The organism is Paenibacillus silagei, assembly GCF_017874735.1.
GTDB classification, from domain to species: Bacteria; Bacillota; Bacilli; order Paenibacillales; family Paenibacillaceae; genus Paenibacillus_AQ; species Paenibacillus_AQ silagei.
Genome location: NZ_JAGGLV010000017.1, coordinates 115343 through 156437, shown reverse-complemented (window position 1 = coordinate 156437; position 41095 = coordinate 115343). Strand labels below are relative to the sequence as shown.

Genomic DNA, 41095 nt, shown 5'->3' with positions numbered 1-41095 from the left:
GCTACCGTTTCCGGTAGTTATCCCAGGCTTGAGGGCAGGTTGCCTACGTGTTACTCACCCGTCCGCCGCTAAGTTTGAAAGGAAGCAAGCTTCCTCTCAAACTCCGCTCGACTTGCATGTATTAGGCATGCCGCCAGCGTTCGTCCTGAGCCAGGATCAAACTCTCCAAATTGGTATTTAGAAAGAGCGATTGCTCATTTTGAAACATCTGACGAGAATTTACATTCTCATTTTTGGATCTCGCCGAAGCGATCTCCGATACTCACTCGTTGTTCAGTTTTCAAAGATCAAGCTCGTTGTTAGTGTCGATTATCTCGTCACCAGCAACTCTTATAATATAACATGTTCTTCTTCTGAATGCAACACTTATTTTCGATGAAGCAAAGTGTGTATTCATCAGAGCAACATGTCCAACCTTGTGCAAGGCACCCGCCTTGCGATTGGATATATAATATAACATTATATATCCCTGCTAACAACCCTTAATTTCTACTATTTTCGAGATAGTACTATAGACTTTCATAGATATCCTATACAAGCCTCTGTACCTGTATAACCATGCCCCAAAAGCACATGCCGGCCCTCATATCTAGCAGGACCTGCATGTGCAACTCTCCTCTTAGGGACTATCCTCTTAATTGGGAATCCAAGGAGTCTGATTCTTCTTATCTGTACTTGAACGTCCGCTTGAGCTCGAACGCGGCTTGGAGTGGGCCTTATCCTTGGAGGCAGAGTTCTGGCTGGAGGTTTTCGCTTTTGCCGCTGCCGGTTTGGATTTCCCTGGTTTTGTATCCTTTGCTGTTGTGGCCTCAGTGCGCCCCTTATCAGGCACCTCCTCCGCTTCCTCCACTACAGGCTCAGGGATCTGAATCTCGGGTACGCGGTTGTGGGCGAAATTCTCCATGCCCGGATAAGCCGGATATGGCGGAATATTCGATACCATAGGCTGTTCATACATCGGTGACACCGCGTTAGGCATGGCATTCATTCCTCCAGCATAAGGAGAAACCATCCCCATCTGCGGCATGCCGTACACCGGATACCCGTTATACATCGGCTGCTCATAAGGATAGGGCTGAATCGACATTGCGCCGCATCCGCAGGAAGGCCACGGAAGATTAACCTGCTCACTCTGGTACTGCGGAGCAAACGCAGCATTGTCACTGACAGGGCTGACTGCTGACATATTCACATTGTTATAATCCGGTTCTGCATTAGGATACCATGCTCCGGGGTATTGTCCAGGCGGACAAGGATTAACCGGCTGAGCATAGAAAGGGGGGCATTCCGGCATAAACGCTGCAGGCTGAACATAACTTGGAGCGTTATTCATATTGTTCATATTCATATTGGCCATTGGCTCATATACGGGATACACGGGTGCATAATTCATAAAATACGGATTCTCGCTAAGGCCGGGGTAGCCATCGCTCTTTCCCCAAGGCGAGGTTTTACCCTCATCCCAGGCGGCAGGCTGAACCTCTGACTTATGATGTACTTCTTTGGTTTTCTCTTCCTGCGCGGGAACAGAGATTTGCACATACAAGCTTTGTTTCTCATAGACGGCTTCCTGAACGGGCTTGACTTCCGGCGCTTTGTTAGGTGCAGGGTTAGGTGCAGGAACCGCCAACGGGATAGGGACTGCTTCTGCAGCAGGTGCAGGAACTGGCGCAGGTGCGGGAGCCGGCTTTTCGATGACACCAGTGTAGGTTTTACCGCCAATCGCCGTTTTATCGACCACTGCCGGAGCGGTGGACTGAGCCTGAATTGGGGTCGTATTAGCTTTTACCGGATCGATGGATTGGGCCTGGATTGGAGAGGTACTGACTTTCTTAGGGATATTCACGACTTCACCCGTCATCAGTGCATTAGGGTTCTTAAGCTGCGGGTTGGCATCAATCATATCCTTGAGTGTAACTCCCCAAGCCTTGGAGAGCTTCCATAAGGTATCACCTTGCTTGACTGTATGCTTATAGTAGATATCGTTGTTGTCCGGAACAGGCAGAGCTACGGGCGCAGCCGGGATCTTAACCTTGTCTCCTACAGCAAGCACATCTGGATTGGTGATTTGCGGATTGGCCTCGATTATTTTTTGCAGCGGCACTCCATACTTCTGTGATAACGCAAACAGCGAATCACCTTGCTTAACAATGTGTATTTTCACGCAGCATTTACCTCCTAAAAGTATCTATTGATCGGCACTGCACCCCGGTTCAGGGATGATAGCCCTCCAGATTCGGTAGTTGCGGTACAGCCGCCTCCTTCGTTACTACATCTTATGCAGCCCATGGGCGAATGACATCCCTATATGCAAAAAAAATCCTTCCATGCTTGGCATGAAAGGATTTTTCTCTATTCGCTCACGCGAAATTTCTGTACTATTCCCAAACCTTATATCCGTCTTTATCAACCACATTGCGGAATTCTTCCAGCAATTGCAGGGTAATCGGCCCGGCCTGGCCGGAACCAATGACTCTGCCGTCGATCTCACGGGCAGCAATAACTTCAGCCGCTGTTCCGGTGAAGAAGACTTCATCGGCAATATAGACATCATGCATGGTGAAAGGCTCTTCCTTCAGCGGCAGTCCCAGCTTCTCACACAGCTCAATGATCGCTAGACGGGTGATTCCCTCCAGGGCACCCAGGTAACAAGGCGGTGTATAGACTACCCCTCTTTTGATAATGAAGATATTATCGCCGGAGCCTTCGGTTACATACCCTTGAGCGTTCATCATGATCGCTTCATCGGCTTCCGCCAGATTCGACTGAATCTTCACCAGAATATTGTTGAGATAGTTCAGCGATTTGATCTTCGGATTCAGCGCATCCGGGATATTGCGGCGCTGGGACACAGAAACGGCACGAAGTCCGTTCAGATAAGCCTGTTCCGGGTAGATCGCGAGCTGCTCAACAATGATGATCACACTTGCTTTGGGGCAGCGGCGCGGATCAAGACCCAGGTTGCCGGGACCGCGTGATACGATCAGCCGGATGTAGCCGTCCCGCATTTCGTTCAGGCGGATTGTCTCGGCCATGGCCTCCAGCATCTCATCATAGGCCAGCGGAATGTCCAGCATAATCGACTTCGCCGAATCATACAGCCTGTCCAGATGCTCCTTACACTTGAAGATGTTGCCGTTATAAATACGGATACCTTCAAAAATTCCGTCTCCATATAAAAAACCGTGATCGAATACGGACACCATTGCCTTGTCCTTCGTTACATGTTGTCCATCCAGATAGATCCATTGCTCAGCCATGAACTTACTGCACCTCCGCTTTCTCTTCCTCATAGGTGTATGTGGGATAGGACCCCAGAATACGTACCTGACAGCCCAAGGCTTTGATCTCTTCAATCGCACCCGGGAGCAGTACCGATTCTATCGGTTCCAGCACATCAATATAGAAATAATAAGTACCCAGCTTCTTCTTCGTCGGCCGTGATTCAATACGGGACAAGTTCAGCTTACGCCAGGCAAAAGCAGCCAGCACCTGATGCAGTGCACCAGGGAAATCCTCGGGCAGCGTAACAAGAATACTTGTCTTGTCTCCACTGCTCTTCTGCGGAAGCTCCAGCTTCTGCGGACCAACCAGCACGAACCGTGTGTAATTGTTATTATGGTCTGTAATCTGGCGCTCCACAACCTCCAGCCCGTGCGTAGCGGCTCCAAGCGCGGTACCGATGGCAGCCCAGCCTTTGCCGGGATTGCCCTTCACAATCTCCACCGCTTCAGAGGTGCTTCCCACAGACTCCAGCTCAGCCCAGGGCATAGCCTTACGGATGAACTGCGTGCATTGCGCCATAGCCACCGGATGGGACAGGATCTTGACAATCTTGGTATAATCCTTGTCCCCGTTCTCCTTCGTGAATTCCTGCGGACAGCTGATCAGATTCTGTATCGACGGGAAAATCCACTCCGCCTGCATCGGCAGATTCACTTCATTAATGAGCCAGTCGATATGCAGGCTGACCGAGCCCTCTATCGTGTTCTCAATCGGAATGACACTGTAATCAGTGACTCCGCCAGCCGTAGACAGAAAGACATCGGATATGAGCTTATGATGCTCCAGTTGAACAGGGTTACCGCCAAATAAATGCAGCAGCGCTTCATGCGAGACGGAGCCCTGAGGCAATAACGCTATCGATTTCATGACTGTAATTCTCCTTTTATCATATCCAAAAATGATTCGTTTTGCATCCCGTTTCTTTCAAGCAGCTCTACCGTGACACCTGTGGTGCATGGGGACAGCCATACGGTACGGGCAGAAATCCCGTTCTCCTGCATAGTCTCTGTCAAAAACAGCTCCAGCTCCTGCTTCCGCGCCTCCTTGCGGTCCACCATGCACAGCAATGTCGGGCCTGCACCACTAAGCGCAATGCCCAGCGCACCATGGCCGGGCGCTTCCGCCAGCAGCTTCTCCATCCCCGGCACCAGCGGTGCACGGTAGGGCTGGTGCAGCCGGTCCTGCATCGCTGTGCCTATCAGGTCCAGCCGGCCTGCGGCTAACGCTGCGGTGAGCAGCGAGGTACGGCTGATATTATGAACAGCATCGCCGAGCGTAACCTCCGCAGGCAGCGCCTCTCTGGCCTTGACGGTCTCCAGCTCGAATTCAGGAATGACCACCAGGAATTCCAGCTCCTGCGGCGGCTCAATCCGGATGTAATCGGCATGCTCGCCATCCCATACGGCCGTAATAATTCCCCCGAAGAGCGACGCTCCGACATTATCGGGATGCTTCTCGATCGCTGTAGCCATATCGAACAGCTTCGCCTGACTCAGCGGTGAACCTATCATAGCATTCGCCGCAGCCAGCGCGCCAATAATGGCCGAAGCACTGCTGCCCAGCCCGCGGGTGAGCGGGATTTCCGAATACATGGCGATGGACAACTCCGGAACCTGGACCCCGGCCTCTGCAAATACCATTTGCGCAACCTTGTAGAGCAGATTGCTTTTGTCCCGGGGAAGACCGGCCATCTCATCTCCATACAGATGAAACACCGTTTCAGCGGCTTCCTCCATTTCAATCCAGGCATACAGCGACAGGGCCATGCCCAGCGTATCGAAGCCCGGACCGAGGTTGGCCGTGCTCGCAGGGACCTTCACTCTAGACCTTCCGTAAATACTCATGGCGGGTAAATCTCCTTCATTATATTTGCGCGCAAGCCCTGTGTTCCATGGACACCTGCGATAGTTAGCCTTCTACACGGTAATGACTTTTGATGCGGTGAATGACATTCAGTTGCTCCAGATGGCGCAGCACTTTGTTCATACTCGCTCTGCTGGCGTTATGTGTGACAATGATAATTTCGGCATCAGGATTATTAGGATTGGCCTGCTGCACAACGGAATCCAGACTGACATCATATTCGGCAAACACCTGGGTAATCTTCGCCAGTACACCCGCCTTGTCATCGACATGAAGCAGCAGGAAGTTCTTGTAATAAATATCCTCGTCGCTCTTCAGCTTCTTCTGCTTGTACGGCACAATCTGCTTAAGCCCGTTGACCCCCAGCTTCAGGTTCTTGATGACCGCCACCAGATCCGCCACAATCGAGGTTGCCGTAGGCATCGCCCCTGCCCCCGCACCGTAGAACATCGTCTCCCCTACAGCCTCACCATATACATATACCGCATTAAAGACGCCGTTCACGGAGGCAATCGGGTGGTTCGTACGGATCATTGTAGGCTGGACGCTAATGCTGAATTCTTCATCCTGGCGTTCTGCAATCCCGAGCAGCTTCATCTCGTACCCCAGCCGTTTGGCAAAAGCCATATCCTCCTTGCTGACGCCGGAAATCCCGCTTACACTGACATCGCTCAGCTCTACATTGGTCCGGAAGCCCAGCGTGCCCAGAATGGCCATCTTGCGGGCTGCATCCAGTCCCTCCACATCGGACGTCGGATCAGACTCGGCATATCCCAGCTCCTGTGCTTCCTGCAGTGCGTCGAGATAAGATGCGCCTTCCTGGCTCATTTTGCTGAGGATGTAGTTGGTTGTCCCGTTCACAATCCCCATAATCTTCATAATCTTATCCGAGGAAAAGCCTTCGATCAGCGTGCGGATAATCGGTATGCCTCCCGCCACACTCGCTTCATAGAACACATCGCACTGCTTCTCCTGTGCCTTGGCCAGAATCTCCGAGCCGTGCAGGGCCATCAGGTCCTTATTGGCTGTTACGATATGCTTGCCGCGCTCCAGTGCCTCCAGAATGTACTCCTTCGTCCCTGCGACCCCGCCCATGACCTCAACAATGACATCAATCTCCGGGTCGCGGATAACGGCCCATGGATCATCGGTAATCTTGGACGGGTCCACTTCGATATCACGCGGCTTCTCCGTATTTTTCACGGCAATCCGTTCAATCAGGATCGGCGAGCCGACCTGGCTGCTCAAATCCTCCTGATTTCCTTCCACAATACGGACAACGCCCGTACCCACAGTACCCAGACCCAGCAGACCTACTTTAACCGGCTTCATTCGTATTCTCACCCCTGACCAATAATTAACGCACGCTTCACACCGGGAATTGCCTTGAGACTGTCCAGCAAGTCGCCCAGCTCTTCATTCAGATGGGAGATCTCGACAGAGATCACCACGTTCGCCCGTCCTTGCAGCGGGATACTCTGATGGATTGTCAGCACATTCGCCCCGTGAACAGCCACCGAACCGAGCACCTTGGACAACATGCCCGACTCGTGCTCCAGATCAATCGAGATCGTCACAATGCGCTCGCGCTCCAGCTGATGAATTAAGTGTATCCCATCTTTGTATTTATAAAAAGCACTGCGGCTAAGCCCGACCTGTTCCACGCCCTCGTGTACGGTTTTGGCATCTCCTGCTTCCAGCAGCTGCTTGACCTGCATGGTCTTCAGCACCGCATCGGGCAAAATGTCCTCCCGGACCAAATAATAGCGTTCTTTCACGAACGTCCTCACCCCAAAGACTTTTGTATGTACATAGTGGACATTATACGGGATTGAAGGCTTTTATTGCAATAACTTTCTGCAAACATGCGGAAAAGGCTGTCCCCCTATCAGCTAGGAGGAACAGCCTTCACCTGCAGAACCCGGTCAGCTGTAGGCAATGGTCGTCCCGCAGTAATCACAGCTGGTAGACTGGCCCGGAGCGACCGTATTCTGTGCCCCGCAGCCGGGACAGCGCACAGATTTCGGAAGCTGCTGCGTTCTCGGCTGCTGATAGGACGGCTGCCCTGCAGGCGGCGTGAAGGGCGATGCTGCTGCCTGCCCCGCCCGGGCCTGCGGCGCTGCATCCGCTCCCTCATGGAAGAGAAGCCCGGAGTCCAGCACCCCGTACTTCTGCAGATAGAGAAGGTCTCTATTCACATCCCCTTCACTTTGCCCGGTACGGTCCGCCAGATTCCCGGTATAGCGGACTCTCTCCACCGTGATCAGATGTACATACTGATTGGCGAGCTGCGAGAAGCGGAATCTGGCTTTGGCTGCGCTTCTGGCAAATGCAGATGCGGGAAGGAGCAGCACCAAACCTACGAAGATCAAACCTGATATCAGTGTGGTGGTGTCCATCCCGTTATCACTGAAGATGGAAATTACGACAATACCCATCATTTGCAGGAATCCTCCTACAAATACATGGAACAACAGACTATAATTGACGGGCTTGCGGTAATTTTTATAATGGGTGCTCAGCATGCGTACCAGCGCAAGCGCAAGTCCCAACGGCATAAACAAATATCCGGCGCCGATAGTTACAACATCATAAGTGGTCCGCTCATACTTAGGCAGACTATCAGAGGGCTGTCCTTCCCGGCCCGGCAACAGTCCCCCCAGCTCATTCCCTATCCCCATTGCTGTCTATTCCTCCTATTTAAGCGCCGCCAGCTCCAGATTACGCCGCTGGAGCGTGCCGGCAATACTCTCCGTTAATTCCTCTGTCTCCGTGTCCCAGCGGGCCGGCAGCTCCTTCAGGACAAGCAGCAGCGCCACATGGTCATGCAGCAGAGAGATCTGCTGCCTAATGATGTCTTCCGTGGCATACAATCCCGGTCTCGATACCGGGTCACTGTAGCGGAATTTCTCCTCCAGAGAATCAATCAGTTCTACCAGCCTGCTTGCCTCAGAATGCTTCCAGGTGCCGGCAATCCCTCTTATCTCCTGCAGCTCCTGCATGTGAGTACGCAGACTCCGCGAAGCGTCCGCAGCTCTGCGCTCCCCGGATGCGGCATTCCGCCCATATCCCCCTGTAGCCACAAGTACGGTGGAAGCTACAATCAGGATCAGCAGCTGCTCTCCCGCATACCAGAGCGGACTCAGCTCCAGAAGCCAGTCCAGCAGAATAGCCGAAGCAAGTACCGCAGCCAGATAGAATACTATAATTACAGCTCCGCTTATGAATACCGGTGAAGTCCGGCCCGCTTCAGCAGCACGGCGCAGCCAGAGCATGCAATATACATAACCCACAGTCTCTGCCATACCTACAGCAAGCAGAGTCACTACGAAGCGCAGCAGCGATTCCGAGAATCCAAACGTGAAGAAGGTACCTGCAGTAACTGCCAGAACAGCAACATAAATGCCAGTAACAAGACCCGTATATGACCTCTGCCTCTGCATCCCGCTCACCCGTTAGCCGCTCTGGTACCGCACTCTGGACAGAATTTCTGTCCGGGCTTCAGCTCATGCCCGCAGCCCGTACACTTCAGGATCAGGCCCTCTCCACAATGCGGACAGAATTTGGCACCTGGGATGACCGCCTTACCGCAGCTATGGCATACCTTATCCTCCACCGCCGGCGGGGATTGCAGACTGCGGCCGCAGCCGGTACAGAAGCGTGCATCTGCCGGATTAAGGGTTCCGCAGTCCGAGCAGGATTTAGAAGCAGCAGGAGGTGCCGGCTGGCTGCCCGTACTGCCGTCCAGAGACATGCTACGGGTCATCCGGGTAGCTATCTCAGCGGCAGGCCCGGCCAGCCCAAAGCCCATGCCGAGCCCCAGCCCCGCATTCATCATGCCCACGCCTGCATTGCCCGGATTGCCTGCTGCCTCCTCCATAGCATCGAAGCTTCGTTCCTGCTGGTAGGTGAAGCCGATAATGTCCATCTCCGCTTTTTTGGCCAAGGCTTCCTTGAGACGCTGGGTTGCCGGATCATCATCCGGAATATTGATCGAATCAATATAGAAATTATTAAGTTCAATACCGCTGTCCAGGAACGAGGAGGACAAGCGCCCCTGAATATGCTTGGAGATTTCAACCACGTAGGCGTTGATCTCCAGGATGCTGATTTTTTTGTGCACCAGATAAGAAGAAATAAGTTCGTTAATATTAGACATCAGCAGACCGCGGAAATAATTAATCATCGTATCCTGATCGAAGACCGGCAGCGTCCCTACCAGCTTCAGCAGGAATTTGCGGGGATCTTCGATCCGCACGCCAAACTGACCGAAGGCCCGGACCGCTACCATGATCTTGTACTTAGGGTCCTGCAGCTGCAGCGGTGCACTGGTCCCCCACTTCACATTCATGGAGTTCAGCTTGTTCACAAACCATATCTCTGCGGTGAACGGAGACTTGCCGCCGAACGGCAGGTTCACCACATTCGACAGAATCGGAATATTCGCTGTGCTTAAGGTATGGCGTCCGGCTGTGAAGGAATCCAGCGCCTCTCCACCCTTGAACAGAATCGCTTCCTGGGATTCATTCACAATCAGCTGTGTCCAGGTCCCCAGCTCCTGATTCGGATACTTCCAGGCGAAGACACCCGGAGGCCCGTCATATTTGACTACTTCAATAATTGCCATCTGTCCATTCCCTCTTTCCTGACAGGTATGTATGATATACGCAGATTACACCCTTTGGATTCAACATAACGTCGCTTATATAATTATTGTAGTAAATTAATCCAGATTTATAAAGAAAACTTTATTAGCAAAACTAGCTTTGCCACCTGTTAAGGCAATAAAAAAAGGCCGCATCCCCTCTCGGAAGATACAGCCGGTAACCTTGCTTCTCTATTAATAGTAGCTGCTGTTCTCGACAAATTCGAATTCAAAATCAGCTATGCGCACGATCGTACCTTCCACAGCGCCGCGTCTGCGCAGCTCGGCATCCACACCCATGTGACGCAAAGTACGGGCCAGCCTAAGAATCGCATCATGTGTGCTTAGCTGCATTCTCTTAATCATCCGCTCAATCCGCGGACTATTGACTACAAAGGCCTCGTTGTCACGGGTAATCGTGAATGAGTTATCCTCTTCCGCTTCCAGCTTATAAACCTTGCGCTCTTTGCCGGCCACTTCTTCCACCACCGGAGCCACAGGAATACTGTCAAGAATATCTGTAGCACGGTAGAGCAGCTCCTGAACGCCCTGACGGGTCAGTGAAGAGATCGGCATAATCTCAAGGTCCGGGCGAAGCTCCGCGACACGCTCACGGAAGGAAGCCAGGTTCTCCTCGGAATCGGGCATATCCATCTTGTTCGCCGCCACGATCTGCGGACGGTCAATCAGCGCCGCATTGTACTGCTTCAGCTCATCGTTAATCAGTACCCAGTCTTCAAAAGGATCGCGGCCTTCCGAGCCGGACATATCCACGACATGAATGATGATACGCGTCCGTTCAACGTGGCGCAGGAACTCATGTCCAAGCCCCACCCCTTCACTCGCGCCTTCAATCAGTCCAGGCAGATCCGCCATCACAAAGCTGCGGCCGTCTCCGACATCAACTACACCCAGGTTGGGAGTAATAGTGGTAAAGTGGTACGCTCCGATCTTCGGCTGGGCAGCGGATACGACCGACAGCAGCGTAGATTTGCCCACGCTAGGGAAGCCTACAAGGCCTACGTCCGCCATGACCTTAAGCTCCATTACGATGTAACGCTCCTGACCCTCTTCCCCGTTCTCAGCCAGCTCCGGCGCCGTATTGTTCGCCGTCGCAAACCGGGTATTCCCCCGGCCGCCCCGGCCGCCGCGGGCCACTACAACCTGTTGTCCATGACGGGTTAAATCGGCAAGGATCTCCTGGGTATCATCATCAATCAACACGGTTCCCGGTGGAATCCGCACGATCATATGATCGGCATTGGCCCCGTGCTGGCTCTTGTTGCGCCCCTTAATTCCCTTATCAGCCTTGAAGTGCCGCTGATAACGGAAATCCATCAAGGTCCGTAAGCCTTCATCCACGCGGAAGATCACATCTCCCCCGCGGCCGCCATCCCCGCCGGCAGGACCGCCATCCGGCACATACTTCTCCCGGCGAAATGCTACGAGACCATCTCCGCCGTCTCCGCCTTTTACATAAACCTTAGCCTTATCTACGAACATAAATGTTCACCTTCCTTACATCTCCAGCGGTAACCGCAGTTCCACATTACCCTTGGCAGGCTGAACCTGCTCCGCCTTCATGATTTTTCCTTGTACTATATTATAAATTTGCCCCTGAAGCAGTTCGGGATTGTCTTGCTCTCCCTCACCTTTGAAAGAGATCAGAATGTCTCTTCCCTCCTGTGAAAAGCTGAGCTCAAGCTTCCGCGTGTCTCCATGCTGTGTTATTCCACTGTACTGGTACGCTCTAACCGTCTGCATAACTACCGAAGTCAGCTCAGCCCCTGCCTCTGGACTCAGCTTGTCCTCCAGCTGGAGCCCTTCCTCTACCTGTATGTCCAGCTCCAGACTGCTTCTGAACGTACGGAAGGATTGCAGATAGAACACCAGGGAAGGTACTCCCAATTTGGCAATACGGCTGTCCAGCGCAATACGCTCCTTTATTCTTTCCACACATTGTACGGATTTATCAGGCTTGCCCAGCTGGATATATCCGTAAAGCACCTGCAGATCATTCATCCAGTCATGACGATGATGATTCAGTGTCCGGTTTGCCGCCTGCTGCAGAGTATTCTCCTGTATACGCAGTTCCTCTTCATATTGACGCCGGTTGTAAACAAAGCTGAATGCAAGCACTGCCGCTACCCAGACTCCGAGCAGCAGGCATGTGAAAAGGGAGGTTTGCCAATACACGAGACCTAAAGGAAACACTGCGGATAACATGACTGCCCAGACCTTACTTTTCCAGGATTTCATTCTTTCTCCCCGTCCCTTGGTTCGCAAAATTGATTCCAATGTAAGCACTGCTTATCTTGCTTCATATTCACCATTTCCCAGTATAACACAGGCTTTCTCCGCAATCACCAGAATCCCACCACAAAGTGAGGCTTAAGCTTCGATGCTTACTCAGGTACTTTGCGGGACCCCGAAACAATTTCAAAAAAAGCCCCCGGCACTGATGCCGGAGGCTTCTCATCTTCATAGGTTCCGTAAGCTTACGCTTCCAGTGCCGCTGCTACCGGAGCGACATCCACCGGATACACGCTCACTTTTTTGCGGTCGCGTCCCCAACGTTCGAACTTCACTACGCCGTCCACAAGTGCGAACAGTGTGTCATCTTTACCGATGCCCACGTTCGTGCCCGGGTGGATTTTGGTTCCGCGTTGACGAACCAAGATGTTGCCGCCGGTTACTGCTTGACCGTCAGCCCGTTTCACGCCAAGACGCTTAGAATGGGAATCACGTCCGTTCTTTGTGGAACCAACACCTTTTTTCGATGCGAATAATTGAAGATCCAATTTCAACATGTTGTCAACCTCCTTCTTCAAATGATGACTTCCTGTATCTGAATATATTTCCTGTAGGATTTAGCAATATCCTTGAGCATCAGCACCATGGATTCCAGCAAGAGCTGTACCTTGGCGGAGACTTCGGGATCATTCACGGGAACCAGGGTTCCGCTTAAGAATCCATCCTTCATCGAAGTATCCAGAACAACTCCGGTCAGGCTTTCAATCGCATTCACAGTTCCAACGGTAACCGTCGAAACACCCGCGCAGACGATATCCTTGCCATTCCTTGCGTATTCCGCATGCCCCTTGACGGCAAAACCGACAATGACACCTTGAGCAGAAGCCCGTGTAATCCGCACGTTAATCATTAACGCACCTTCTTACGCTTGAATCTTCTCGATAGTTACTTTGGTGTACGGTTGACGATGGCCTTGTTTCTTGTGGTAGTTCTTCTTAGGTTTGTATTTGTAAACTACAACCTTATGACCCTTACCATGCTTCTCGACTTTGGCTGTTACAGACGCGCCGCTTACCAGCGGAGTTCCTGCAGTCAAACCACCTTCGTTAGAAACAGCCAAGACACGGTCAAACGTTACGCTTGCGCCGTCTTCAGCTTCCAGCTTCTCAATGAACAAAACATCGCCCTCTTGGACTTTGTATTGTTTACCGCCAGTTTCGATAATTGCATACATTGTACTTGCACCTCCTCATGTCTCAGACTCGCCTAGTCAAGGTGGCAATCCCCGGGGGAATTACGCTTCATCTACCCGATCGGAGCGGTTACAGCATGTGCAGGAATGAACAACCAAACACATACTTGAAGATATTATCATACATATGATCCCTAGTCAATATCTCCTTACAAAACATATACAACCTGACCATCTCTTCCCTACTCCAGCCATGTCCCAACCTTGCCTGTACCGCCGCAGCACTGGCAGATCACCGGGGCAAATCCGGCGGAATCATGTCTGGCCTTCTTACGGGTCATCTCCAGCAGACCGAGATGGGTCCAGCCGAGAATATGCGTCTTGGTCCGGTCCCGGCTGATAATGCTCTCCAGCTTGTCCGTCACCTGCCTGCGGTGCTCTTCCCGCTCCATATCAATGAAATCAACAATAATAATACCGCCCGTATCCCGGAGCCGGACAAGCCGCCCGATCTCCTCCGCAGCCAGCAGGTTGGTCCGCGTTACCGTATCCTCAAGGTTCGTCCCGCCAGTGAACTGCGCTGTGTTGACGTCAATCACAGTCAAGGCCTCTGTCTCATCCCAGATGAGCGTAGCCCCGCCTTCGAGGATGATTTTACGGCTGAAGCTCTTGTGCAGTTGATCTGTCACCCCGTAAGCAGAGAAAATGGACTCCTGCCCCCTGTAGAATCCCACAGGCTTGTACCCTTCAGGAGCCATATCCGTCAGGAAGGCTTCCGCCTCCTTAACCGCCTTGGCCGAATCAATCAGCAGCTCATCACGCTGCGGATTGAAGGCATCCCGGATGAACCGCTGGACGATACTCAGATCGCAGTGCAGCAGAGCGGGTGCCTCCACTTCCTTGGATCGCCGGGTAATCATTTCCCACTGCGCCCGCAGAAAAGCCAGATCTCCCTCCACGGCATCCAGCGGCTCGTCCTCGGAGACGGTGCGCATAATGAGTCCTTCCTCACCCTGGCGCAGCCGCTCACCGATACCTTTGAGCCGGCTGCGCTCCGATTCCCGGCTTATTTTCTTGGAGACCCCGACATATTCGGCAAAGGGCATGTACACCATCCAGCGTCCGGGCAGTGTATAATGCGTGGTTACCCGCGCGCCCTTGCCGCCCCGCGGTTCTTTTCTCACCTGGACGACAATCTCCTGCCCGGGCTGCAGCAGCATCTCAATCGAAGGCTTGACGGAAGGCTGCTTGTCCAGATGGGGATGCAATACATCATCTACGTAGAGGAACGCATTCTTTTTCTGTCCGATATCTACAAAGGCCGCCTGCATACCAGGCAGCACATTCATTACCCGGCCTTTATAATAACTCCCGACCAGACCTTGCTGCTGATCGCGTTCAGCCGCATATTCCACCAGCCTCCCGTTCTCCAGAAGTGCCATGCGGGTAATATGCTGTGTACAGTGAACGATCATTTGTTTCATGGCTTCACCTCTGGTTTGAATCGTTACTCGCTTGTTACTTTCCGAAATACGAAGCAATCAGACGCTGCTCCGGCACAACGGCTACGATATCCCTGTCGTTGTTCATCACATAGATATAATGATAATGGTTACGTTTAAATAGACGCAATATCTCATCCAAAGGTTTCGCGAGCGAGGCAACTATTGGGCGGGCAATGTTCTCCGCCACTAGATACCGCTCATAAATCCGCTCACGGTTCATCAAAAAACCAACAAACCGGTACGGCAAATTACGCTGGTCCGTCCAGTTAGAATAGAGCAGAAACGCTCCGATCATCAGCAGGTTAAGGCGGAGGCCGTCCCCGTTCCCAAGCGGAAGCAGGGCGTACCCTATCACAAGCAGGCTGGCCGCAATACTGACTCTGCCGGTCCACAGCAGCGTGTAATAATACGGAAGCAGCAGACTCAGGGCTGCCTGAAGGATTTTGCCACCGTCCAGCGGAAGCACCGGCAGCAGATTGAACAGAGCGATCATGGCGTTGGCTCCGATAAAATAATCCAGATAGGCGATATTTCCATACTCCACCTGCTTAAGCGCCAGTGCCATCAGAATCATAATTCCGTTCTGCAGCGGACCGGCCAGGGCAATCCCGATCTCACGGACAGCCGTAAGCCGCCCATGATCCTCTATAACCGCAACGCCGCCGAATGGCAGCAGCTCCACCGATCTGACGTTAATTCCGGCCAGCAGCGCCGCACATACATGTCCAAGCTCATGAATGAATACGATCAGGAACAAGGTTAGCAGCTCCAGGAACTGTCCGGTAAGCACGGATACCATGAGAATCAGCACAAAGAGCGGATGCAGTGACAATTCAATGCCGCAGAGCCTAATCAAACGATACCACTTCGGCTGGATCAATATAAGTCTTGTCTTTCATAACTGCAAAAAACAGCAACGGAACCCGGGCATCCTCCGTCCCCTGAATCCAGCCTATTTCGTCTCCGCTCTGTACCCAGTCATCCACCGCAAGCCGTGTCCCGCTCAAATGACCGTATTCTGCCGTGATCTCCCCGGTATGGCGGACCGTAATACGGATGCCTCCCCGGGCTTCTTTTGAAACGGCCAGCACACGGCCCGTATCTACACTTTTCACCGTGACACTGGCACTTGAATCGTCTGCCGGGATAATTTCAATGCCATTAAGCGAAGTGGCAAAAGGACGCACAATACTTCCCGCAAGCGGAGCGCTAAGCTCATGGGCGGCTGTCACCTTCTCCGCCGGTACCTGTTCATCTCCGAAAATCGGAATAAAGGACGGGGCCCCATTGAAATGTTCCTCGTACCACACCTGTGCTGCTGCAAAATCCATATCATTGCTAAGGATGTCTGTAATAAAGTACTGTGCCTTCACGGCCCAGGGCTCCTGCACGGCAAAAATGCCCCATACAGCGCCGAAGACCAGAAGACTGGCCACCGTCCGCCGCAGCAGACCCGCACGGAAGCCCTGCCCCGGTCCCCTCCCGTCTTCCTCTTCCCAGTGGTTACGCTGCTGCTTCCACACCGTCTCGGGGTCAGGCTCAGGGGAAGAGGCCAATTCATTCCTGTCCCCAGCCCCCCATTCTCTGAAGGAGGGCGGACTGTCAGACAGCCGGAACCGCTCTGGTGCTGGTGCTGCTCCGGCTGCCGGCTTCTCCTCCAGCAGATTTTGTATACGCTTCTTGCGGCGGTTCTTGGACTCTCTCGGGTATTCCATAATGATCCCTCCGGCGGGCTTGTTTTACTTCCATTTTATGAGTGGCGGAAGCCGCTTTAGAACAAGCCCTGTCCAAGTTACTGCACAACAAAAATAAACCCGCTGCTGATGTCTCAGCAGCGGGCTCTTAACAGAAGATAGCCGTGTATAAGTGCGTGGCCGGGATTCAGCCTATTCCAAAAAATTTCTTGAGCTTCTTGAAGGCGCCCGTCTTCTGGTCAAGCTGCATCAGCGGCACCGCATCGCCAAGAATACGCCGGGCAATATTACGGTAGGCGATCGCTGCTAAGGAGTCCGGGTTCATCACGGTAGGCTCCCCGTTGTTCGCCGCCCGGATGACCTGTTCATCATCGGGTACAATCCCGATCAGATCAATATTAAGCACCTGCAGAATATCCTCGATATCAAGCATATCCCCGGACTTGATCAAGCCCTGACGAATCCGGTTGACCACCAGCTTCGGAGATTCTACCGATGACTGCTCCAGGAGACCGATAATCCGGTCTGCATCCCGCACCGCAGCATGCTCCGGAGTAGTAACTACAATTGCTTTGTCAGCACCGGCAATCGCATTGCGGAAGCCGTGCTCAATTCCCGCCGGACAATCGATCAGAACATATTCGTACTCCTTCTTAAGCTCAAGAATGATATCCCTAACCTGCTCCGGTGTAACGGCTGTCTTGTCCTTGGTCTGGGCTGCGGGCAGCATGTACAGCTCATCAAAGCGCTTGTCCTTGACCAGCGCCTGATTCAGCCGGCAGCGGCCTTCCGCCACATCGACCAGATCATAGATGATCCGGTTTTCCAGCCCCATGACAACATCCAGATTCCGCAGTCCAATGTCGGTATCCACCAGACATACTTTTTTGCCCTGCAAGGCGAGTGCGGTACCAATGTTGGCTGTTGTGGTTGTCTTGCCAACTCCGCCTTTGCCCGAGGTTACGACAATCGCTTCTCCCATGGAGGCTACACCCCTTTAAACACATTTAAATCCTGACGTAACTTCACTATATTATGAATTTTGTCGATTTGCATAGCACCGCCTGATAAGTAGGCAAATTCCATGCTGCTCTCCCGGGTTCCCCATTCATCCGGAGGCCTGCTGATAATCTCAGCAATCCGGAGCTGGGTAGGCGCGAGCAGCGAAGCGGCAATAATGGCCTCCTGGTTACCGTTGATTCCGGCGTGTGCCATCCCTTTGAGTGCTCCAAGAATATAGATATCCCCTGAACAGGTAATGGTCCCTCCCGGATTCACATCCCCGAGGAACAGTAGATTGCCCTCATGATGCAGAACCTGGCCCGAGCGGAGCATTCCGCTCATCATGAACAAGGCTTCCGTATCCTTCTCTTCAGGATCTTCAATAGCTTCAACCGAACGGATTAACAGATTCCCCTGACTCTTGAGGATCTCCAGTACCGCCTCTTTATCTTCTTCAGTAACAGCACGGTTGCCCAGCTTAATATCCACATGCACAATCGGTCCGGTCAGAATATTTTGATGGCTGTGCTCCAGCTTGTAGCGAAGCTCACTTAAGAGATCTTCAAAGGGACACTTGTCGTCTAGCAGGAATACCAGGCCATCCTTGATGCCCTTAATCCTTACGTGCTTGGATTTAACTGTCATATGCCTGTCCCCCTATCCTCATTCATTCGTGCCGGGCCGGGCAAACTCCTTCTTTGGGTGATAAGAAAATGCTGCTGCAGCTTAGGCAGCCTCCTCATCGATAGTCTCTTTCTTCAGCAGCTCCAGCTGGCGCCGGAGCGGAACGTAGAGAAGCAGGCCTGCAGCAAAATGAATGAGCATGGTAGGCAGCATATGATGCAAGAGTGCCCAATTATATGGCTCCTGGCTTAGATTAAACACATTATAGATAGCAAAAAGAATACTGTCTTCCAGCAGACTGCCCAGCAGCACCGCTGTCATCATCAGCGGCAGCGGCGCGCGGGGAATCTGGAATATCAGTCCAATCAGGTAGGCAGATAAGCCCATGGCAAAGGAGTGAGCACCCAGTATACGGCCATAGAAGACCACATCATGCAGCATCCCGAAGGACAAGCCTAGAATAAGTGCCGTATGCCGGTGATGGTATACCGTTACGAACAGAATCACAACGAAGACGAGATTAGGAATAATCCGCATCTCCCAGGCGTCAGGAATCAGCCAGGGAAGCACTGTGCCTTCCAGAATAAATAATAAGAATAACAAAAGTACCAGGACGGGTCTGCGCATCCTCACTATTCTACACGCTCCTCCGTAAAGACAACGAAGAGTTCCTTCCAGTCCTGGAATCCTGCCGCCGGCTTAATGATCGCTGTAGAGGTTAATCCGAACTGTCCTATTTTCACTTCTTTCACCGTGCCGATTGTCATACCGCGCGGATATCGTCCGCCAATACCCGAGGAGATAACGATATCATCCTTGGCAATCGGATCGTCTACGGGAATTTTGTTCATTAGCAGCATCCCGGTCTGCTGGTCATAGCTCTCAATCATCCCAAAGGTCTTACCTTCCTTGTTAACAGCGGTTGCCGCTATAGGAGGCTGTGAGTTGGGGTCCTTGATATCCATCATTGTCATCAGCTTGACGGTAGAGGTGAAGTTACTCACATTGCTTATAACCCCTACCAGCCCTTCGACGGAGGTCACCGACATATTCAGCCGGATGCCATCCTTCGCCCCGAGGTCAAGAACGAGCGTATTGTTGCCAGGCTCTGTCGTTACACTGACAACATTAGCGATATGATATTCATATTTATACAAATTCTTTTGAGCATTCGTGAATTTAAGGTCTATTTCATATTGTTCATTCTTGGCTTTAATGAAATTATATTGCGCCTTATCCCGGGCGTACTGCGCAGCCAGAATCTTAAGCTGCTTGTTCTCTTCGGCCAGCTCATTCAGAGTCCCGATATCTTGGAAGAAGCCCGCTACGTATCCAGCGGGCTTGTAGAACAATTTCTGCACGAATCCGGTCGTATCTCTGAGGAAGTTCTCCGGCCAGGACAGGGTCTTCCTCTGCCCCAGGCTGAAGCCCATCAGAACGATAAACGTAACCAGTGTAATCAGCAATATAAACAGTCGTTTATTGTTAAACAGCTTGAACAATCTCGAGCACCCTCTAATAACCGTATTTCTCCAACCTCAGGGGTTGACGTTCGCAGTCCGCATGATCCTAGCGTTTGGAGCGGAGGCCCGAACTGCTGCGGCTCTTGAACAAGTGGATATTCTCCAGCGCCTTGCCTGTGCCGATTGCAACACAGTCCAGCGGATTCTCGGCAACAATCACCGGCATTCCGGTCTCACGCGCCAGCAGCTTGTCCAGGTTGCGCAGAAGTGCGCCGCCGCCTGTAAGCACAATGCCGCGGTCCATAATATCGGCAGCCAGCTCCGGCGGACATTTCTCCAGCGTAACCTTCACGGCTTCAACAATTGCATTCACAGTATCGGACAGAGCTTCGCAGATTTCATCGGAGGTAATGGTCAGCGTCTTCGGCAGACCGGTTACCAGATCGCGTCCGCGGATCTCCATTGTCTCAGCCTTCTCAAGCGGCAGGGCAGAGCCCACATCCATCTTGAGCTGCTCGGAGGTGCGTTCACCGATCATAAGGTTATACTGGCGCTTGATGTATTGGATGATAGACTCATCTGCATCATCCCCTGCCACACGTACAGAACGGCTGGTAACAATACCGCCGAGTGAGATTACTGCCACCTCGGTAGTTCCGCCGCCGATATCTACAACCATACTTCCGGTTGGCTCCCATACAGGAAGATCTGCACCGATGGCAGCAGCAAAAGGCTCCTCGATAATGTAAGCTTCCCGCGCTCCGGCCTGCTTCGTAGCATCCTCTACCGCACGCTGTTCAACGGCAGTAATTCCGGAGGGCACACACACCATGACATTCGGATGGCGCTGGAACATCGAGCGCTGCTTCTGGGCCTGGCGGATGAAATATTTGATCATAGTTGCTGTAGTATCGAAATCAGCGATGACCCCGTCCTTCATTGGACGGATGGCACGGATGTTGCCCGGTGTGCGTCCGATCATTTTTTTGGCGGATTCCCCTACTGCTTCTATCGTCTTAGTATCGGTATTAATAGCAACCACGGACGGCTCTCTGACAACAATTCCTTTACCGCGCACGTAGACAAGCGTATTCGCTGTCCCCAAGTCAATTCCTAAGTCTTTCGTAAAACCACCTAACATCTTGTATGCTCCTTTTCCATGTGAATCTAGACAATTGTATTACATGTAGCCTTTCTCTTTCAAACTTACGTAGCTGCTGTCTCCGATCACCAGATGATCCAGCACATCAATGCCGACAATCTCGCCTGCCTGCATCAGCCTGGAAGTCAGTGAAATGTCTTCAGGGCTTGGTGTAGGATCACCGCTCGGATGATTATGTGCGCATATAATTGCTGCGCTGCTGCATTTCATGGCTGCCCGGAACACCTCGCGGGGATGCACAATGGAGGCATTAAGGCTACCCATGGACAATGTTTCCTGCGCAATAACATGATTCTTCGTATTCAGGAACAGACAGATAAAATGCTCCTTCTGCAAATAACGCAGCTGCTCAGTCAGAATCTCCGCCGCGTCCTGGGGACTGCGGATAATGACCGGTTCGGTAAGCCGGGAATTCGCCATACGTCTTCCCAGCTCTATGCCTGCTTTGAGTTGCACGGCCTTGGCAGGGCCGATGCCGTTAATTGTTGTCAATTCTTCAATGCTCAGATCCGCCAGTCCGCGGAGACCGCCTGCATGGCTCAAGAGCCGCTGGGCGATAAGAAGGGCTGATTCACGGTGCGCACCTGTGCGCAGCAGGATAGCCAGAAGCTCCGCTTGACTTAATGATTCCGCCCCATAATGCATCATGCGCTCTCGTGGTCGTTCTTCATGGGGGAGGTCACGCAGCATAAATGATTGCGACTCCATCCCTAACCTTCTTTCTTCGGCTACCCTTACCGGTTCAGCACCGAAATGCCAAACCCGGACAACATACCGCTCAGCAGTGACAGCGGCAGACCGACCACGTTAAAATAGCAGCCTTCAATTTCTTCCACCAGGGTGGCGCCCAGTCCTTGTATCGCGTAAGAGCCGGCTTTGTCGGCAGGCTCCCCGGTCGCTATGTAAGCGGAGATTTCCTCTTCGCTCATTGCTCTCATAGTTACAGAGGTTACCCTATGATCTACCAGGGTACGTCCCTCTGCGGAACCGATGCAGGCCACCCCGGTGTATACCTGATGCGTCCGGCCTTGCAGCATGCCCAGCATTCTGGCGCTGTCCTGCTCGTCCGCCGGCTTGCCGAGCACCATTTCGTCAAGCACAACGATCGTATCGCTGCCGATAATAACGGCATCCCGGTCTCCTGCAACAGGAATCACAGCTTCTGCCTTACGCAGCGCCAGATTCCGTACAATAGCTTCAGGGCTCCATTCAGGCGGCGTACTCTCATCAGCATCGCTGGACAGCACCTCAAAGGGCAGGCCAAGCGAGGCTAACAGCTCACGCCGCCGCGGCGAACCTGAGGCCAGAATAATATGCCGCGAATTGTCATGCTCCACTGTAATTAACGTCCCTTCTTGATGCTGCCAGCTAAGGCTACAGCCTGCGGTACAGCCACACGGCTGTAATAATCCCGGCAAGACTGAGCAGGCACAGTTTCAAATGGATTGTGATGTCATAGGTTATGATGTCTAAATCGGCTTGCGGCGACCACTTGAGAACAGTCGAAGCTGTAAGAAAAGACAGAGCTTGTACAGGTTCCAGCAGCTTGGCAATCCAGGCTCCGGCCAGCCAGCCCAGAATAAGAAATAACAGCAGTGTTCCTACATTTTTCTTCTTCATTCAAGTCTTCCCTCGCCATTTTTTGACACCCTAATTATTATACGGTGAAACGGAGTGCAATACAAACTCAAAATCCATCCAGGGAATGTTTACCACGTAAGCAGCCTGCGGATCTTATCACACCGCAGGATTATGTCTGGAAATACAGCAATCCCCCGCCGGGCAAACGCCTGGTACGGGGGATCATTTATTTAGCCTATAGTCAGCAGTGAAGTACGCCTCAGCTGTCAGCTCATGGCGGACAACAGGCTTTTCTGGCCGGTCAGGAAGCTCATCATGGCCTCCTGTACCTCCCAGAGCAGCCCCTCCGCCTTATTCTTATTGTATTCGTTCAGGGCGGCTATCCCCTGGCTCATGGATTTCTCCAGCCCGTCAGCGATTCTCTGCCCTTCCGGTGTGAGGCCCGGCTCCAGTGCCTTGACTGCCTGGGTCCACTGCATATGGAGATCGCTTACCGCTCCGCCAGCGTTCCCGCTGTCCCCCCCGCCAAGCAGGGAAGCAGACAAGCTGCTGAGCTCGCTTAACAGCTGGCTGCTAAGCTTGAAGTAGCTGTCCACCGCCGCCGCCGTTCCGGTATAGCGGACCTGGTTCACCGCTGGCAGGGCCACTTCTCTCACATACAGCTCGATGCCCTGCCCCTTAAGGCCATTGCTGAGCAGCTTGGCCTGCTCACGGTCAGGAGACAATCCGGCGTATACACGGTTGCCGTCTGCCGGGTCAAGACCTGCGGCAAGGCCGGCGTTCAGCAGCTCCTGCCGGGCCTGCTCCGCTCCTGCCGGTGTACTGAAGACGCCATATTGCAGCAGATAATAGCTCTGCGGCGCAACCTGAACCGGAATCTGCGTGCTCACCGCTTCTCCCGTCTGCTCAGGAGGCACGCCCGTAATGTCTGACGCGTTACCGCTGTTTGCCGCCTTTTGCCCCTGAGTAATCCCTGTCTTAACCGCTGCATTGCCGGGAGCTTTAGCAGTCTCCCCCGTGCCTCCTGTGATGAACGACAGGGCTGCGTATCCGAGCAGAATTCCCGTTCCCAGCGCTCCAGTGATGGACAGTGCGAACTTCCACCAATACGAAGGATGGCGGGTATGATAAGAGCCGACGTAGCTATTCCCTTGAGCTCCGGATGGATCATGACTGTCTGTAGCGGATTCACGGTTATCTTCATACAGCGGGTAGTACTCATCTGCTGAATGCAGACCTTCTTCATCTGCCCCTCCATAGAAGGATTGATCCTCCGAATCTTCACTCTGTTCCCATAGATGCCTTGCAGAAGCAGGACGGACAACAGAATACAGTCCCAAATCATAGTTATCCTCAGGAGCTTTCGGTTTCCGGCGGCCGGAGCCCGGGGGCTTCAAGTAAGCTGCCTCTACAGGCCGGGGCAACTCCACCTTCTCCAGATCCACAATATATTCATCGGCCTTGGAATAGGAGGATGTCTTAATTTCCCCGCGCTGCACCTTGTCAGTGTCCTTATTCTCCAGAACCACACCGGTTTCGTTCACTGCCCGGCGCTCTGCCGTCTCTGTCCGCTGTCTGCCCTGGTTCCCGTCGAAGCGGAATGTCATTCTTCCGTTATTCAATACCCTCACCTCGCGATCTTCAGTTCTATACTGAAAGATATGAAAGATGCGAGAGAGATATGCTATTTTAATATATTTACACCAGACTAAGCAGCTTCGCCTTCACGCCGTCTGCTGCATAATGCCTGCTCAGTGTCCGGTAGGCCTGATCTGCAATAATGGAGCCAAGCTCCGGCGTGGTCAGCAGCCTGATCAGATGATCGGCAGTGTCAGCCGTTGTTCCTGCCAGCAGGATATTCCGTCCCGGCTCGCAGAGCAGCTCCTCCGAGCCCTTCAGGCTGCTGACCACCGGCGTGCGGAGGGCCCAGGCCTCCAGAATGCTGCTTTGAGCGCCGCAGTCCTCGCAGCATGAGGCAACCACAGCTCTGGCCCTGCGGATATAATCGGCTGTCTGTATAGCTTCACTAATAATTAAAATAGAAGAGTCCTTCCGGACGGCAGCTGCGACCTCTGCGTGCACCTCTCTGCTAATAATGCAGCAGCGGATATCCGGCACCGCCGCCCGAATCAGCGGATATACCTTCTTGAAGAACAGCAGCGCTGCATTCTTGCCGTCAGTGGAATACATGTTCCAGTGCAGAACGATGGAGTTATCCTTGGCAGTATCTCCCGCAGTTGCATAAGGGGGGGCACTCAGATTAATGTACGGCGGAACAACATGCACCTTGCCTGCATCGGCAAAGGATAGCGCCTTAAAGGACAGCGCCTCATCTTCTGAAGCAGCCAGCAGCAGGCTGGTCTTGTTCATTAACCGGCGCTCTTCGCGGCGGATCAGCGCATCATTCAGCTTGCGGTAGCCTGTACTTATTCCCCGCTTGCCAGCCGCCCGGCTCTGCACCCGTATGCCACCGGCACGGCGGGCGTCGGTGACGATAACAGCCCCGGGAAGCAGCGAGGCGACCAGATCCAGCCCATTGCCGAGCATGGCATATGAGACAAACACATGGCTGTAGGCATGCTGGCTGCACATCTCGGTTATTACCGCCCGCAGCGACTTGTCATTGCCGATCATCGAGGCATCCTTGCGGAGCCTGTTCAGCGGAAACAGCAGGCTTCTGCGGGTGGACGCAGGCCGCTTCACCTGATGCACGGTCAGGGCAGGACTGCGCAGAATCTGCGTCTCGCGGCGGTGGTAGCAATACTCCAGCAGATCAATATCAAACCGCTCCAGCAGCATATTAAGGAAATTCTCTGTTCTGATGTCTCCTTCCCGGTCTCCCGGTGTGTGACTACGGGCAGAAAGGAACAGCATTTTCTCTCTCATGGCTATAGCTCCTTGGTTCTATGTAAATGTGTATGAATATGTACGAAACAAAAAAGGCCGGATGACATCCAGCCCAGAAATGTGAAACTTTCGATGTAGATCTATAGTAACGCAATCCCTCTGAGAAGGTTGTCGATTTATGGGGAAAAATAATTTTTCCACCTTCCACATCCCTTCAGACCAGACGAAGCAGCTTATCCTTGACACTTTGCGCCTCATAATTCGCCAGCAGAATCTCGTATGCACGGTCCGCAAGCACTACTCCTCTTTCATGATCCTGAAGCAGCAGTGTCACACTATCGGCAAAGGAAACCGGGTCATCGGCAATCATAATATTCTGCGAATGCTCATAGAGCAGCCCTTCTGCCCCCTTGGAACTGGATACGACAGGAGTCCTCAGCGCCCAGGCTTCCAGAATTTTCAGCCTTGTCCCGCTGCCTTCCAGGAGCGGAGCTACGACCACCTGCGCCTTGCGTATATAATCCGCCACACTGTCCACATACCCGGTGATGACGATAGAGGAATCCTTCAAGGCGAGCGCTGCTACCTCCGGATGTACATCCCGGCCGACAATATACCACTGGATATCCGGTACCCTCGCCTTAACCAGAGGATATACCTCACGGTAGAAGTAGAGAGCTGCGTTAATATTGGGGAAGTAGTTCATATTACCCGGAAGAATAATCCACTTTTCCTTGGACAACTGCGTGTTGGTCCGGTAATCCTCCAAGCGTATGAAATTGGGAATGACATGAACCTTCTGCGACCGGCTTGGAGACAGTGCCTTGAAGGCCAGAGCATCCTCTTCCGAAGTAGTCAGCAGCAGATGGGTCTTGTCCATCAGCTTCAGCTCATCCCTGCGCGTCCATATAGCATTAAGGAAATAGTAGGCCTTGGCGATCCCCTTTTTGCCGCCTGCCAGCTGTGCAGACAGTCCGCTCTCGAAATTATGCGCATCGGTAATGATCACAATGTCAGGCAAGCAGCGCTGTACAATGTCGATGCAGCAGCCCAGCAGGCTGTGCGAAATAAATACATGACCGTAGGAATTCCGGCTGCAGAGCTCCATAATCTTCGCCTTCATGTCCACATCGACATGGCTCATATACGAGCAGTTCCGCCAGGTATAGAGGGAACGAAGAAGCGCTCTGCGGTAGCTGACCGTACGCTCTACTTCATACACTGTAAGTGACGGAAGTCCCTCCGGCGTCCCTGTCTTCCGGGGATTGGCATAGGTGATGAGCTCTACCTCATATTTGCCCTGCAGAAGCTTCAGAATATTGCCTGTTCTCAGCTTGCCCCCGCTATCCTGCGGATATGGATTCTCTGCGGAAATGAATAGCAACGGTTCCTTCATGGCCTCTTCTCCTACTCTCCAATGATCAATTCGCCCTGGACTGCCCGGGACATTCTAGGATCTATTACCCAAGTTCGGTGCTTGACCACGCAGTTCCTTCCCTGCTGCCGAGCTGGCGCTCAATCCTGCGATTCTATGGTGAATATAGTAACTTCGCATGCAAAAAAACGGCCCTACATTCCCTATTAAAGGAATGTGGAGCCGTTTCTGTAATCAATGCGATGCTATCTTACCGGTTCTTCAGGCTGTCTGCCAGCGCATAACCGACCTTCCAGATATCGCCTGCACCCATGGTGATGACCAGGTCACCGGGAGCAATCCGGTTCTGCAGATCTGCCAGCACAGCTTCCTTCGTCGGCAAATGCCGCGCACCGGCGTTGCTGTTCTGTACGATCAGCTCTACCAGCTTGGCAGAGGTGACGCCCTCAATCTGCTTCTCACCCGCAGGGGAGTAGATATCGGTAATAATCACTTCGTCCGCCTCGCTGAACGCACGGCTGAACGCATCCAGCAGGAAGAAGGTACGCGTGTAGCGCTGCGGCTGGAACACGGCGATAATGCGTTTGCCGGTTGCCTTGGCGGCGCTGATCGTAGCCTGAATCTCTGTGGGATGATGCGCATAATCATCAATGACGAGAATCTCGTCAACCTCGCCCAGCACCTGGAAGCGCCGTTTGGCGCCATGGAACTTCACAATCGCAGCCGCAATGGCTTCAAAGGCAATGCCCGATTTCAGGCAGGAAATCACTGCCGCCATAGAGTTATACAGATTGTATTGTCCCGGAATAGAGAGCTCAATCCGGCCTAACACCTCAGTTCCATGGTTCATCGTATAGGATACCTGCCGGTCGCCGAGAACAATATCAGTCGCTGTATAATCAGCCGTCTCTGATTCGATCCCATAGCTGATCACTGTACCTTTTACCTTAGGCAGCAGGGATTTCAGATTCTCATCATCCGCACATACGATAGCTGTCCCGTCCTCACGCAGCTGATTCATGAACTGAACATAAGCATCCTTCAGCTTGCCGAAGTCGCCGCCGTAGTTCTCCAGATGGTCAGCTTCTATGTTCGTAACGATTCCCAGCCAAGGATGGTATTGCAGGAACGAGCCGTCACTCTCATCGGCTTCTGCCACGACGAATTCCCCTTGTCCCGCTTTGGCATTCGTGCCGACATTCATAATCTCCCCGCCGATAATGTAGGTAGGGTCCACGCCGCAGTCTTCCATCACCAGAGCAATCATGGAAGAGGTGGTAGTCTTGCCGTGCGCTCCGGCCACCGCAACGCCCTTGCGTTCATTCAGCAGCCGGGCCAGCATCTGCGAGCGGTGCAGAATCGGAATTTTCAAACGCTCCGCTTCCACCCATTCCACATTATCCGCGGCAAGCGCCGTGGAATAGACGACCAGATCCGCACCTTTTACCTGCTCCGCCGTATGCCCGATGAAGACCTTGGCACCTTTGGCAATCAATTTCTCCGTTAACTCCTGGGCAGCTACGTCAGAGCCTGTAACTGTATATCCCATCTCCAGCATCACCCGGGCAATCGCGCTCATACCATAGCCGCCGATCCCTATAAAATGCACACGTTCAGTAGTATCCAACAGTTCGTCACCAGCCTTTTTCAGAATCGGGTTGCCGTAAAAGCGTACTGCGCACATCAGAAATCAAATACAGCGTTCCGGACACAACTGCAAGGTCATCGTCCGCTGTGATCGTCTGCAGCTTCTGCAGCGCTTGGCCCCAATTACGTTCTACTATGATTTCCAAGTTTTCCTTGGCATATTTACTCCGCAGACTTTCTGCGATCGCCTGCAGATCTTCCGCGTCCATTTTCTTACGGAAATCCGGTTCGGTCAGGATGAGCGTATCCACTATAGGCAGTATATGCTTGAGATACGACTCGTGATGCTTATTTGCCAGCATCCCCATGAGCAAATTTAATTTACCGTAAGGCTGGAACTGCGGAAGGCTCTTCGCAAGGCTCTCAGCCCCTTCCGGATTGTGCGCGCCGTCCAGAATAATTCTGGGCGAGACGCTCACTTCCTCCAGTCTTCCGGCCCAGAATGTGCCCCGGAAGCCCTCCAGCACATCCTCGTCCTCCAGCATGAAGGCCATATACTGCCGCAGCACCTCAAGCGTCATCATGGCCCCGGCCGCATTCTCCAGCTGGTGCTCGCCTTTCATAGCAATATCCAGCTCAAGCCCGCGGAATGGCCCATTGAAGGTAAAGTGCTGGCAGCCGTCTCTCTGCTCAACATTACTATAGCTGAAATCTTCTCCCGCTAAATAGAGTGTCGAACGGGTAGCCGCCGCCTTGGCCTTCAATACAGCTACAGCCTCGGGCTGGCTCACACAGCTGACTACAGGAACACCCGGCTTAATAATCCCGGCTTTCTCGCCGGCAATCAGCGTAAGCGTATCTCCCAGCACATCGGTATGGTCATGTCCCACATTGGTAATGACCGACACAACCGGAGTAACGATATTCGTTACATCCAGCCTTCCCCCAAGCCCCGTCTCCCATACGACTAAATCGGGATAACAGACTTCGCCGTAATAGAGAATCGCGAGCGCCGTTGCCACCTCGAACATGGTCGGTGAGCCCAGCTCAGTGCCCGCAATTTCACCGACCAGCGGACGCAGCTGATTGGCAAGCGCAAGCAGCGTCTCCTCAGGAATATCCGTCCCGTTGTACTGGAACCGGTTCGTGAACTTCGTGATATAAGGAGAGGTAAAGGTCCCCACCGAATATCCGCTCTGAATAAGGGCCGAGGTCAAAAAGGCGCAGGTCGAGCCCTTGCCGTTGGTCCCCGCCACATGAATGAACTTAAGCTTCCGGTGCGGATGTCCGAGCTTTTCCATTAGCAGCTCTATCCGCTCCAGACCCGGCCGGATTCCAAAAGGAATCAGGCTGTTGATCCAGTCTACGGCTTCTGTATAAGAACTTAAGGGAGCGGCAGCGCCGCTCCGGGTGATCTCTTCCATGTCTGTTATCCTCTCAGTTCTGCAATACGGGCCAGCACCTTCTCGCGTCTGTCGGAATAATCCGCCTGCTTCGCCCGTTCCTCTTCGATGACTTTCGCCGGAGCTTTGGCCACAAAGCCCTGATTACTGAGCTTCTTCTCCACACGCTCCACTTCGCTGTTCAGGGTCTGAACTTCTTTTTCGAGACGAATAATCTCCTGATCGATATCAATCAGACCGGACAGCGGCAGAAGCAGCTCCGCTCCGGTAACCACGGCGGACATCATTTTATCCGGCGTCTGCGGCGCAAGGCCTGCTTCGAAGGAAGAGGTGTTGCAGAAGCGCCCGATGTAATTGTCGTTGCGGGAAATAATGTCCAGGGTGTCCTGGCTGCCGGCCTTGATAATCAGCTCGACCTTCTTGCTCATTGGCGCATTTACTTCCGCACGGATACCGCGAACGGCCCGGATAATATCCATCAGCAGGTTCATCTCTGATACTGCCTGCGGATTCTCAAGCGCCGCATCGTACTTCGGCCACTCGGCCAAGGTGATGGATTCGCCCTGATGCGGCAGATGCTGCCAGATCTCCTCCGTAATGAACGGCATGAACGGGTGAATCAGCCGCAGTGTGCGGTCCAGCACGTAAGCCAGAACAGACTGGGTCTTGGCCTTGGCAGCTGCGTCCGCTCCGTATAGCGAGAGCTTGGCGAATTCGATATACCAGTCACACAGATCATCCCAGATGAAGTTGTAGAGCAGGCGTCCGGTCTCGCCGAACTCGTACGAGTCAATTAGACGCGTAATATCGCGGGAAGTTTCGTTCAGGCGGTGCAGAATCCAGCGGTCCGCTGTGCCAAGCTCACCTGTAATGTCAATATCTTCAAAGGCTACGCCTTCCAGATTCATCAGCGCGAACCGGGAGGCATTCCAGATCTTGTTGGCAAAATTACGCGCCTGCTCTACCTTTTCCATACGGAACCGCAGATCCTGGCCCGCTGTACTGCCGGTAGTAATCATATAGCGCATGGCGTCAGCGCCGTACTGCTCGATAACATCCAGCGGATTAATACCGTTGCCCAGAGACTTGGACATCTTGCGTCCTTCGGCATCGCGTACGAGTCCGTGCATCAGCACATCGGAGAACGGCTTCTGGCCAGTGAATTCCATGGCTGAGAAAATCATGCGCGCTACCCAGAAGTAGATGATATCGTAGCCGGTAACCAGTACATTGTTCGGATAGTAACGCTGATAGTCGCTGCTGTCCTGATCAGGCCAGCCTAAGGTAGCGAACGGCCAGAGGTTCGAGCTGAACCAGGTATCCAGAACATCCTCATCCTGCTTCAGGTCGGACAGCCCGCTGATGCGGCGTGCTTCTTCTTCATCATGTGCAACTACAAGCTCCCCGGTGGATTCAGAGTACCAGGCCGGAATACGGTGGCCCCACCACAGTTGGCGGGAGATACACCAGTCGCGGACATTCTCGATCCAGTTCAGGTACGTCTTCTCGAAGCGGTCCGGCACGAAGTGGACCCCGTCACCGTCCTTCTGTGCAGCGATGGCTGCTTCTGCCAGCGGCTGCATTTTGACGAACCACTGGGTGGACAGATAAGGCTCTACTACGGCCCCGGAACGCTCACTGTGCCCAACCTGGTGTACATGATCCTCAATGGAGATCAGCACGCCTTGCTCCTTCAGGTCGGCTACGATGGCCTTACGGCAGTCGCTGCGGTCCATTCCCTGGTAAGCGCCCGCTTCCTCATTCATCACTCCGCCTTCATCCATTACGTTGATCTGCGGAAGGTTATGGCGGACTCCCATCTCGAAGTCGTTCGGATCATGCGCCGGTGTAATCTTAACTGCACCGCTGCCGAAATCCTTATCTACGTATTCATCGGCAATAACCGGAATCTCACGTAAGGTAATCGGCAGAATCAGCGTCTTACCGATCAGATCCTTATAGCGCTCATCCTCCGGATGTACCGCTACCGCTGTATCGCCCAGCATCGTCTCGGGCCGCGTGGTAGCCACCGTGATATGGCCGCTGCCATCCTTCAGCGGATAACGCAGATGGTACAGATGCCCGTTCACTTCCTTGTATTCAACCTCGATATCCGACAGCGCTGTACGGGCAGCCGGGTCCCAGTTAATAATCCGCTTGCCGCGATAGATCAGGCCCTTCTGGTACAGCTCCACAAATACCTTGCTTACCGCCTTCTTCATTCCATCATCAAAGGTAAAGCGTTCGCGGGAGTAATCGAGGGACAGGCCCATCTTGGCCCACTGGTCATGAATTGTCTCTGCATACTGGTCTTTCCAGGCCCACACCTGCTCCAGGAACTTCTCGCGTCCCAGATCATGGCGGGAGATTCCCTGCTGGCGCAGCTTCTGCTCTACCTTGGTCTGTGTAGCAATCCCTGCATGGTCCGTACCCGGCAGCCACAGGGTATCATATCCCTGCATCCGCTTGGTGCGGATCAGCACATCCTGAAGCGTGAAATCCAGCGCATGTCCGATATGCAGCATTCCTGTTACATTCGGCGGCGGAATCACGATGCTGTAAGGCTCCGCATCCGGGCGCTTGCCGGCTTCGAAGAAGCCCTTCTCCATCCAGTACGCATACCATTTCTTCTCTGCCGCTCCCGGATCATATGTAGTCGGCATGTCGCTCTGCTTGTGATTAGCTGAAGCGGTAGCTTCTGCCGCTTCCTGCCCGTTCGGCAGCTCTGCTGCTGCATTGTTGTTATCAGCCATTGTGAACCCTCCACTGTTAAATGTATTGAGTAGCTAGCGGTTTCTGAGAATACAAAAAGGCCCTTCGTCTCAAAGGACGAAAGGCCATTCTTTCGCGGTACCACCTTTGTTTCGCGCCAATAAAAAATAAACCACTGCCTTAAGTTCCCTTACAGGTTCCTGAAGCTTAGCGCAACACTCATGCAGGGTAACGGCTGCAACCGGCCGCATCCTAACCCGTCTTCATGATGAAGACAAGCTCAGAAGGGCAACTCCGGGGCGACTTCGGGGGCTGCATCCTGCGGGAATTCACACCAATGATAATCCCGCTCTCTGAAGGGCTGACCGCCTACTCTTCCCGTTCCCAGTCTTTATGCTAGTTATTACTTAGTTCAATAATACATTCAGTGTAATCCCTAGTCAACCAGCATATACACAAAGGACGCGCAGCAGACGTACATTGATGCCTACTCCCCGCTCCAGATCACTTGAACCACATTGAAGCCCTGATGGCTGCCCGTTCCGGGAGCGCCATCCAGCGTAACAGAGAATGTGCTTCCGGCATCAATAATCGAGAAGGCTGAGGCGGAGACTTCCTCAGACTTGGAGGTAGCTCCTTTTTGCACAAAATAGTCCTTGTACGTATTGCCGAGCGTCTCCAGGCTCTGCTTCGTACGGTAGCTGAAGGTTGCGGACGGCTTACCGGTCGCCGAGCCTTCGATCAGATCAAATATCTTCGCGTCCGCCGGAAGCGGGAAATCCGCCGGCAGGCTCTTCGGCCGCTTCACAGAATCTGCTGGTGTTCCAGTGGAGGAGCCGCCGGAGGAGACAGCCGGAGCTGCAGCATCACCGATGATGACCCGGCTGGTTGCAGCATCGTAAGTAACAGCAGTGTTCAGCGCTTCGCCGATGGAGCGTACAGGCAGATAAGTGATGCCGTTATAGGTAATCGGGGCGAGGGTTTTGCCGTTGCCGTCTTTGGGCGTGTACGCCTGGCCGTTCACGACGATCCCGATTTTGTTGTTCAGGAGCGCCTTGATCTCCTGCAGATTACTGGCGGCGTAGACACCGGCCGAGACTGTGAGCGTCAAGCTTATTGCGGCCGCAGTGGCTGCCACTTTTCTCTTCATGTGATATATCATCCTTCCAGAAGTAGTGTACCAGCGCATAGCTGCCTGAATGTGTAATGTATGTAGGCCGGTAGTGACTATTACCCCCGGCTGAACGGTTTGTAAACCAGAAGCGGATTTCACAAAGAAACAGGAACAGCCCCATCCGTAAGACAAGGGCTGTTCCTGTTAAGCCTGAATTCTCCGCACACCGTCAATCTCAAGGAATGTATAATACCTGTCCCTCTTCTACAATCTGCCCGGACAGCCGGTTATACATAGTCAGCTCCCGGGTGCTTAGCTGGTATTTCTCGGCAATCGTATCCAGTGTCTCCTCGCGCTGGACAATGCAGAGCCGCACCTTACGGAACATCTCTGATCCTCCAAGCCCGCCGATGAACCGGCTCTTCCACGCTGTATCATTGCCTGCCTCAGGAACAGCCTGCGCTACAGAGTCTATATTGCCCGAGAGCAGCTCCTCCTGCTCTCTGTTGGCGCGGCTTGCGCTGAGCAGCGAGGAGAAGGTGAGCGGCTCCTGCTCGGCGGCTCCCGGTTCTTTTTTGCTGCCAAGGGCAACCTTGAGATCCTGCTTCTCCTCCTGGGGAGACAAAGATTCCGCAGACAGGAAGACTTCATTGTCTGTGGCCTGGATCTCCTCTGCCGCCTCCCCTCCTTCGTTCCCGGCAAACAGCGCAGCGGCATCGTTGGCAGCGGAGGTAAGCACAGGCTCCGGCTGCGACACGGCATGAAGCTTCGCATTGCCCCAATGATCCACAGTGTTCAAGGCGGCGGTGCCTGTCTGAAGCGTGCTGTCCTCCTGAACCGAGCCGTTCACAGCCGCTGGTGCCGTCTTCTCTCTGGAGGTGAGGAAGTGAGCGGAGGCCTTATCAGCCGCCGGCTTGCTGCCTGCCGAAGAACCCGTATCCAGGCTATGGGTCCTTACTCTTGGTTCCTTGTCCTTCAGGGGTGTGGAGAGATAGGCCGCGGGCTGGCTGTAAGAAGTATCTTCCGCGTACAGCGGCTCAGCTGCCGCCTCAGCCGGAGCAGCGGAGTTCTGATCTTCCGCAGAGCCCTCTGCAGTCCCTTCGCCATAGGTCCAGAGCGAATTCTCATACAGGGTATCATTCTCCGGATTGCGGATTATCTCCTCAGCCGCCCTGCTGTCTCCGGCCTCCGGCGAATACGCTACCGTGTATTCCTCCTGCTGCCAGGCCGGCTGTACATCTGCACTTCCGATTCCGCGTAGCGAGAGCACTCCGGTAATGTTGACGGTTCGCATCGTCAGCAGATCAATATCGAAATTCTCGATCTCCACCCCTATGTCATCAAGCGAGCTGACCCGGGTCAGCGGAACAGTGATTTCAACAGGAATTGCATGCTCCAGACGCTGTGTAAGATCATCCTCCCCCCGGTAGAGTCCGGTGAGCAGCAGTTGTCCGTGCAGCTCGGCCCGGTCCTCCCGCTGGATGACCTGGATGTCGGGAACCAGCTCGACTTCCTCCAGCTCTGCTATTCCCGGAAGCTCTTCCGAAAGGTGAATGCGTTCATAAATATCAAACCGCAAGCCATGGGACTGGTCAAACACGGGAAATGTCCTCCTTCTTGGCATAATCTATCCCTGAGACAAGCCCAGAGTATAAGCCCAAAATGTTACTCCCCTCATGTATATGCTTCAATCAGGCAGGCATGACAACTTTGCCGCTTCAATTGCGGACAGCGCCTATGCCAGGGGAGGAAGGGCCGTACGTGCATCAGGAATAGAGTAGTGCTGCGGAAGCTTGACACGCATCGTTACGGCAAGCGGATTCCCCGGATCACCCTCGTTAAGCACATCTGCCGGATGAAAAGCTGCCGGCAGCGCACCCGCGCCCGGTTCTTCCCCAAACCGGAGGTGATCCGGAATTCCCGGCCGGCCCGCCCGCAGATTGACCGCTCTCTGGTATACATGCAGCGTACCCGCAGCCATGACATCCAGCGAACGGGTCTGCTCTGCCCAGCGCTTAGCCTGGAGGCCGGTGCGTCTTCTCAGTCCCTCATCCCCCAGCAGCTGCTCCATCTGCAGGGCGAGCTGAGCGGCATCTCCGGGAGGAACAATCCAGCCCGTCTCTCCCTGCCGGACCATCTCCGGCATGCCTGCGGTTCCGGCGACAATCGGCGCGATCCCGGCAAGCTGCGCTTCTGTAACCGAGAAAGGCTGCGTATCCTGGAGTGAGGGCTGCACATAGATGTCGGCAGCCCGGAGTGCAGCCGGAATATTGTTCAATTTCCCGGTGAAATGGACCTTCCCGGCGATACCTAGCAGGCGGGCCTGCTCCATGAGCTCCTCCAGGAGGCTGCCGATTCCGGCCACCGCACAGATCCACCGCTGACAGCGCTGCTCCAGAATGCCTAGCGCCTCTATCAGCACATGGACGCCTTTGATATATTCAAGACGTCCGGCATACATGATTACAGGGATTCCTTCTGCAAATTGAAGCGGCGGCGTCTCTGCGGCCCGGGCTGCATACTGACGCAGGTCCAGCCCGTACGGCAAGGTATGAATACGGTCCGGGCTGACCCCCAGGCTCTGCGTAAGCTGTCCGATCCACTCCGAAGAGACCAGAATCTGGTCAGCCGCCTGGGCACCCAGTGTCTCAAGCCTGCGGAAGTAGCTCCAGATCGGCCGCTGCTCATAGGCCTCCCGGGTCAGTCCGGGCTCAAGTCCCTTGTACTCATAGTAGGTCTCCTTGGTCAATGCCCCATGAACACTTGCGACCAGCGGAACAGGACGGCGCATGATCCGCCGCAGTGCATATGTGGCTATAGGGTCCTGGGCATGAATGACATCATATTCCTCCAGTCCCAGCACAGCGGCGCCGCCCTCGAATACGTAACGCCCCAGCTCAAAGCTGAAGATGCCATGCTCCAGATGCAGCGAGGGGAACCGGCCGATATCAAGCTGGGGCAGCAGCAGCGAATAGAAGGCTTTTTTATCAAAAGACTCCGTCCGGTTGAGCAAATACAATGTATTGTTCTCCACATGGCTGCCCATCAGTGTAACGGAATGGCCCTGCTCGCCCAGCTTGTCGGCCAGCTGCTTCATATACGTCCAAATTCCGCCCATATTGGTGAGGCCCCAGTAGGTGACCAGCAATATCTTCATGCATTCCTCTCCCCGGCTATAGATGTATTTAGGTGCAGGAGCAGTCTGCTCCACCCTAATCAGAATAGTATATGTAGGCTGCGGGCAGGCGGAAAGGGATATATGATCATTCTCTGCAAATTTCAAAAATATCTTTTAATCAAGAATCATCTTTTCGGGTATAATCGGTATAAATCCTGAAAGGAAATTTCCGACATGTCAAAAGCGAGGGTATTTGACCTTTTTCTATTTGTCGCATCCCTGGCTATAGCCTTCATTCCCGCGCATGCTGTAGTCCTGGACGTTACCTATATAAAAGCACTGCTGCTATACACTATCTTCTCCAGCATCTACTTCCAATTGCGGATAGTAACCCGGAGCGGGAATTCTACGATCGATTATGCCATCAGCTATACCTCCTCCTTCGGGATTTTTGCCGGTCCGCTCGGCACGCTCCTGTTCGAGACTGTATACCGGTTCATCGTATATTTCTATAAAAAGAAAACAAAAACCGCCGATCCCGGAGAGTTCCTGGATACCTTCTACAATATCGGTTCGTTCACACTGGGCGGCTCTGCTGCATACTATCTGTACACGGCACTCTCTCCCTTGGCGGACAAGCTTCCGCTCGGATACTGGCTGCTGTTCCTGCTTGTGGTCTGCGTTACCACCCTGCTGTCCTCCACCTTCCTGGTGCTGACCTTTGCCTTGTCGGGAGATATCAAGACACGCCGGGAAGCGAGGAACCTACTGTTCCGAAGCCGGAATCTGCTGGATTTCAGCAAGGTGGCTCTTAGTAATGCTCTGCTGCTGCGGCTGCTGCAAATGGAGAAATGGGAGATGCTGATCGCCCTGTTCCTGCTCAACTATGTAGTCAGTATCTCGTTCTATTCGAAGTCGCAGAGTGCCCAGCACAAGTATGAACGCGACAAATTCGAGCAGATGGCTTACCGCGACTTCCTGACCGGAACCTATAACCGGGCGCATATGGACAAGATGATGAAGGAGCTGAACCAGGGCGGGGAGTACATCGGGATTGTAGTGGCGGATATCGACCGGTTCAAAAAAATCAATGACAGCTACAACCACGCCGTTGGTGACCGGGTCATTGTTCATTTTGCCAAGACGCTGCAGAAGCATCTGCAGGAGCAGGATATTCTGTTCCGCAGCGGCGGGGAAGAGTTCACGCTCTTCCTAAGGGACAAGACCTTCGAGGAGTGCAGGACGCAGATTCAGGAGATTCTGGACAGCCTTCACGGTCACACCGTAAGTGCAGAATTCGAGGAGCAGATCATCCGCGTGCCCTATTCGGCATCCTTCGGACTCTTTTACTATAAGGCAGACCCGGATCAGAAGACCTCTATGGAAAAAGGGTACGTCTACGCCGACCAGCTCCTGCTGGAGTCCAAGAAGCTTGGCCGCAACCGTCTGTCTTACCGGAATGATGTGCAGCCGTAAGCACATGTTCCCGCGCAGGGGGACGGCGTGTGAGGGACGGGCAGAACCCGCCAAATGTATGCTGTTTTTGGCATACATTTGATCCGTGCGCCTGCGCGGGAGCACAATGTATGCTGTTTTTGGCATACATTCGGCCCGTGCGCCTGCGCGGGAGCACAATGTATGCTGTTTTTGGCATACATTCGGTCCGTGCGCCTGCGCGGGAGCACAATGTATGCTGTTTTTGGCATACATTCGGTCCGTGCGCCTGCGCGGGAGCACATTGTATGCTGTTTTTGGCATACATTCGGTCCGTGCGCCTGCGCGGGAGCACAATGTATGCTGTTTTTGGCATACATTCGGTCCGGGCGCCTGCGCGGCAGCACAATGTATGCTGTTTTTGGCATACATTTGGTCCGTGCGCCTGCGAGGGAGCACATTGTATGCTGTTTTTGGCATACATTCCAGCTTCCCGGCGGAGCAGAAACGACTCCTCATAATAATGTCCCTAATAAGAACAAGAGCCGTCCTCCGTCAAGCGGATGGGCGGCCCTTAGTGTTCCTATTTTCGAATGCCGGCGGCTACAGTTCAGCAGCCTTAAAGGTATCTCCACCGGCAATCGTGCCGGAGTTAAAGCCCTTATAGAACCAGCGCTTGCGCTGTTCGGACGTTCCGTGTGTGAAGCTGTCGGGCACCACATACCCTTGCGCCCGCTTCTGGATCGTATCATCACCCACCGCGCTCGCAGCAGTTAGCGCCTCTTCGAGATCTCCTTCCTCCAGCAGATTCTGGCCCTGAACATGATGCGCCCATACCCCGGCATAATAATCGGCCTGCAGCTCAAAGCGGACCTGAACCTTGTTGAATTCAGTCTCGCTGAGACGCTGGCGCTCTGAATTCAGCTGCTCGGAAGCGCCCAGCAGCGTCTGCACATGATGACCCACCTCGTGGGCAATCACATACGCCATGGCGAAGTCGCCCGGCGCCTTGAACTGCTGCTGCAGCTCATCGTAGAAGCTGAGATCGATATACAGCTTGGCATCCCCCGGGCAATAGAACGGGCCGACGGCCGAGCTCGCGGTTCCGCAGGCAGAATTCACGCTGCCGCTGTAGAGCACTAGCGTCGGGTCCTGATAAGTCATCCCCTGCTCCTTGAAGATATCGGACCAGACATCCTCGGTATCGGCCAGCACCACGGATACGAACTCGGATAACTCCTTCTCCTGGGCGCTTTGTTCATAAGGGACGCTTGAGTTTGTGCCCGAACCGGTTGAGGTCAGATTCCCCATAATATCGCCGATGTTCCCGCCGCTCAGCAGCGTAACAATTACTATAATCACGATCCCGCTGATTCCGCCGCCAATCAGCTTGCCCCCGCCGCCGCCGCCGCGGCCTCTGCGGTCTTCCACATTAGAACTGCCTCTTCTACCCTGCCATTTCATGGCCTTCCCCCCAGTTATGAATACTCGCGCATGCTGATGTATTTGTACTTATTACTGTTATACCCATAATTGCAGGGGTGCCACTCTCTTTAACAGTGAAGCCAGTCTGTCGACAAATGGAAACAGCATAGCAAAACCCCTCCACAGCCGCAGCCATGAAGGGGTTAACATCGTTTAAATGATGGAACAGCTGTTTATTTTGCAGCTTTGGCCGCACTTAGAATGGCCTTCAGGTAACCTTGAGTATCCACCAGAGTAGCACCGCTTACAGCGTCAACAACTTGCTCTTTGCTTTTGTTAGTCAGTGTAGCTTCAAGGGATTTTATAGTTTTGCCTGTTGCGAATTTCTCGATAGCCGCCAGGTTCTTGTCATAGGCTACTGTCGATTTGGCTTCTTCCGTCATGTGCTCACTGTAGTATTTGGCGTTGGTCTTCTTGGAGGCCAGCACCATATTAGGGTCTTTGTAATTCTTGCCAAAATCCTTGTCCGAGTTCGGTACACCAGTAGCTACATCGCTGCCCAGGAACTGATAATCATCCAGCGAAGCCGCAACGATTACGCCATTCTGGACTACAGCAACCGCTACGGTGAAGCATTTGGTGCCATGGGCAGCCGCTTCCACCCGGCCGACCTTAAGCGGTGCACTCGCTGCCGAAGTGACATTGTTCAGAGCGCCGCTGTTCCCTACCCCGACAAGTGCCAATGAGATGCCGGCCACGAGCATTAACTTAGTAACTTTTTTCACAAATATTCCCCCAGTTCATCAAATAGACTGCGCTTACATAATATTTTTATCAATATATTGGAAGCCCGTCAGTTACAAATGTTACTGGAAATCTGCAAATATCTGGATTGTAAATGCGCAGAGGGAAATTAAAGGGGATATTTGGAGACCAAGCTGCCAAAATAACAGTCAGCCTCCATAGATTAGCTGCACTTCTCTTTAACCGTCACCTTGTCATTCGTGATTATGACCTTGGAATATCCGGATAAAGTTTCGGTGTAGGAGCATACTCCGATGGTTTTGGGAACGTCCGGTTCTCTCGGGTCCGAATACTTCAGATAAACTCCGCCTTCACCGCTTAAGCTAAGCCGGGGCTTAATTTTTACTGTTTTTCCGCTTTTGAGTATCTTGCCAACTTCGTCTACTGACGCCTCCGCTGATGCGCCGGTTACCACTCCCGTCTCCAGAATACTCAGCTCAAAGTCCGATTGATTGTCTACCGTCACCCGGAAGCTCTGAAGCTGGGCAACCAGACCCAGTACACCGTAGTTGTTGTTCAGTTGCACAACCACCATTATTCCGGCGGCAATCACCAGGGTCGAGACGGCTAAGATTCCTAACACTCTACGATTCCATCTTAATCTCACAGCCAGTCATCTCCTCATATTAGTAAGACGGGCTTGAGCGCGGAAATGTATCAGAGGACACGTGGGCTAACTGGTGGCTACAATGAAATAAGTGGAAAAAGGGCAACTGTTCACCAGTAAATCTACGAATATCCGGCAACAGTTGGAACAACAACACTTATATAACCTGAAAATAAACATATAGGACATATCGAGAAAATTAGATGCCCTAAATCCACTTAACGTTCCCTGGAGAGTAATAGTGCGTAAATTAAATAACATAAATCCACTTCTTGTTCGATGTTTCGGCTGGGGAGGTCGCACTGAACAACAACTAAAAAGCCGGGCCGCAATCCTCCAGATATCAGAGAAACGCGGCCCGGCTGGGCATGGCATCTATGGAGTTACTTAACTTCACGGA

The 41095-nt window shown here is 53.2% G+C and carries 38 protein-coding genes, 1 rRNA gene and 2 other annotated features; of the genes, 1 reads left to right on the top strand and 38 read right to left on the bottom strand.

Annotation, left to right across the window (positions count from 1 at the left end; genetic code table 11):
* The 35 genes from J2Z70_RS22895 to J2Z70_RS22725 form a co-directional block, all read right to left on the bottom strand.
* Positions 1 to 172, bottom strand: a 16S ribosomal RNA gene (locus J2Z70_RS22895); the annotation flags it as partial.
* Between the two features lie 462 nt (positions 173 to 634).
* Complete coding sequence (locus J2Z70_RS22890; RefSeq protein ID WP_209877022.1) at positions 635 to 2164, bottom strand: LysM peptidoglycan-binding domain-containing protein; 1530 nt, start codon at positions 2162 to 2164, stop codon at positions 635 to 637.
* Between the two features lie 214 nt (positions 2165 to 2378).
* Positions 2379 to 3260, bottom strand: coding sequence for a branched-chain-amino-acid transaminase (ilvE, locus tag J2Z70_RS22885; RefSeq protein ID WP_209877020.1), 882 nt, complete (start codon positions 3258 to 3260; stop codon positions 2379 to 2381).
* A gap of 4 nt (positions 3261 to 3264) precedes the next feature.
* Positions 3265 to 4152, bottom strand: a complete 888-nt coding sequence (gene pheA / locus J2Z70_RS22880) for a prephenate dehydratase (protein ID WP_209877018.1) — start codon at positions 4150 to 4152, stop codon at positions 3265 to 3267.
* Positions 4149 to 5129, bottom strand: a complete 981-nt coding sequence (gene thrB / locus J2Z70_RS22875) for a homoserine kinase (protein ID WP_209877016.1) — start codon at positions 5127 to 5129, stop codon at positions 4149 to 4151. Before thrB ends, pheA begins: the two co-directional genes overlap by 4 nt.
* Positions 5130 to 5193: 64 nt before the next feature.
* Complete coding sequence (locus tag J2Z70_RS22870; protein WP_036725890.1) at positions 5194 to 6480, bottom strand: homoserine dehydrogenase; 1287 nt, start codon at positions 6478 to 6480, stop codon at positions 5194 to 5196.
* 8 nt (positions 6481 to 6488) lie between these two features.
* Positions 6489 to 6926, bottom strand: a complete 438-nt coding sequence (locus J2Z70_RS22865; protein WP_036698990.1) for an ACT domain-containing protein — start codon at positions 6924 to 6926, stop codon at positions 6489 to 6491.
* Positions 6927 to 7073: 147 nt separating this feature from the next.
* Positions 7074 to 7829, bottom strand: a complete 756-nt coding sequence (locus tag J2Z70_RS22860; RefSeq protein ID WP_209877014.1) for a hypothetical protein — start codon at positions 7827 to 7829, stop codon at positions 7074 to 7076.
* Between the two features lie 15 nt (positions 7830 to 7844).
* On the bottom strand, positions 7845 to 8591 hold the full coding sequence (locus J2Z70_RS22855) for a hypothetical protein (protein WP_209877012.1): 747 nt from the start codon (positions 8589 to 8591) through the stop codon (positions 7845 to 7847).
* Between the two features lie 5 nt (positions 8592 to 8596).
* Positions 8597 to 9775: an SPFH domain-containing protein gene (locus J2Z70_RS22850; RefSeq protein ID WP_209877010.1), complete on the bottom strand. Its 1179-nt coding sequence runs from the start codon at positions 9773 to 9775 to the stop codon at positions 8597 to 8599.
* A gap of 213 nt (positions 9776 to 9988) precedes the next feature.
* Positions 9989 to 11296: a GTPase ObgE gene (gene obgE / locus J2Z70_RS22845; protein ID WP_036725896.1), complete on the bottom strand. Its 1308-nt coding sequence runs from the start codon at positions 11294 to 11296 to the stop codon at positions 9989 to 9991.
* Between the two features lie 15 nt (positions 11297 to 11311).
* Positions 11312 to 12052 (bottom strand): Spo0B domain-containing protein, encoded by a 741-nt coding sequence (locus tag J2Z70_RS22840; protein ID WP_036725898.1) that lies wholly within the window; start codon positions 12050 to 12052, stop codon positions 11312 to 11314.
* Between the two features lie 239 nt (positions 12053 to 12291).
* Entirely contained in the window at positions 12292 to 12603 is a 312-nt protein-coding gene (gene rpmA, locus J2Z70_RS22835) for a 50S ribosomal protein L27 (protein WP_020429282.1), read from the bottom strand.
* A 17-nt stretch (positions 12604 to 12620) separates the two neighbouring features.
* Positions 12621 to 12956, bottom strand: coding sequence for a ribosomal-processing cysteine protease Prp (locus J2Z70_RS22830; RefSeq protein ID WP_036725900.1), 336 nt, complete (start codon positions 12954 to 12956; stop codon positions 12621 to 12623).
* Between the two features lie 12 nt (positions 12957 to 12968).
* Positions 12969 to 13280 carry a 50S ribosomal protein L21 gene (gene rplU / locus J2Z70_RS22825; protein ID WP_036698983.1) on the bottom strand — a complete coding sequence of 104 codons (312 nt, stop codon included), beginning with the start codon at positions 13278 to 13280 and terminating at the stop codon, positions 12969 to 12971.
* A 14-nt stretch (positions 13281 to 13294) separates the two neighbouring features.
* Positions 13295 to 13380 (bottom strand) — a sequence feature (ribosomal protein L21 leader region).
* A gap of 100 nt (positions 13381 to 13480) precedes the next feature.
* Positions 13481 to 14722 (bottom strand): Rne/Rng family ribonuclease, encoded by a 1242-nt coding sequence (locus tag J2Z70_RS22820; RefSeq protein WP_209877009.1) that lies wholly within the window; start codon positions 14720 to 14722, stop codon positions 13481 to 13483.
* Positions 14723 to 14756: 34 nt separating this feature from the next.
* Positions 14757 to 15599 (bottom strand): M50 family metallopeptidase, encoded by an 843-nt coding sequence (locus tag J2Z70_RS22815; protein WP_209877007.1) that lies wholly within the window; start codon positions 15597 to 15599, stop codon positions 14757 to 14759.
* Complete coding sequence (locus tag J2Z70_RS22810) at positions 15592 to 16458, bottom strand: M23 family metallopeptidase (RefSeq protein WP_036725905.1); 867 nt, start codon at positions 16456 to 16458, stop codon at positions 15592 to 15594. Before J2Z70_RS22810 ends, J2Z70_RS22815 begins: the two co-directional genes overlap by 8 nt.
* A 166-nt stretch (positions 16459 to 16624) precedes the next feature.
* Entirely contained in the window at positions 16625 to 17419 is a 795-nt protein-coding gene (gene minD, locus J2Z70_RS22805; RefSeq protein WP_209877005.1) for a septum site-determining protein MinD, read from the bottom strand.
* 5 nt (positions 17420 to 17424) lie between these two features.
* Positions 17425 to 18084 carry a septum site-determining protein MinC gene (gene minC / locus J2Z70_RS22800; RefSeq protein ID WP_036698972.1) on the bottom strand — a complete coding sequence of 220 codons (660 nt, stop codon included), beginning with the start codon at positions 18082 to 18084 and terminating at the stop codon, positions 17425 to 17427.
* 81 nt (positions 18085 to 18165) lie between these two features.
* Positions 18166 to 18696 (bottom strand): rod shape-determining protein MreD, encoded by a 531-nt coding sequence (gene mreD, locus J2Z70_RS22795; RefSeq protein WP_209877003.1) that lies wholly within the window; start codon positions 18694 to 18696, stop codon positions 18166 to 18168.
* Positions 18696 to 19565: a rod shape-determining protein MreC gene (gene mreC / locus J2Z70_RS22790; RefSeq protein ID WP_245368453.1), complete on the bottom strand. Its 870-nt coding sequence runs from the start codon at positions 19563 to 19565 to the stop codon at positions 18696 to 18698. The genes mreD and mreC overlap by 1 nt, the downstream gene beginning before the upstream one ends.
* Before the next feature lie 67 nt (positions 19566 to 19632).
* The gene (locus J2Z70_RS22785) at positions 19633 to 20667 is read right to left on the bottom strand and encodes a rod shape-determining protein (protein ID WP_036725912.1); all 1035 of its coding nucleotides are present in this window, start codon (positions 20665 to 20667) and stop codon (positions 19633 to 19635) included.
* Positions 20668 to 20706: 39 nt separating this feature from the next.
* Positions 20707 to 21396 (bottom strand): RadC family protein, encoded by a 690-nt coding sequence (gene radC / locus J2Z70_RS22780; RefSeq protein ID WP_036725914.1) that lies wholly within the window; start codon positions 21394 to 21396, stop codon positions 20707 to 20709.
* 26 nt (positions 21397 to 21422) lie between these two features.
* Positions 21423 to 22025, bottom strand: a complete 603-nt coding sequence (locus J2Z70_RS22775; RefSeq protein ID WP_209877001.1) for a Maf family protein — start codon at positions 22023 to 22025, stop codon at positions 21423 to 21425.
* Positions 22026 to 22062: 37 nt separating this feature from the next.
* A complete protein-coding gene (locus J2Z70_RS22770; RefSeq protein WP_036698966.1) occupies positions 22063 to 22308 on the bottom strand; it encodes a DUF4321 domain-containing protein in 246 nt (81 codons plus the stop codon).
* Positions 22309 to 22535: 227 nt separating this feature from the next.
* Complete coding sequence (locus J2Z70_RS22765) at positions 22536 to 23876, bottom strand: SPOR domain-containing protein (RefSeq protein ID WP_209876999.1); 1341 nt, start codon at positions 23874 to 23876, stop codon at positions 22536 to 22538.
* Positions 23877 to 23967: 91 nt separating this feature from the next.
* Positions 23968 to 25155, bottom strand: coding sequence for a glycosyltransferase (locus tag J2Z70_RS22760; protein WP_209876997.1), 1188 nt, complete (start codon positions 25153 to 25155; stop codon positions 23968 to 23970).
* Between the two features lie 175 nt (positions 25156 to 25330).
* Positions 25331 to 26512, bottom strand: coding sequence for a glycosyltransferase family 4 protein (locus J2Z70_RS22755; RefSeq protein ID WP_209876996.1), 1182 nt, complete (start codon positions 26510 to 26512; stop codon positions 25331 to 25333).
* 229 nt (positions 26513 to 26741) lie between these two features.
* The gene (gene murC, locus J2Z70_RS22750) at positions 26742 to 28118 is read right to left on the bottom strand and encodes a UDP-N-acetylmuramate--L-alanine ligase (protein ID WP_036725920.1); all 1377 of its coding nucleotides are present in this window, start codon (positions 28116 to 28118) and stop codon (positions 26742 to 26744) included.
* 7 nt (positions 28119 to 28125) lie between these two features.
* Positions 28126 to 29502, bottom strand: a complete 1377-nt coding sequence (locus tag J2Z70_RS22745; RefSeq protein ID WP_209876994.1) for a bifunctional folylpolyglutamate synthase/dihydrofolate synthase — start codon at positions 29500 to 29502, stop codon at positions 28126 to 28128.
* A 5-nt stretch (positions 29503 to 29507) separates the two neighbouring features.
* Positions 29508 to 32144, bottom strand: a complete 2637-nt coding sequence (locus tag J2Z70_RS22740) for a valine--tRNA ligase (RefSeq protein WP_245368460.1) — start codon at positions 32142 to 32144, stop codon at positions 29508 to 29510.
* 159 nt (positions 32145 to 32303) lie between these two features.
* Positions 32304 to 32588 (bottom strand) — a binding site (T-box leader).
* A 92-nt stretch (positions 32589 to 32680) separates the two neighbouring features.
* Positions 32681 to 33343, bottom strand: a complete 663-nt coding sequence (locus J2Z70_RS22735; protein ID WP_209876989.1) for a stalk domain-containing protein — start codon at positions 33341 to 33343, stop codon at positions 32681 to 32683.
* A 199-nt stretch (positions 33344 to 33542) separates the two neighbouring features.
* Positions 33543 to 34907 carry a LysM peptidoglycan-binding domain-containing protein gene (locus J2Z70_RS33915; protein ID WP_209876987.1) on the bottom strand — a complete coding sequence of 455 codons (1365 nt, stop codon included), beginning with the start codon at positions 34905 to 34907 and terminating at the stop codon, positions 33543 to 33545.
* Between the two features lie 135 nt (positions 34908 to 35042).
* Complete coding sequence (locus tag J2Z70_RS22725; RefSeq protein WP_209876985.1) at positions 35043 to 36464, bottom strand: glycosyltransferase family 4 protein; 1422 nt, start codon at positions 36462 to 36464, stop codon at positions 35043 to 35045.
* 195 nt (positions 36465 to 36659) lie between these two features.
* Here J2Z70_RS22725 and J2Z70_RS22720 point away from each other — a divergent pair, with 195 nt between their 5' ends.
* Complete coding sequence (locus J2Z70_RS22720) at positions 36660 to 37901, top strand: GGDEF domain-containing protein (RefSeq protein WP_209876983.1); 1242 nt, start codon at positions 36660 to 36662, stop codon at positions 37899 to 37901.
* 561 nt (positions 37902 to 38462) lie between these two features.
* Here J2Z70_RS22720 and ypfJ read toward each other — a convergent pair.
* The 3 genes from ypfJ to J2Z70_RS22705 form a co-directional block, all read right to left on the bottom strand.
* On the bottom strand, positions 38463 to 39323 hold the full coding sequence (ypfJ, locus tag J2Z70_RS22715) for a KPN_02809 family neutral zinc metallopeptidase (protein ID WP_209876981.1): 861 nt from the start codon (positions 39321 to 39323) through the stop codon (positions 38463 to 38465).
* A gap of 194 nt (positions 39324 to 39517) precedes the next feature.
* The gene (locus J2Z70_RS22710) at positions 39518 to 40069 is read right to left on the bottom strand and encodes a hypothetical protein (RefSeq protein ID WP_209876979.1); all 552 of its coding nucleotides are present in this window, start codon (positions 40067 to 40069) and stop codon (positions 39518 to 39520) included.
* A gap of 182 nt (positions 40070 to 40251) precedes the next feature.
* Positions 40252 to 40671 (bottom strand): hypothetical protein, encoded by a 420-nt coding sequence (locus tag J2Z70_RS22705; RefSeq protein WP_209876977.1) that lies wholly within the window; start codon positions 40669 to 40671, stop codon positions 40252 to 40254.
* Between the last annotated feature and the right edge of the window lie 424 nt (positions 40672 to 41095).

Bases quoted from the DNA above. Each gene is read 5' to 3' on its own strand.
- J2Z70_RS22735 (WP_209876989.1), bottom strand. From the start codon at position 33,343: ATGAAGAGAAAAGTGGCAGCCACTGCGGCCGCAATAAGCTTGACGCTC.
- J2Z70_RS22720 (WP_209876983.1), top strand. From the start codon at position 36,660: ATGTCAAAAGCGAGGGTATTTGACCTTTTTCTATTTGTCGCATCCCTG.
- J2Z70_RS22860 (WP_209877014.1), bottom strand. From the start codon at position 7,829: ATGGGGATAGGGAATGAGCTGGGGGGACTGTTGCCGGGCCGGGAAGGA.
- J2Z70_RS22745 (WP_209876994.1), bottom strand. From the start codon at position 29,502: ATGGAAGAGATCACCCGGAGCGGCGCTGCCGCTCCCTTAAGTTCTTAT.
- minC (WP_036698972.1), bottom strand. From the start codon at position 18,084: ATGACAGTTAAATCCAAGCACGTAAGGATTAAGGGCATCAAGGATGGC.
- J2Z70_RS22765 (WP_209876999.1), bottom strand. From the start codon at position 23,876: ATGACATTCCGCTTCGACGGGAACCAGGGCAGACAGCGGACAGAGACG.
- J2Z70_RS22785 (WP_036725912.1), bottom strand. From the start codon at position 20,667: ATGTTAGGTGGTTTTACGAAAGACTTAGGAATTGACTTGGGGACAGCG.
- thrB (WP_209877016.1), bottom strand. From the start codon at position 5,129: ATGAGTATTTACGGAAGGTCTAGAGTGAAGGTCCCTGCGAGCACGGCC.
- J2Z70_RS22810 (WP_036725905.1), bottom strand. From the start codon at position 16,458: ATGGAATACCCGAGAGAGTCCAAGAACCGCCGCAAGAAGCGTATACAA.
- J2Z70_RS22755 (WP_209876996.1), bottom strand. From the start codon at position 26,512: ATGAAGGAACCGTTGCTATTCATTTCCGCAGAGAATCCATATCCGCAG.
- J2Z70_RS22840 (WP_036725898.1), bottom strand. From the start codon at position 12,052: ATGAAATCCTGGAAAAGTAAGGTCTGGGCAGTCATGTTATCCGCAGTG.
- pheA (WP_209877018.1), bottom strand. From the start codon at position 4,152: ATGAAATCGATAGCGTTATTGCCTCAGGGCTCCGTCTCGCATGAAGCG.
- J2Z70_RS22740 (WP_245368460.1), bottom strand. From the start codon at position 32,144: ATGCCGACTACATATGATCCGGGAGCGGCAGAGAAGAAATGGTATGCG.
- ypfJ (WP_209876981.1), bottom strand. From the start codon at position 39,323: ATGAAATGGCAGGGTAGAAGAGGCAGTTCTAATGTGGAAGACCGCAGA.
- radC (WP_036725914.1), bottom strand. From the start codon at position 21,396: ATGGAGTCGCAATCATTTATGCTGCGTGACCTCCCCCATGAAGAACGA.
- J2Z70_RS22820 (WP_209877009.1), bottom strand. From the start codon at position 14,722: ATGAAACAAATGATCGTTCACTGTACACAGCATATTACCCGCATGGCA.
- J2Z70_RS22760 (WP_209876997.1), bottom strand. From the start codon at position 25,155: ATGAGAGAGAAAATGCTGTTCCTTTCTGCCCGTAGTCACACACCGGGA.
- minD (WP_209877005.1), bottom strand. From the start codon at position 17,419: ATGGGAGAAGCGATTGTCGTAACCTCGGGCAAAGGCGGAGTTGGCAAG.
- obgE (WP_036725896.1), bottom strand. From the start codon at position 11,296: ATGTTCGTAGATAAGGCTAAGGTTTATGTAAAAGGCGGAGACGGCGGA.
- J2Z70_RS22770 (WP_036698966.1), bottom strand. From the start codon at position 22,308: ATGAAGAAGAAAAATGTAGGAACACTGCTGTTATTTCTTATTCTGGGC.
- J2Z70_RS22830 (WP_036725900.1), bottom strand. From the start codon at position 12,956: ATGATTAACGTGCGGATTACACGGGCTTCTGCTCAAGGTGTCATTGTC.
- ilvE (WP_209877020.1), bottom strand. From the start codon at position 3,260: ATGGCTGAGCAATGGATCTATCTGGATGGACAACATGTAACGAAGGAC.
- J2Z70_RS22850 (WP_209877010.1), bottom strand. From the start codon at position 9,775: ATGGCAATTATTGAAGTAGTCAAATATGACGGGCCTCCGGGTGTCTTC.
- rpmA (WP_020429282.1), bottom strand. From the start codon at position 12,603: ATGTTGAAATTGGATCTTCAATTATTCGCATCGAAAAAAGGTGTTGGT.
- J2Z70_RS22725 (WP_209876985.1), bottom strand. From the start codon at position 36,464: ATGAAGATATTGCTGGTCACCTACTGGGGCCTCACCAATATGGGCGGA.
- rplU (WP_036698983.1), bottom strand. From the start codon at position 13,280: ATGTATGCAATTATCGAAACTGGCGGTAAACAATACAAAGTCCAAGAG.
- J2Z70_RS22855 (WP_209877012.1), bottom strand. From the start codon at position 8,591: ATGCAGAGGCAGAGGTCATATACGGGTCTTGTTACTGGCATTTATGTT.
- J2Z70_RS22870 (WP_036725890.1), bottom strand. From the start codon at position 6,480: ATGAAGCCGGTTAAAGTAGGTCTGCTGGGTCTGGGTACTGTGGGTACG.